Here is a 55,115-nt window from a genome sequence, read left to right as displayed (position 1 = left end):
GCCTATGACCTCGCTCGCGAGGGCGAGGATTTCACCCTCGCCGCCCGCCCGCTGTGGGTCGAGGAGCTGGTGCTGACCGAGGCCCGCGACGATCAGGCCGATCTGCGGCTGGTCTGCGGCAAGGGCGGCTATGTCCGCGCCATCGCCCGCGATCTGGGCCGGGCGCTGGGGTGCCTCGGCCATGTCCATAGCCTGCGCCGGGTCTGGTCGGGGCCGTTCAACGTGGCCGAGGCGATCCCGTTCGAGCGGATCGACCGTGCCGCGCAGGCAGAGCTGGAAGCGGCGCTGCTGCCGATCCAGGCGGCGCTCGACCTGCCGCAGATGCGCGCCACCGACCAGGGCGCCGCCCGCATCGCCAACGGCAACCCCGGGCAGGTGCTGGACCATGCCGACTACGGGGCCGAGGTCTGGGTCAGCCACCAGGGCCGGGCCATCGCCATCGGCCGCTACATGGGCGGCGAGGTCCACCCCTCGCGCGTGTTCGTGCGGCCCTGAGCCGGCGGGCCTGCGTCCCTCGTTACCGTTGCAATGGGTATTTGGGCCAGAAAGAAGCCCGCCTTGGTGACTTCTTTCTGGTCCAAATACCCATACGGCGGCGACGCCGGGCGGATCAGGCGATCGAGACGCCGCGGGTTTCGCGCCCGATGGCGAATGACAGCACCGCCGCCAGCACCAACAGCGCCGCGAACAGCCCGATCATCGCGTTGAAGTCGCTGGTCGCCAGCACCGCCAGCACCGAGGGCGCGGCCAACCCGCCCAGCCGCGCGATCGCCCCGGCCATGCCCATGCCGGTGGCGCGCAGCGTGGTCGGATAGACCTCGGGGGTCAGCGCGTAAAGCGCGCCCCAGGTGCCCAGCAGCGCAAAGCTCATCAGCATCAGCGCCCCGGCGACCAGCAGCGCCGAGCCGGCGGTGACGAAGGCAAGACAGCCCAGCGCCGACAGCATCAGGAAGATGCGCAGCGTCCGCTGCCGGCCCCAATTGTCCACCCCCCAGGCCGCCAGCGCATAGCCGGGCAGCTGCGCCAGCGCCAGCACCACCAGAAAACCATAGCCGCGGACAAAGCCGAAGCCCTCGGTCGCCAGCTTGCCGGGCAGCCAGACAAAGACGCCGTAATAGCTGAGCGACACCAGGAACCACACCGACAGCACCGCCAGCGTGGTGCGGGCAAGGCCGGGGGCGAGGATGCCCCCCGCCGGCGCGGGCGCGGTGGGCGGCAGGATCAGCCGCGCGCCCTCGGGCAGGGCGGGGGCGCCGTTGGCCACCCGCACCCGGTTGATGATGGCGCGGGCCTGCGGCTCACGGTCACGGCGCAGCAGATACATGGGCGATTCCGGCACCCACAGCCGCAGGAAGATCCCGATACAGGCCGGCAGCGCCGCGACGATATAGATCAGCTTCCACGGCGCCCCCAGCGCCCAGGTCGCCGCCGCCCATGCGGTCAGCGCCACGATCAGCGTGCCCAGCGCCCAGAACCCCTCCAGCCAGACCAGCCAGCGGCCGCGGTTCTTCGGCGGCAGGAACTCGGCCATCATCGCGTAATCGACCGGCAGCGTGCCGCCCACCGCCGCCCCGGTCAGGAAGCGCAGCGCCAGCAGCCACTGGAAATCGGGCGAGAACGCCGAGGCCAGCCCGAACACCGCGTCGCAGGCCACCGTCACGATCAGCACGTTGCGCCGCCCCACCCGGTCGGCCAGCCGCCCGAACAGCGCCGCGCCCAGGAACATGCCCAGGAAGAACAGCGTCCCGCTTTGCAGCGCCGTGCGCATGTCGAGCCCGAAGCTCGCCGCGATCGAGGGCGCGGCGAACCCCACCGCCACCACCTGCATCGCATCGGCCGCCCAGACCAGTCCGAAGATCGCCATCAGCCGGCGCTGGAAACGGCCGGCCCCGGCCTCGGACAGAGCGTCGTCGACGGTGATGTTCATGCTGGGCTCATCCCTGAAAGAAAACGAAAAGGGGCCGCGCCCCGGCGCGACCCCGATGATCCTGCCCTGCCGGGACAAAGGGTCAGGCGTTCACGCTGTCCTTCAGCGCCTTGGCGATGGTGACCTTGACCACCTTGTCGGCGGGCTTGGTCATCATTTCCTGGGTCTGCGGATTGCGGACCTGACGCTCGGGGCGGGCGCGGCAGGCGACCTTGCCGATACCGGGCAGGGTCAGGGCGCCGCCCTCGGCCACGGTCCGGGCGACGATCGCCTGAATCGCGTCCAGCGCAGCGGTCGCGGTTTTCTTGTCGCTGCCCATTTCCTCGGCCATCGCAGCCACCAGCTGCGTCTTGGTCATGGGCTTCGCGGGGGCTGTCGCCATGGGAAACTGTCTCCTCGTTGGTGCGCGCGTTGGGTGCGGGCGTTTCCAGTGCCAGTTCTTCCTGGCATTTTTCTGCTACAGCCCGTTTCAACCCGCATTTCAAGCCCTTTCGACGCGATTTGCCCGGTTTCCGGCATGAGTTCGCAAGAAATTCCCGGGCGGTGTGGCCTGATTCCGCCGGTCGCGGGCCTGCTGCGTCACAGGAACGCGGTTTCGTGGAAGGATCGCAGCTTGCGCGAGTGCAGCCGCTCGACCGGCTGCTGGCGCAAAAGCTCCATCGCGCGGACGCCGATGCGCAGGTGGCTGGCAACCTGGCCGCGATAGAAATCGGTGGCCATGCCGGGCAGCTTCAGTTCCCCATGCAGGGGCTTGTCGCTGACGCACAGCAGCGTGCCGTAGGGGACGCGGAAGCGGAAACCGTTGGCGGCGATGGTGGCGCTTTCCATGTCCAGCGCGATGGCGCGGCTGAGGCTGAGCCGGTGCACCGGGGTGTCGCGCAATTCCCAGTTGCGGTTGTCGATGGTGGCCACCGTGCCGGTGCGCATGATCCGCTTGAGCTCGAAACCTTCAAGCTGCGTCACGTCGGCGACCGCATCCTGCAAGGCCACCTGCACCTCCGCCAGCGTCGGCAGCGGCACCCAGACCGGCAGGTCGTCGTCCAGCACATGGTCCAGCCGCAGATAGGCGTGGGCCAGCACGTAATCCCCCAGCCGCTGGCTGTTGCGCAGCCCGGCGCAGTGGCCGACCATCAGCCAGGCATGCGGGCGCAGCACCGCGATATGGTCGGTCGCGGTCTTGGCATTCGACGGCCCCACCCCGATGTTGACCAGGGTGATCCCCTGCCCGTCGGCGCGCTTCAGGTGATAGGCCGGCATCTGCGGGGATTTCGCGCCGGTGGCGATCACGTCCTCGGGGCGTTCCAGCACCTGATCGCCGGGTGCGACAAAGGCGGTATAGCCCGACGCCGGGTCGGCCAGCGCCTGCCGGGCGAAGGCTTCGAACTCGTCCACATAGAACTGATAGTTGGTGAACAGGACGAAGCTCTGGAAATGCTCGGGCGCGGTGGCGGTGTAATGGGCCAGCCGCGCCAGCGAATAATCCACCCGCTGGGCGGTAAAGGGGGCCAGCGGCTGGGTGCCATCATGCGCAGGCTGCGCCACCCCGTTCACGATGTCGTCGTTGGTGGTTTCCAGATCCGGCACGTCGAACACGTCGCGCAGCGAAAACCGCAGCACGCCTTCCTGCGGCACGTTCAGGTCCGAGCGGGTCGAGACCGCGAAATGCACCGGAATCGGGGTGTCGCTGTCGCCCACCGCCACCGGCACCCCGTGGTTGCGGATCAACAGCCCGATCTGCTGGGTCAGATAGTCGCGAAACAGGTCTGGCCGGGTGATCGAGGCCGCATAGCTGCCCGGCAGCGCCACATGGCCAAAGGCCAGCCGCGAATCCCCGCGCGAATGGCTGGCGGTGGTCAGGCGCAGCTCGGGGTAAAAGGCGCGGAACCGCGCCTGCGGCGCACCGCCGTCCAACGTGCCCAGAAAGCGGTCCAGCAGCCAGCCGGTGGCGCGGGTATAAAGCTGTTCCAGCCGGGCGACGGCGGCGGCGGGGTCGGTGAAATATTCGCGCTCGGCCGGCTCGGGGGTCTCGACCGGCAAGAGACGTGAGGGCTGGTCCATGCAGGGCTCCTTCCGGGGCTGCTCTCTGGCTCCTGTTTCCGGCGCGACAGTGGCAGGCGCCCCGCGCCGAGGCAAGCAACCGCTGGCAAGCGCGCCGCCGCGCGACTATCTGGAAGTCATGGACATCTCGATTCTGGATCTGGCGCCGGTGCCCGAGGGCTCGGACACGCGCACCGCCATCGCCAGCAGCGTGCGGCTGGCACAGGCGGCCGAGGGCTGGGGCTATCACCGCTACTGGCTGGCCGAACACCACAACATGCCGGGCATCGCCAGCGCCGCCACCGCGGTGCTGATCGGCCATATCGCCGACCATACCCGCAGGATCCGGGTCGGTGCGGGCGGGATCATGCTGCCGAACCACGCGCCGCTGGCGGTGGCCGAGGCGTTCGGGACGCTGGCCACCATCCACGGCCCGCGCATCGACCTGGGGCTGGGGCGGGCGCCGGGCGGCGACGGGGCGGTGATGCACGCGCTGCGCCGCGGCCAGTCCCGCAACGAGGATTTCCCCAACGACGTGGTGGAGCTGCTGTCCTATCTGGGGCCTGCGCGCCCCGGCGCGGGGGTGGCGGCGCATCCCGGGCAGGGCACGGATGTGCCGGTGTGGATCCTCGGGTCGTCGCTTTACGGCGCCAGCCTCGCCGCGGCGCTGGGGCTGCCCTATGCGTTCGCCGCGCATTTCGCGCCCGATGCGCTGGATCAGGCGTTGGCGCTGTACCGCGAACGCTTCCAGCCGGGGCCGTGGGGCGATGCGCCCCGCTTCATGCTGGCCGCCAACCTGATCGCCGCCGACACCGACGGGGCCGCGCGCAAGCTGCGCACCAGCTCGCAGATTTCCTTCTACCGGCTGCGGACCGGCAGCCCGGGGCTGCTGCCGGCGCCGGTGGACGACCTCGACGCCGTGGTGCCGGCGCAATACCAATCCAGCGTGGACCGGGTGCTCAGCATCAGCGCGGTGGGTGCGCCCGAAACGGTCAAGGCGCAGCTCGATGCGCTGGTCGCGCGCTATCGCCCCGACGAGCTGATCCTGACCGGCAATATCTGGGACCCGGACGCGCGGATGCGGTCCTTCGCCATCGGGGCCGAGGTGATGGGGCTGTCGCGGGCATGAGCGCCGGGCCGCATCTGGTCGTCCTCGGCCACGGCTATTCCGCCGGCTACCTGACGCCGCTGCTGATCGCGCAGGGCTGGACTGTCACCGGCACCACCCGCGACGACCCCGCCCGCATCAAAGCCACCGGCGCGCAGCCGCTACGCTGGCCGGGGGATGAGGGCGCGCTGCGGGCACGGATCGCCCGCGCCGATGCGATCCTGATCAGCGCCGGCCCGGACGGCGGCGAATGCCCGGCGCTGCGCGACTTCGGCACCGCCATCGCGGCCAGCCCGGCGCGCTGGCTGGGGTATCTGTCCACCACCGGCGTCTATGGCGACCGGCAGGGCGGCTGGGTGGACGAGGATTCGCCCCTGACCCCCGCCACAAGGCGCGGCCACGACCGGGTGGCGGCTGAAACCGCGTGGCAGGCGCTGGCCGCCGCGCATGGGTTGCCGTTGCATATCTTCCGCCTGGCCGGAATCTACGGCCCCGGCCGCGGCCCCTTTGCCAAGGTCCGCGCCGGCACCGCGCGGCGCATCATCAAGCCGGGGCAGGTATTTTCCCGCATCCATGTGCAGGACATCGCGCAGGTGCTGGCAGCCTCGATCGCGCGTCCCGCGCCCGGCGCCATCTACAACGTCTGCGACGATGACCCCGCCCCGCCCGAGGAGGTGCTGGAACACGCCGCCACCCTGCTGGGCCTGCCCCCGCCCCCGCCCGAGGATTTCGCCACCGCCGAGATGACGCCGATGGCCCGCAGCTTCTACGCCGAAAGCAAGCGCGTCGCGAACGACCGCATCAAGCGGGAACTGGGCGTACGGCTGATCCACCCCGACTATCGCAGCGGACTGGCGGCGATGCTGGCCGCGGAAGCCGCTACGGGGTAAGCCGGCAGCAGCCGTTTTCCATGCGCGAGGCCTGGCCCGCGCCCTCGAACAGCAGCGTGGCCGACAGGCCAAAGGCCCGGTCCGACATCCCGTCGCTGCATTGCGCCGGATAGGGCGCCGGGTGCAGAACCACCGTCAGCCGGCCGCCCTCATCCCCCGCCACGATGCTGCGCGCCGGGCTGTGCTGGCTGGGGTTGTCCACCACCGCGCGCCGCTGCAGCAGGCGCGATGCCTCGGGCGTCTCATGGACCAGATTGCCGCCGACCTGCCGCAGCGACCAGAACGGCTCGGTCCCCAGGCAGTTCAGCGTGGCCGGCACCTGCCCGGGCCGCCACACCTCTGCGCGTTCCTTCAGATAGCGCATGTTGACCCAGCCGGAGCGTTCATGGGTGTTGACCAGCCCCCAGCCCGACCGGACCGCGACCACCTCGACCCCCTTCGCATCGGGCGCCAGCTCGGACAGGATCGAGGACGAGGCGTCCGGCATCGCCCGCACGTTCAGCCGGTCGTTCGCCGCAACCCCGGTCACGTCGAACAGCGTCGGCAGCATGGTCTGGGCGCCGGCGGGCAGCGCGGCGAACAGCGACAGGATCAGGGCAACAAGGCGCATGGGAACCCCCAGGATCAGATGACGGTCCCGAAGACATGGCCGATCGCTGCCGTGATCGCCATGGCGAAAACCCCCCAGACCAACACACGTCCGAGAGCGGGCAGCACCGGCGCCCCCCCGGCGCGCGCGCCCAGTACCCCCAGCGCCGCCAGCGCCAGCAGCGTGACCACCAGCACCACCGGCACCATCGCCGCCGCCGGCGCCAGCACCGAAGCCAGCACCGGGATCCCCCCCGCCACGGTGAAGGTCACGCCCGAGGCCAGCGCCGCCTGCATCGGGTTGGCGGAAAGCTCGTCGGTCAGCCCCAGCTCGTCGCGCAGATGCGCGCCCAGCGCATCATGCTCGGTCAGCTCGCAGGCGACCAGCAGCGCGGTGTCGGGGGCCAGCCCGCGGCCGATATAGATCTGGACCAGCTCTTCCAGCTCGATCTCGGGCTCGTGGTGCAGGGCCTGGCGCTCGCGGTGGATGTCGGCGGCCTCGATATCGGCCTGAGAGCTGACGCTGACATATTCCCCCGCCGCCATCGACAGCGCGCCCGCGGTCAGCCCCGCCACCCCGGCCAGCGCCACCGCCTGCGGGTCCGGCCCCGCCGCCGCCACCCCCACCAGCAGCGACGACATCGACACGATCCCGTCGTTCGCCCCCAGCACCGCCGCCCGCAACCAGTTGGAACGGTTGATGTAATGCGGATCGTCGGGATGGGCGGAGGGGTGGGTGTTGCGGGTCATGTCAGATACCGATGCGAGCCTTTCCGGGCTCTTTCTTCATCATCCCAATATCCTGGGGGGAGCGCGTAGCGCGGGGGGCGACGCCCCCCTGCCCCGCCCCGTCAGGCGCGGCGTTCCATCGAGGCCACGCCCAGAACCTCCAGCACCTTCGCCTCGATCTGCGGGGCGTTCATCGCGGCGGCGCGATACATCGCCTCGGGGCTGGCGTGGTCGATGAACGTATCGGGCAGCACCATGCTGCGGAAGCGGAAGCCGCGGTCGAACACGCCCTCATCCGCCAGCAGCTGCGCGACATGGCTGCCGAAACCGCCGATGGCGCCCTCTTCGATGGTGATCAGCGCCTCGTGTTCGCGCACCAGCCGCAGGATCAGCTCGCGGTCCAGCGGCTTGGCAAAACGCGCGTCGGCGACGGTCGGGGCAAGGCCGCGGGCGGCCAGGGATTCGCGCGCCGCCAGCACCTCGGACAGCCGCGCGCCAAAGGACAGGATCGCGACGCGCCCGCCCTCGGCCACGATGCGGCCGCGGCCGATTTCCAGCGGGGTGCCGCGCTCGGGCAGCTCGACCCCGGTGCCCTCGCCGCGCGGGAAGCGGAAGGCCGAGGGCCGGTCGTCCAGCGCCGCGGCGGTGGCGACCATGTGGACCAGCTCGGCCTCGTCCGCCGCGGCCATGACCACGAAACCGGGCAGGTTGGCGAGATAGGCCACGTCATAGGCGCCGGCATGGGTGGCGCCGTCGGCGCCCACCAGCCCGGCGCGGTCGATGGCGAACCGCACCGGCAGGCGCTGGATCGCCACGTCATGCACCACCTGATCATAGCCGCGCTGCAGGAACGTCGAATAGATCGCGCAGAACGGGCGCATCCCGCCCGCCGCCAGCCCGGCCGAAAACGTCACCGCGTGCTGTTCGGCGATGCCGACGTCGAAGCAGCGGCGCGGGAAACGCTCGGCGAACAGGTTCAGCCCGGTGCCGTCCGGCATGGCGGCGGTGATCGCCACGATCTTTTCGTCACGCTCGGCCTGCGCGATCAGCGATTTCGCGAAGACGCTGGTATAGCTGGGAGCGTTGGATTTCGCCTTGGCCTGCACCCCGGTCACCACGTCGAAGCGCGCGGTGGCGTGGCCGCGGTCGCTGGCGTTTTCGGCGGGCGCATAGCCCTTGCCCTTTTTTGTCACCGCATGGATCAGCACCGGCCCGGTGGCCCGCGCCCGCACCGTGCGCAGCAGCGGCAACAGCTGGTCCAGGTCGTGCCCGTCCACCGGGCCGATATAGGAAAACCCCAGCTCTTCGAACATGGTGCCGCCGATGGTCAGGCCCTTCAGCATCTCCTTGGCGCGCCGGGCGCCTTCCTGCATCGGCGGGGGCAGCAGGCTGACCGCGCCCTTGGCCGCGGCCTTCAGTTCCTGGAACGGGCCGCGGGTGTACAACCGGGTCAAATACGACGACAGCGCCCCCGTCGGCGGCGCGATCGACATCTCGTTGTCGTTCAGGATCACGAACAGCCGCGTGCCCAGATGGCCGGCATTGTTCAGCGCCTCGAAGGCCATGCCGCCCGACATGGCCCCGTCGCCGATCACCGCCACCGCATCGCCCGGATCGCCGCCCAGATCGCGCGCCGCCGCAAACCCCAGCGCCGCGGAAATCGAGGTCGAGCTGTGCCCCGCCCCGAACGGGTCATGCGGGCTTTCGCTGCGCTTGGTGAAACCGGACAGCCCGCCCTCGGTCCGCAGGGTGCGGATACGGTCGCGCCGCCCGGTCAGGATCTTGTGCGGATAGCACTGGTGGCCCACGTCCCAGATGATCTTGTCGCGCGGGCTGTCGAACACCGCGTGCAGCGCCACGGTCAGCTCCACCACCCCCAGCCCGGCACCCAGATGCCCCCCGGTCACGCTGACCGCGCTGATGGTTTCCGCGCGCAGCTCGGCGGCCAGCTGGTGCAGCTGGCGGTCGCTCAGCGCCTTGAGATCGGCGGGCGAGGTCACCCGGTCCAGCATCGGCGTGTCGGGTCGCGGCGGCAATTCGGTCATGAGGGGCCCCTTTTCACGGGCAATCGGCGCCCGCGGCTCGCCGTGGTCAGGTCTGGCGGTGGATAACGAAACGCGCCAGCGCCCGCAAGTTTCCCGCGGCTTCGTGATCCCCGAACGGCTCCAGCGCGGCTTCGGCGCGGGCGACCATGGCGGCGGCGCGGGCGCGCGCCTCGTCCAGCCCCAGCAGCGACACGAATGTGGCCTTGCCGGCGGCCAGGTCCTTGCCGGTGCGCTTGCCGGTCTGCTCGGCGCTGCCGGTCACGTCGAGGATGTCGTCGGCGATCTGGAACGCCAGCCCCAGATTGGTGGCGTATTCCTCCAGCGGCGCAGGATCGGCCCCGGCCAGCACCGCCCCCGCCGTGGTGGCAAAGCGGATCAGCGCCCCGGTCTTGGCCTGCTGCAGCGCCTCGGTCGCGGCGAGGTCCAGCGCGGTGCCGGCGGTTTCAGCCGCGATATCCTGCGCCTGCCCCCAGACCATGCCCTGCGCCCCCGCCGCCGCGGCCAGCCGCGCGACCAGCGCGATCCGGGTCTCGGCCGGGCCGACCACGGGATCGGCCAGCACCGCGAAGGCCTGCGCCTGCAAGGCATCGCCCGCCAGAATCGCCGTCGCCTCGGACCAGCGGATATGGCAGGTGGGCTGGCCCCGGCGCAGGTCGTCGTCGTCCATCGCGGGCAGGTCGTCGTGGACCAGGCTGTAGGCGTGGACCAGCTCTACCGCCACCGCCACCGGCATCGCCCCCGCCTGAGGAACCCCGTGCAGCCGCGCCGATTCCAGCACCAGTAGCGCCCGCACCCGCTTGCCGCCGGCGCTGGCATAGCGCATCGCATCCGCCAGATCGCCCGGCGGCAGCCCCGCCAGCGCCGCGCCGATGGCATCCGCCACCGCCGCCTCGACCGAGGCGCGCAAACCGTCCAGCCGGTCCACCCTTACAGCCCTTCGACCGGCGTGGTCCCCGCGGGCTCGCCGCTGGCGGACAGCATGATCTTTTCGACCCGCTCCTCCGCCTGCCGCAGCCGGCGTTCGCAATGGGCGCGCAGCCTGGCGCCGCGTTCGTACAACGCGATGGATTGTTCCAGCGTGGCGTCGCCGTGTTCCAGCTTGCCGACGACGGATTCGAGCTCCTTCATCGCATCCTCGAACGACATGCTGTCGATTTCGGCGTCGGTCATGCCGCAATTCCCCCAAGCGTGGTGACATGCGCCCGGACCGAACGGCCCAGCGCGGGCAGATCATAGCCCCCTTCGAGGACCGAGACCACCGGCGCCGCGCCTGCCGCATCAACGATCATCGCGGTGATGGCGGCGAAGTCGGATTCGTCCCAGTTCAGCGAGGCCAGCGGGTCCGCCGCGTGGGCATCGAACCCGGCCGAGACGATCACCAGCCCCGGCGCCCAGTCCCGCAGCCGCGCGGCGATGGTGGTCCAGGCCGCCCGCGCCTCGGCCCCGCCGGAACCGGGCCGCAGCGGCAGGTTCAGCATCTGCCCATGCGCGCCCTGCTCGCTGGCCGCCCCGGTGCCCGGATACAGCGGCATCTGGTGGGTCGAGGCAAAGAACGCGCGTTTTTCCGTCCACAGCAGGTCCTGGGTGCCGTTGCCGTGGTGGACATCGAAATCCAGCACCGCCACCCGGTCCAGCCCGTGATGGTCCAGCGCCCGTTTCGCCGCGATGGCGGCGGTGCCGAGGATGCAGAACCCCATCGGCGTTTCACGCTCGGCATGATGCCCCGGCGGGCGCATGGCGACAAAGGCGCTGCGATCCTCGCCCGCCAGAGCCGCATCGACGGCCGCGCAGCCCGCGCCCACAGCCCGCAGCGCCGCATCGAGACTGCCCGGCGACAGCCAGGTGTCCCCGTCCAGCGCCACCTGTCCCTGCGCCGGGACAGCGGCGCGTAAGCGGGTCAGGTAGCGTTCGGAGTGACAGCGCAGCACATCGGCATCATCGGCCAGCGGCGCCTCGCGGTGCACCAGCGGCAGGTCCGCCAGCGCGTCCAGCACCGCGCGGTGCCGCGCCACCTGCTCGGGGTGACCGGGGGGCGTGACGTGGCGTTCGGACGCGGGGTGGCTGTAAAGGATCGTCATGCGCCAAGGCTAAGGCCAAGCGGGCGGCGCGCGCAAATCCTATCCGGGCCTCGCGGTGCCGGTGGCAGCGTGGCAATGGGTATTTGAGCCAGAAAGAAGTCACTGGCGCTGCGGATGGGCTTCTTTCTGGTATAAATACCCATGCGGCCGCGACGCGGGGGCAACGGGTCAGGCGGTCAGCCGCGCCCCGTCGTGGCCTGTGATCACAAGATCCAGCAGCGCGCCTTCGGGCATGTCGCGGTGCAACGCGACCTCGGTAAACTGCTCGGTGCGGCCGATGCGGGGGCCTTCGGTCAGGATGCGGTGGGTTCGGCCCCACTGCGCGTCGAGATGCGCGCGCAGTGCCGCCTCGCCTGCATCCCGCAGCCGTGCGGCGCGTTCGCGGATCGCCGGGCCGGGGACGGCAGGCATCCGTGCGGCCGGGGTGCCCTTGCGCGGGCTATAGGGGAACACATGCAGGAAGGTCAGCCCGCAGTCCTCGACCAGTTTCAGCGAGTTCTGGAAATGCGCCTCGGTTTCCGTGGGGAAGCCCGCGATGATGTCGGCGCCGAACACGATGTCGGGGCGCAGGCGGCGGGTTTCCTGGCAAAAGTTTATGGCGTCATCGCGCAGGTGGCGGCGCTTCATCCGTTTCAGGATCAGGTCGTCGCCGTGCTGCAGCGACAGGTGCAGATGCGGCATCAGCCGCGGCTCGGTGGCGATCGCCTCGATCAGCTCGGGGTCGGCCTCGATCGAATCGATCGAGGAGATGCGCAGCCGCGGCAGGTCCGGCACCATCTTCAGGATCCGGCGCACCAGATTGCCCAGCCGCGGCGTGGCGGGCAGGTCAGCGCCCCATGAGGTCAGGTCCACCCCCGTCAGCACCACCTCGTTGAAACCGCGGTCGCGCAGGCGCTTGATCTGCTCGACCACCACCCCGGCCGGGACCGAGCGCGAATTGCCGCGCCCGTAAGGGATGATGCAGAAGGTGCAGCGGTGGTCGCAGCCGTTCTGCACCTGCACATAGGCGCGATGGCGGCCGAAGCCGTCGATCAGGTGGCCGGCGGTTTCGCGCACCGACATGATGTCGTCGACCATCACCCGCTCGGTCCCGAAATCGGGGGCGGCCAGCGCCGACCAGGTGGCGGGCTGCATCTTTTCGTGGTTGCCGATGACGCGGGCGACCTCGGGCATGGCGGCAAAGGTTTCCGGCTCGGTCTGCGCGGCGCAGCCGGTGACGATGATCGGGGCGCCGGGGTTTTCGCGGGCGAGCCGGCGGATTTCCTGGCGGGCCTTGCGCACCGCCTCGGCCGTGACCGCGCAGGTGTTCACGATCACCGCGCCCTGCAGCCCGGCGGCCTCGGCCATCTCGGCCATCGCCTCGGATTCATAGGCATTCAGCCGGCAGCCCAGCGTGGCGAGGATCGGGGGCGCGCTCATCCGACCGCCGCCAGCCAGTCGGGGGACAACATGCCGTCAAAGACCCGCGCCACCGGGCCGGACAGCCACACGCCATCGTCGCGCCAGTCTACCGAAAGGGTGCCGCCGTCCAGATCCAGCACCACCCGCCGCCCGGTCAGCCCGCGCCGATGCGCCGCCACCGCCACCGCGCAGGCGCCCGAGCCGCAGGCCAGCGTCACCCCGGCGCCGCGTTCCCACACCCGCATCCGCAGCTGGTCGGGGCCGGTCAGGCTGGCGAACTCGACATTGGTGCGCTGGGGAAACAGCGGGTGATTCTCGATCCGCGGGCCCAGGGTTTCCAGCGGCACCACCTCGGCGTCATCGACAAAGAACACGCAATGCGGGTTGCCCATGCCGACGGCCGCGGGGGTCAGCTCCAGCGGCAGGGCGTCGGTGTCGACCTCCTGCGCCAGCGGTATCTGGTCCCACGCCAGTTGCGGCGGCCCCATGTTGACGTGGACCGCGCCGCCCTCGCGCCGCGCCTCCAGCATTCCGCGGCCTGTGGCGAATCGCACCCGGTCGTGGCCCAGCTCGCGCAGCATCAGGTCCGCCACACAGCGCGAGGCATTGCCGCAAGCCCCGGCCTGAGACCCGTCGGCGTTCCAGAAATCCAGCCGATAGTCGGCATCCTGATGCGGCAGGATCTCGGCCAGCTGGTCGAAACCCACGCCGCGGTTGCGGTCGCCCAGCGCCCGCGCCAGCGCCGGCGTCATCCGCCGCGCCGGTTCGGCGCGCGAATCGATCACCACGAAATCATTGCCGGCCCCGTGCATCTTGATGAAGCCAAGGCCACCCGAGGGGCGCTGAAGCTGGTCCATCGCCGCGATATACGCCCGCCCCCGCAATTCCGCCAGAGGTCGGGTCTTTTCCGCTTGACCCCGTTTGCACCTGTGTTTAGGGACACGCCCTGTGTTGGGGCCCGTAGCTCAGTGGTAGAGCAACTGACTTTTAATCAGTGGGTCGTTGGTTCGATCCCAACCGGGCTCACCACCTGACTTTCGGAAACCGCCGGCAGATGATTCTGCCGGCGGTTTCTGCATATTGGGGTGCCTGAAGGGTTGTGATCACAAGGGGCGGCTGACGGCAGCGGCGGCATCCGCCATGCCGGACGGACGGAGGTGCAGATGGACAACACGCGGCGGATGATGCTGGGCGCGGGCGGGGCGCTGGTGCTGGCCGGGTTCGTCGGCGGCGGTATGGCGCTGCGCCGGCGCGCGGCCGAGCTGGCGGATACCGAGGTGCTGACCGACCCCGACAGCCCGCTGCTGGGCAACCCGGCGGGCGACGTGACCGTCGTCGAGTTCTTCGATTACCAGTGCCCGTTCTGCAAGCGCGGGCACGAAGATCTGCTGGCGCTGGTGGCCGAGGATGGCAACATCCGGCTGATGATGCGCGACTGGCCGGTGTTCGGCGCCCCTTCGGTGCTGGCGGCGCAGCTGGTGCTGGGGGCGGCCTCGCTGGGCGCCTATGCGCCCGCCCACCGCGCGCTGATGGCGACCGAGGGGCGGCTGGCCGCCCCCCAGATCCGCCGGGCGCTGGCCGGCGCGGGCGTCGATCACATCGCGGCCGAGGATGCGTTCCGCCGCGACCGCGGCCGCTGGGACGGGTTGTTGTCGCGCAGCGCGGCCCATGCGGCGCGGATGGGGCTGCAGGGCACGCCCAGCTTTGCGATCGGCCGGACACCGCAGCCGGGGGACACCGCGACACCCCAGCCCGCCGTCTATCGCGGCGCCATGAGCATCCCGGCGCTGCGCCGCGCCGTGGCGCGCGCCCGGGGCTGAGGGCCCGCTACGGCGGCGCACCGGGCAAAGTCGCGCGGTCTGCAAAAAGCCGCGCAAGATCACGGGCATCGCAGCCGCCGGGGCATCCGCCCGCGGCGCCGTGGGCCGGGTGCGGGCTGCGCCGGGCCGCTCCCCTTAACCCTTTTCCGGCCCGACTTTCAGGTTTGTGACCCGCAGCTGCGGGACAACTGATTGACGGGCCGCCGGGCAGCTTGTAGCTCGAATGTCGAAGCGATTTCCGGCAGGTATTCTCTTGTAGCTGCACCCCGGCAGAGCGTTGCGCACATGCGCCGCCCGCCGTGGCACGATGGCAGGTGATCCCGCCGGGCCATGCCCGTTTCCGGCGTTCCCGCAGCGCCGTCCGGTGGTCGCGGTCCCGCATTCCGGGGCCGCCGGCCCCACCCGCCCGCCTCCGGCCCCCGGGCCGCCCCCAGACCCGCGCGCCCGCCGCGCCGCCGTGACGACGAAAGGCGACCGACCGGACATATGCTGGCCGAGAACCTGCTCTTGCTGCTTGCGGTGCTGCCCTTCATCGGGGCGGTTTCGGCTGTCACCATGCCGGTTTCGGCCCGCAACGCCGAGGTGGCGCTGGCCAGCTCGGTCATGGTCGCGGGGCTTGCGGCGCTGGCGGTGCTGTTCCCCGAGGTCACCGCCGGGCAGGTCGTATCCCGCACCCTGAGCTGGGCGCCCTCGCTGGGGCTGGACGTCACACTGCGGCTGGACGGGTTTTCCTGGCTGATGCTGCTGCTGGTCTACGGCATCGGGCTGCTGGTGGTGATCTATGCGCGCTATTACCTGGCCCCCTCGGACCCGGTGCCGCGGTTCTACGGCTTCCTGCTGGCCTTTGCCGGGTCGATGGTGGGGGTGCTGATCGCCGGCAACATCATCCTGATGGTGGTGTTCTGGGAACTGACCAGCCTGTTTTCGTTCCTGCTGATCGGCTACTGGCACCAGAACGCCGGCGCCCGCGACGGGGCCAGGACCGCGCTGGTGGTCACCGCCGCCGGCGGGATCGCGCTGCTGGCGGCGATGATCCTGCTGGGGCAGGCGGTGGGCAGCTACCAGCTGGACGACGTGCTGCGCGCGGGCGATCTGGTGCGCGGGCATCCGTGGTATCTGTGGATCCTGGGGCTGTTCCTGCTGGGCGCCTTCACCAAGTCGGCGCAGTTCCCGTTCCATTTCTGGCTGCCGAACGCCATGGCCGCGCCGACCCCGGTCAGCGCCTATCTGCATTCCGCCACCATGGTAAAGGCGGGGGTGTTCCTGCTGGTGCGGTTCTCGCCGGTGCTGGGGGCGACGGATGCGTGGTTCTGGGTCGTGGCCGGGACCGGCATGGTCACGCTGGTCATCGGCGCGGTGATCGCGACCTGGCGCAACGACCTGAAAGGGCTGCTCGCCTATTCGACCATCAGCCACCTGGGGCTGATCACCGCGCTGGCCGGGATGGGCAGCGGCGCGGCCATCGTGGCCGCCATCTTCCACATCATGAACCACGCGGTGTTCAAGGCCTCGCTGTTCATGGGGGCGGGGATCATCGACCATGAGACCGGCACCCGCGACCTGCGCAAGCTGTCCGGGCTGCGCCACGCCATGCCGCGCACCGCGCTGCTGGCGATCGTCGCCGCCGCCGCCATGGCGGGGGTGCCGCTGCTCAACGGCTTCCTGTCCAAGGAAATGTTCTTTGCCGAGGCCGCCGACTGGCACAACGGCACCTGGCTGGACCGCTGGCTGCCCTATATCGCCACCTTTGCCAGCGTGTTCAGCGTCGCCTATTCGCTGCGCTTCATCGCGGCGGTGTTCTTTGGCCCGCTGGCCACCGACCTGCCCAAGGAACCGCACGAACCCCCCGTCTGGATGCGCCGCCCGGTCGAGCTGCTGGTCGCCATCGTGCTGCTGGTCGGGTTCTGGCCCGAGGCGCTGATCGGCGCCATCCTGCAGTCGGGGGTGCTGGCGGTACTGGGCGACGCCGCGCCCCGTTACAGCCTGGCGCTGTGGCACGGCTTCAACACGCCCCTGAAGATGAGCCTGACCGCGCTGGTGCTGGGGACGCTGTTCTATTTCCTGTTCTCCAAGCGGCTGTCGCAGGCGAACGAGGCGCCGGGCTTCCTCAGCCTGCTGCGCGGGCAGCAGATCTTTGACCGGCTGATGCTGGTGGTGACGCGGAAATGGCCGGTGTTCCTGTCGCGCGTCACCGGCAGCAACCGGCTGCAGGTGCAGCTGCGGCTGGTGGTGCTGCTCAGCCTGTCCGCGGCGGCCTGGGCGCTGTGGGGGGCCGGCCGGCTGGTCCCGCGCGGGCTGTGGGACCGGATGGACCCCGGCTTCGCGCTGCTGTGGCTGGCCGGGATCGCCTGCGCGATCGGGGCGGCGGCGCTGGCCAAGTATCACCGCTTTGCGGCGCTGGCGCTGCTGGGGGGCGCGGGGCTGGTCACGGCGATGACGTTCTCGTGGTTTTCCGCCCCCGACCTGGCGGTGACGCAGCTGCTGGTCGAGATCATCACCACCGTGCTGCTGCTGCTGGGCCTGCGTTGGCTGCCCAAGCGCCTGCAGGAGATCGAGGGCGACAAGCGCCTGCCGGCCCGCACCCGCCGCGCCATCGACCTGGTGATCGCGGCCGCCTGCGGGGCCGGGGTCGCGGCCATCGCATTCGCCGTGATGACCGTGCCGCCGGGGCTGTCCATCGGCGACTGGTTCCGCCGCAACGCCTATGCCGAGGGCGGCGGCACCAACGCGGTCAACGTGATCCTGGTGGATTTCCGCGCCTTCGACACCATGGGCGAGATCACCGTGCTGGGGATCGTGGCGCTGACCTGCTATGCGCTGCTGCGCCGCTTCCGCCCGGCCCCGGAAAGCGTGGCCCAGCCCTCGCAGCAGACCTTCAGCGAACTGCCCCCCCTCGATCCCGAGCGCGAGGCCGCGGCCGAGCCGACCCGCCGCGACCAGATGATGATGATCCCCGCGATCATCATGCAGTGGATGTTCCCGGTGTCGGTGGCGATCGCGGCCTATCTGTTCCTGCGCGGCCACGACCTGCCGGGCGGGGGCTTTGCCGCCGGCGTCGCCTTCGCCATCGGGCTGCTGCTGCAATATCTGGCGACCGACGTGCGCTGGATCGAAAGCCGCATCACCATCCTGCCGGTGCGCTGGATCGGGCTGGGGCTGATGATCGCCGCGGGCACCGGCATGGGCGCCTTCCTGTTCGGCTATCCGTTCCTGACCGCCCACGCGCAATATGTGGAGCTGCCGCTGATCGGCCCGGTGCCGGCGGCGACCGCCATGGTCTTTGACCTGGGGGTGTTCGCGGTGGTGGTCGGCTCGACCGTGCTGATGCAGATCGCCATCGCCCACCAGTCGCTGCGCTCGGCCCGCCTGCGCGCACGCGAGGCCGCCGACGCCGCCGACCCCGTGGCCGCGGCCGAGGAACGCGAGAACCGCATCGAGGAACAGGCGCACCAGCAGGAGGGCGCGTGATGGAACTGACCCTGTCGCTGGGCATCGGGGTGCTGGTCGGATCCGGCGTCTGGCTGGCGCTGCGGCCGCGGACCTTCCAGGTCATCGTCGGGCTGTGCCTGCTGTCCTATGGCGTCAACCTGTTCATCTTTGCCATGGGGCGGCTGGTCACCGGCGCCGCCCCGATCATGCCCAAGGGCGGCTTCGTCAACCCCGACCGCTATGCCGACCCGGTGCCGCAGGCGCTGGTGCTGACCGCCATCGTCATCGGCTTTGCCACCACGGCGCTGTTTCTGGTGGTGATCATGGCCTCGCGCGGGTTGACCGGCACCGACCATGTCGACGGGAAGGAGCGCGAGCAGTGACGCCTCCGCCCCATATCATCGTGCTGCCGATCCTGATCCCGCTGATCGCTGGTGCGATCATGCTGATGTACGACGAACGCCAGCGCCGGCTGAAGCTGGGGCTGGGGCTGATCTCCTGCGTGCTGCAGCTGGGGGTGGCGATCGCGCTGATCCTGCGGGCCGGCGGCTCGTCCGAGCTGGGGCGCAACATCGTCACCCTGTATCTGCTGGGGGACTGGCCCTCGCCCTATGGCATCGTGCTGGTGCTGGACCGGCTGTCGGCGCTGATGCTGCTGCTGACCTCGGTGGTGGCGCTGCCGGCGCTGATCTATGCGGGCGCGGGCTGGCACCGCAACGGCCAGCATTTCAACGCGCTGTTCCAGTTCCTGCTGATGGGGGTGAACGGGGCGTTCCTGACCGGCGACCTGTTCAACCTGTTCGTGTTCTTCGAGGTGATGCTGGCGGCCTCTTACGGGTTGCTGCTGCACGGCTCGGGGCGCGTCAGGGTTGGGGCGGGGCTGCATTACATCGCGGTCAACCTACTGGCGGCAATGCTGTTCCTGCTGGGGGTGGCGCTGATCTACGGCACCACCGGCACGCTGAATATGGCCGACCTGGCCACCCGCATCCCGCGCCTGTCCGAGGCCGACCGCCCGATGATCCACGCCGCCGCCGCGCTGCTGTCGGGGGCGTTCTTGATCAAGGCGGCGATGTGGCCGCTGTGCTTCTGGCTGCCCAACGCCTATGGCGCCGCCGCCCCGCCGGTGGGCGCGGTGTTTTCGCTGCTGACCAAGGTCGGGGCCTATGTGATCATCCGGCTGGGGCTGCTGCTGTTCGGCCCGGCGGCGGGCGAATCGGCGGGCTTCGGCGCGCAGGTGCTGGCGATGGGGGGCATGGCCACCATGGCCTATGGCTCGCTCGGGGTGCTGGCGGCGCAGGACCTGGGGCGGATGACCGGCAATCTGGTGCTGGTGTCCTCGGGGACGTTGCTGGCGGTGGCGGGGCTGGCGATGATCTACGACGACGCCCCGATGCTGACCGGGGCGCTCTACTACATGTTCGCCTCGACCCTGGGGCTGGCGGCGCTGTTCCTGCTGGCCGAGCCCATCGGCCGCAAGGAGGAGGGCATCGCCGGGCTGCTGGCGGTCACCGCCGAGGTTTACGGCCTCGACCCCGAGGAAGACGATGACGAGCCGCGGGAAGAGGGCACCGCCATCCCCGGCGCCACCGCGCTGCTGGGCATGGCGTTCCTGGTCTGCGTGCTGGTGGTGGCCGGGCTGCCGCCGCTGGCCGGGTTCCTGGGCAAGTTCGGGATGCTGTCGGGCGCGGTGCAGCGCGCCTGGACCCTGCCGGGGATGTGGGGGCACTGGGCCTTTGTGGTGCTGCTGATCCTGTCGGGGTTCTGCACGCTGATCGCGCTGATGCGCTGGGGGATCCAGAGCCTGTGGGCCAATGGCGAGGACCCGCCCCTGCCGGTGATGGAGGCGCTGCCGATCCTGATGCTGGTCGGCACCGTCGCGCTGCTGACCGTGCAGGCGGAACCGGCGCTGCGCTATCTGGACCGCACCGCCAACGCCCTGACCGAAAACGCCGTCTATATCGGCGGCGTGATGACCGCCCCCCCGGTCGGCCCCGAGGCGCTGGCCTCCGACGCCCCCGACCCCGGCACGGCCGAACCCCCCGCCCCGGTCGAGGTGCAGCCATGACGCTGTTCCCGCATCCGCTGGTGTCTGCCGTCATCGCGCTGCTGTGGCTGGTGCTAACCGAGGTCTCGGCCGGGCAGCTGCTGCTGGCGGCGATCGTGGCGGTGCTGGCGGGGCTGGCCTATCGGCGGCTGACCCCGGACCCGATCCGGGTGCGCCGCCCGCGCCAGATCCTGCGGCTGTTCCTGCGGGTCGGCGGCGACATCATCCGCTCGAACATCGCGGTGGCGCGGCTGATCGTGACCCAAGGCCGCGACAACCGCCGCCGCTCGGGCTTCGTGCATATCCCGCTCGAGCTGACCAACCAGCACGCGCTGGCGATCCTTGCCATGATCGTCACCGCCACCCCCGGCACCGCCTGGATCGAATACGACCCGCGCGAGGGGCGGCTGCTGCTGCATGTCTTCGACCTGCTCGAATCCGACGACTGGGTGGATATCATCAAGTCCCGATACGAATCGCTGCTGCTGGAGATCTTCGAATGAGCGCGACCCTGCTTTCGGCGGTACTGGTGTTTTCGCAGGTCTGCCTGGCGGTGGCGCTGCTCTTGGCGGTGGTCCGGGCGCTTTACGGGCCGCGGGCGCAGGACCGGGTGCTGGGGCTCGATTCCGCCTATGTCTGCGCCATGCTGCTGCTGGTGGTCGCCGGCATGTATCACGGCACCGTCTATCAGTTCGAGGCAGCGCTGGTCATCGGCACGCTGGGCTTCGTCGCCACCACCGCGATGGGCAAGTTCCTGATGCGCGGCGAGGTGATCGAATGAGCCATCTCGACCAGATCCACCCGCTGATCGCGGTGCTGATCGCGCTGTTCGTGCTGATCGGCACGGTGCTGACGCTGCTGGGCACCATCGGGCTGCTGCGGCTGGGCAGCTTCTACGAACGGCTGCACGCGCCGACTTTGGGGGTCAGCTGGGGGACGGCGGGAATCCTGGTCGGCTCGGTGCTGATGTATTCGACGCTGGGCTCGCGCCCGGTGATCCACGAGCTGTTTCTGGGCATCATGATGATGGTGACCGCGCCGGTGACGTTGATGGTGCTGGGCCGTGCCGCCCTGCACCGCGACCGCGCCGAAGGCCGCCCGCCCCCCGGCAGCGACGCCCCCGGCCACCCGCTGAAACGCGGCACGGAGCGCTGAGCGGGGCACCGCCCGCCCATCTCGCATCCGGCTCTCCCGACGCCGCGCCCGCTTGCGGCGTCCGCGCGCCTGCATCGGCCGCGCGGCCTCTCGCGCCCGCTCGACCCCACTGACGAATCCGCCTCGCTTCACCCTGCGCACTCACGCGCGCCGACCTCTCGGCCTTGCGCCGGCCGGTGACTTCTTTCTGGCCCAAATACCCATGCCGAAGGCAGGCCGGGCCCTGCCCGGCCTTCCCGCTCACGCCGCCGGCAGGAACCGTCCCTCGCGCGACAGGATGTCCTGCCAGACGGTGCCGGCGGCGCCGGTGGGGGGTGTGTCCTCGCGGTGCAGCAGGAACCAGCGGCGGATGATCGGCAGGTCGGGGCGGCGCAGCGCCACCAGCCGCCGCGACTTCAGCTCGTCGGCGACGGTGTGGGCGGAAATCAGCGCGATTCCCAGCCCGGCCATGACCGCCTGCTTGATCGTTTCGTTTGAATCCATCTCGATGGCGGCATAGCTCTGCCCCTCGCCCAGCCGGTCGAGGAAGCGCTGCGCCAGCAGCCGCGTGCCCGACCCCGGCTCGCGCAGGATCAGCGGCTCGGCCAGGATCGCCTGCGCCGGCACCTCTTGCAGCGCGGCCAGCGGATGCGCGGGGGGCGCGATCAGCACATGCGGATGCGGGCCGATGTCGGCGGCGGTCACGCGGGGTTCGCGCGGGGGGCGGCCGGTGATCGCCATGTCCACGGTGCCGTCGCGCAGCGCCGCCACCACCCAGTCGCGGTTGCCGACCCGCAGGACGATCTCGATCCCCGGCAGGCTGCGGCCCAGCTCGGCCACCAGCGCGGGGACGAAATACTTGGCGGTCGAGACCACCGCCAGCACCACCCGCCCGGCGCGCCCCTGCTGCAGCGCCTCGATGTCGCCCAGCGCCGCCCGCAGCGCCGCGTCGGCGCGGCGCGCGCCCAGCAGCAGCGCCTCGCCGGCCGGGGTGGGCTGGAAGGCGTGGGCGCCGTCGCGAAACACCAGCGCCGCCCCGACCGCATCCTCGAGCACGCGCAGCTGGCTGTGCACCGCCGGCGCGGTCAGCCCCAGCGCCTGCGCCGCCCCGGTGATCGAGCGCGCCTGCGCCACCGCATCCAGCGCACGCAACTGCCGCAGGGTGATGGCTTCCAAGCATGGATTCAATTTTTCTGAACCATTCTTTTTCATTATTAAATTTAACTATGCTTACAACGCCCGCATGATCAATCCAGAAATCACGTCGGTCTGGGGAGGAGAGCGGGCGATGACAGCAGCCGAGGATATCGGTCTGGCCGAACTGGCCACGCAGCCCGAGGTGGCCGAAGTGATCCGCACCCTGGCCCGCGTGGCCCGCGAGCTGTCGCGCCGCATCGCCCGCGGCCCGCTGGAACGCCACGGCGCCACCGTCGGCGAAAACAGCGACGGCGACAGCCAGAAGGCGCTGGACCTGATCGCCGACCGCGCGGTGTTCGCGGCGCTGCAAGGCGCGCCGGTGCGCTGGTATGCCTCCGAGGAACGCGACGAGGTGGTGCCCCTGACCCCGGGGGCGCCGCTGGCGCTGGCGATCGACCCGCTGGACGGGTCCTCGAACATCGACGTCAACATGTCGATCGGCACCATCTTTTCCATCCTGCCCGCGCAGGACGATCCGCTGGCCTCGTTCCTGCGCCCGGGGCGCGAGCAGCTGGCGGCGGGCTATGTGATCTACGGCCCGCAGACCGCGCTGGTGCTGACGCTGGGCCGCGGCACCGCGCTGTGGGTGCTGGACCCGGAAACCGGGCGGTTCGAACCCGCCGGGCCGCTGGCGATCCCGCAGCGGTCGAACGAATTCGCGATCAACGTCTCGAACTATCGGCACTGGGCGCCACCGGTGCGCGCCTATATCGACGACTGCCTGGCGGGGGAAACCGGGCCGCGCGACAAGAACTTCAACATGCGCTGGGTGGCCTCGCTGGTGGCGGAAACCCATCGCATCATCACCCGCGGCGGCATCTTCCTGTATCCGGCCGACGCGCGGCGCGGCTACGACCACGGCCGGCTGCGCCATGTCTACGAATGCGCGCCCATCGCGCTGCTGGTGGAACAGGCGGGGGGTGCGGCCACCGACGGCTGCGATCCGATCCTGGACCTTGTGCCGCAGGCGCTGCACGAACGCACGCCGCTGGTTTTCGGCACCCCCGTCAAGGTGCATCGCGTCGCCGCCTATCACGACCTTCCGCACGAGGAAGTCGCCGCCCTTTTCGGCCAACGCGGCCTCTTCCGGCAGTAGGATCCCATGAGCAAGAAGCATCCCATCATCTCGGTCACCGGCAGCTCCGGCGCGGGCACCAGCACGGTCAAGGCGACCTTCGACCAGATCTTCCGGCGCGAGGGCATCCGCGCCGTCTCGATCGAGGGCGACGCCTTCCACCGCTACGACCGCGCCGCGATGAAGGACGAGCTGGCGCGGCGCACCGCCGCCGGAGACAACACCTTCAGCCATTTTTCCATCGACGCCAACGAGCTGGAAAGGCTGGAGGACATCTTCCGCATCTACGGCGAAACCGGCCGCGGCCAGACCCGCCACTATGTCCACGACGACCGCGAATCGGAACGCTGGGGCGCCGCCCCCGGCAGCTTCACGCCCTGGGCAGATTTCGAGGACGGCAGCGACCTGCTGTTCTACGAAGGGCTGCACGGCGCGGTGAAAACCCCCGCCATCGACATCGCCCGGCACGCGGATCTGAAGATCGGGGTGGTGCCGGTCATCAACCTGGAATGGATCCAGAAGATCCACCGCGACAAGGCCAGCCGCGGCTATTCGACCGAAGCGGTCACCGACGTGATCCTGCGGCGGATGCACGATTATGTGCATGTGATCACACCCCAGTTCACCCAGACCGACATCAATTTCCAGCGGGTGCCGGTGGTCGACACCTCGAACCCGTTCATCGCGCGCTGGATCCCGACCCCGGACGAAAGCCTGGTGGTGATCCGCTTCCGCAACCCGCGGGGGATCGACTTCGCCTATCTGACCCAGATGATCCAGGGCTCGTGGATGAGCCGGGCGAACTCGATCGTCATCCCGGGGCCCAAGATGGACCTGGCGATGCAGCTGATCCTGACGCCGATGGTCCAGCGCCTTGTCGAAACCGCGCGGAGGGCCTGAGCCATGAACGCACCCACCAGTTTCGAGGCCTCCACCCGCGCGATGGCCAATGCCATCCGGGCGCTGACCATGGATGCGGTGCAGGCCGCGAACTCGGGGCATCCGGGGATGCCGATGGGCATGGCGGATGTGGCGGCGGTGCTGTTCCGGCGCTTCGTGACGCTGGACCCCGCCGATCCGCAATGGCCCGACCGCGACCGCTTCGTGCTGTCGGCAGGGCATGGCTCGATGCTGCTTTACGCGGTCAACCACCTGCTGGGCTATGCCGACATGCCGGCCGAGGAACTCAAGCGCTTCCGCCAGCTGGGCGCGCGCACCGCCGGGCATCCCGAATACGGCCATGCCGCGGGGGTCGAGGTCACCACCGGGCCGCTGGGCCAGGGGCTGGCCACGGCCGTCGGCATGGCGCTGGCGGAACGCATGGCGAATGCCCGCTGGGGCGATGCGCTGGTCGATCACCGGACCTGGGTCATCGCCGGCGACGGCTGCCTGATGGAGGGGATCAGCCACGAGGCCATCGACCTGGCCGGGCATCTGGGGCTGGGCCGGCTGGTGGTGCTGTGGGACGACAACCGCATCACCATCGACGGCGGCACCGAGCTGTCCACCTCGACCGACCAGAGGGCGCGGTTCGCGGCCGCGGGCTGGCATACGGTGGCCTGCGACGCCCATGACCCCGGCGGCATCGCCGCGGCGATCCAGGCGGCGCAGGATGACCCGCGCCCGTCGCTGGTCGCCTGCCGTTCCGTCATCGGCTGGGGGGCGCCGAACAAGCAGGGCAGCCCCGATTGCCACGGCGCGCCGCTGGGCCCAGAGGAAATCGCCGCCGCCCGCGCGCATCTTGAATGGCCGCACGCGCCGTTCGAGATCGACCCCGCCGTGCGCGACGCCTGGCAGGCGATCGCGCGCCGCGGCGCGCAGGCCCGCGCGGCATGGCAGGCGCGCCACGCCGCCCACCCCGACCGGCAAGGTTTCGACGAGGCGCAGTCCCGCGGCGGGCTTGAGGTGCTGAACGCCGCCATGGCCCGGCACAAGGCGCGGCTGCTGGCCGACCGTCCCAGCATCGCCACCCGCAAGGCGTCAGAGCTGGCGCTGGCGGTGGTGAACGCGGCGCTGCCCGACACGGTGGGCGGCTCGGCCGACCTGACCGGCTCGAACCTGACGCGCAGCGCGGGGATGCGGCCGGTCAGCCGCAGAGATTACGGCGGGCGCTATCTCCATTACGGCATCCGCGAACACGGGATGGCGGCGGCGATGAACGGCATCGCGCTGCATGGCGGCTTCCGCCCCTATGGCGGGACCTTTCTGGCCTTTGCCGATTACTCGCGCCCGGCAATCCGGCTGGCGGCGCTGATGGGGGTGCCGGTCACCCATGTGATGACCCACGACTCCATCGGGCTGGGCGAGGATGGCCCGACTCACCAGCCGGTCGAGCATCTCGCCTCGCTGCGCGCGATCCCGAAGCTGACGGTGATCCGCCCGGCCGATGCGGTGGAAACCGCGGAAAGCTGGGAAATCGCCATGGAAGCCACCGATGGCCCGGTGCTGCTGGCGCTGTCGCGGCAGAACCTGCCCACGCTGCGCGACCGGGCCGACCGCAACCTGACGGCGCTGGGGGCCTATTGTCTCCGCGACCCCGGCGACCGTCAGGCCACGCTGATCGCCACCGGGTCCGAGGTGGAAATCGCGCTGGCCGCCGCCGATCTGCTGGCCGAACAGGGCATCATCGCCGCCGTGGTCAGCGCCCCCAGCTTCGAGCTGTTCGCGGCCCAGCCCGCGGATTACCGCGCCGCGGTGCTGGGCGATGCCCCGCGCGTGGGCGTCGAGGCCGCGATCCGGCAGGGCTGGGACGGGCCGATCCTGCGCACCACCGACGGCTTTGTCGGCATGACCGGCTTTGGCGCCTCTGCCCCCGCCCAAGATCTTTACCGGCATTTCGGGATCACGGCCGAGGCCGTGGCAGATGCCGCCCGCAACCTCATCACGGAGTGACCCATGGCCCTCATCACGCTGCGACAGCTGCTGGACCACGCCGCCGAACATGGCTACGGCGTCCCCGCCTTCAACATCAACAACATGGAACAGGGGCTCGCCATCGTGAAGGCGGCGGCCCAGACCGATGCGCCGGTGATCCTGCAGGCCAGCCGCGGCGCGCGCAGCTACGCCGGCGACATCATGCTGCGCCACATGGTGCAGGCGCTGGCCGAGATGAACCCGACCGTCCCGATCTGCCTGCATCAGGACCACGGCAACAACCTGGCCACCTGCATGTCGGCGATCCGCCACGGCTTCACCAGCGTGATGATGGACGGATCGCTGCACGAGGACATGAAGACCCCCGCCGATTACGACTATAACGTCGCGGTGACCGCGCGGGTGGCCGAGGCCGCCCACGCCGTCGGCGCATCGGTCGAGGGCGAACTGGGGGTGCTCGGCTCGCTGGAAACCGGCGAGGCCGCGGCCGAGGACGGATCTGGCGCCGAGGGCAAGCTGGACGAAAGCCAGCTGCTGACCGACCCCGACCAAGCGGTGGATTTCGTCATGCGCACGAAATGCGACGCGCTGGCGATTGCCTGCGGTACCTCGCACGGCGCCTACAAGTTCACCCGCCAGCCCGACGGCGAGATACTGGCGATGCATGTGATCGAGGCGATCCACCAGCGCCTGCCCGGCACGCATCTGGTGATGCACGGCTCAAGCTCGGTCCCGCAGTATCTGCAGGATCTGATCAACCAGAACGGCGGCGAGATGCCCCAGACCTGGGGCGTCCCGGTCGAGGAGATCGAGCGCGGCATCCGCATGGGCGTGCGCAAGGTCAACATCGACACCGACTGCCGCATGGCGATGACCGGCCAGTTCCGCCGCATCGCCCGCGAGAACCCGGCCGAGTTCGACCCGCGCAAGTTCCTGATCCCGGCGATGGACGAGCTGACCGCCCTGTGCCGCGACCGCTTCGAGCGCTTCGGCACCGCCGGCCACGCCAGCCGCATCAAGGTCATCCCGATGGACGAAATGGCGAAACGCTATGCCGCGGGGACGCTGAACCCCGCCAACGCGGCGGCGAAAGCCGCCTGAGGGCCAGCAATCACCGCGGCCAAGGCCGCATCAGGGGAGGAAACACCCATGAACGAGATGAGCACCACCGAAATCACCGACAAGAAGAAACGCTACCAGGCCGGCGTGCTGAAATACGCGCAGATGGGCTATTGGGACGGCGACTATCAGCCCAAGGACACCGACCTGCTGGCGCTGTTCCGCATCACCCCGCAGGATGGCGTCGACCCGATCGAGGCGGCGGCGGCGGTCGCCGGCGAAAGCTCGACCGCAACCTGGACCGTGGTCTGGACCGACCGGCTGACCGCCTGCGACCAGTATCGGGCGAAAGCCTACAAGGTCGAACCGGTGCCGGGCCAGCCGGGGCAGTATTTCTGCTATGTCGCCTATGACCTGATCCTGTTCGAGGAAGGGTCCATCGCCAACCTGACCGCATCCATCATCGGCAACGTGTTTTCGTTCAAGCCGCTGCTGGCCGCGCGGCTGGAGGACATGCGGCTGCCGGTGGCCTACTGCAAGACCTTCAAGGGTCCGCCCACCGGCATCGTGGTGGAACGCGAACGGCTGGACAAGTTCGGCCGCCCGCTCTTGGGCGCCACCACCAAGCCCAAGCTGGGGCTGTCGGGCAAGAATTATGGCCGGGTGGTCTATGAGGGGCTCAAGGGCGGGCTCGACTTCATGAAGGACGACGAGAACATCAACTCGCAGCCCTTCATGCACTGGCGCGACCGCTTTCTTTACGTGATGGAGGCGGTGAACCTGGCCACCGCCCAGACCGGCGAGGTCAAGGGCCATTACCTGAACATCACCGCCGGCACGATGGAGGAGATGTATCGCCGCGCCGAGTTCGCCAAGTCGCTGGGCTCGGTCATCGTGATGGTGGACCTGATCATCGGCTATACCGCGATCCAGTCGATTTCCGAATGGTGCCGGCAGAACGACATGATCCTGCACCTGCACCGCGCCGGCCACGGCACCTATACCCGCCAGAAGAACCACGGCATCAGCTTCCGCGTGATCGCCAAGTGGATGCGGCTGGCGGGGGTGGACCATATCCACGCCGGAACCGCGGTCGGCAAGCTGGAGGGCGATCCGATGACCGTGCAGGGGTTCTACAACGTCTGCCGCGAGACCCATAACGCCGTCGATCTGCCGCGCGGGCTGTTCTTTGACCAGGACTGGGGCGACATCAGAAAGGTGATGCCGGTCGCCTCGGGCGGGATCCACGCCGGGCAGATGCACCAGCTGCTGGACCTGTTCGGCGACGACGTGGTGCTGCAGTTCGGCGGCGGCACCATCGGCCACCCGATGGGCATCCAGGCCGGCGCCACCGCCAACCGCGTCGCGCTGGAAGCCATGGTCAAGGCCCGCAACGAGGGCGTGGACATCGCCAACGAAGGCCCCGAAGTCCTGCGCAAGGCGGCCAAATGGTGCAAGCCGCTGGAGGCCGCGCTGGATGTGTGGGGCAACATCACCTTCAACTACAGCTCGACCGACACCTCGGACTTTGTTCCCACCGCCAGCGTTTCGTGAGGAGGATCAGATGCGCATCACCCAGGGCTGCTTCAGCTTCCTGCCCGACCTGACCGATGAGGAGATCAGCGCCCAGGTCGAATACTGCCTTGGCCGCGACTGGGCCATCGGCGTCGAATATACCGACGAGCCGCACCCGCGGAACACCTTCTGGGAGATGTGGGGCAATCCCATGTTCGACCTGAAGGACGCAAAGGGCGTGATGATGGAGCTGGAGGACTGCCGCAAGGCCAACCCCGACAGCTATATCCGCATGAACGCCTTTGATAACACCCGCGGGCTGGAAACGGTGACGATGAGCTTCATCGTCCATCGCCCGGCGGTCGAGCCGCGGATCATCATGCGGCGGACCGAGGTGGACGGGCGCTCGATCCGCTACACCCATGAGGTGGCGCGCTAGGCGGCGCGGTTGCACCGGGGGCTTCGCGCCCCCGGACCCCCGCGGGATATTTTCATGATGAAGATGGAGCCAGCGATGGACGAGGTAGCGCCTGTGAGCATCGACCTGCGGGCCGAGTATGAGGACTCGGGCGTGCGCGAGGTCCTGGACGAGCTGGACCGCGAGCTGATCGGGCTGGCCCCGGTCAAGAGCCGCATCCGCGAGACCGCAGCGCTGCTGCTGGTGGACCGGGCCCGCGCCCGGCTAGGGCTGAGCCACGACACCCCCACCCTGCACATGAGCTTCACCGGCAACCCCGGCACCGGCAAGACCACCGTCGCGCAGAAGATGGCCGGGCTGCTGCACCGGCTGGGCTATGTGCGCAAGGGCCATCTGGTCAGCGTCACCCGCGACGATCTGGTGGGGCAGTACATCGGCCACACCGCCCCCAAGACCAAGGAGGTTCTGAAAAAGGCCATGGGCGGCGTCCTGTTCATCGACGAGGCCTATTACCTCTACAAGCCCGACAACGAACGCGATTACGGGCAAGAGGCGATCGAGATCCTGCTGCAAGTGATGGAAAACAACCGCGACGATCTGGTGGTGATCATGGCGGGCTATGCCGATCGCATGGACCGGTTTTTCTCCGCCAACCCGGGGTTCCGCTCGCGCATCGCCCATCACATCGATTTTCCCGACTATACCGACGACGAACTGGGCCGCATCGCCGGCGCCATGCTGGACGCGCAGGGCTATCGGCTGGACGCGGGCGCGCAGGCGGCGATGGCGGAATATGTCACCCTGCGCCGGGCGCAGCCGCATTTCGCCAATGCGCGGTCGATCCGCAATGCGCTGGACCGGGCGCGGCTGCGGCAGGCGAACCGGCTGTTCACGCAGGATCGGCCCGTGACGGCGGACGATCTGTGCATTATCACTGCCCCCGACCTCAGGGCGAGCCGGGTGTTTTCCGGCGGGCTCGACCCCGACTCTGGCCGCAGCAAGGACGATGCCCATGGACTTTGACCGCTCGATCAAGATCGCCCCCTCGATCCTCTCGGCCGATTTCGCCGATTTCGGCCGCGAGATCCGCGCGGTCGAGGATCAGGGCGCCGACTGGGTGCATGTGGACGTGATGGACGGGCATTTCGTGCCGAACATCACCTTTGGCCCGCCCGCGGTGGCCGCATTCCGCAAGCATGTGCGCACGGTGATGGACGTGCATCTGATGATCGCGCCGGTGGATCCCTATATCGACGCCTTCGCCAAGGCCGGCGCCGACATCATCACCGCCCATGTCGAGGCCGGGCCCCATATCCACCGCACCCTGCAGGCTATCCGCGGCGCGGGCGCCCGCGCGGGCGTGGCGCTGAACCCCGGCACCCCGGCGGAATCGGTCGAACATCTGCTGGATCTGGCCGATCTGGTCTGCGTGATGACGGTGAACCCGGGGTTCGGCGGGCAGAAGTTCATCGACATGACCGACAAGGTGCGCCGCCTGCGCGCGATGATCGGCGACCGCCCCGTGCATATCGAGATCGACGGCGGCGTCGATCCGGCCACCGCGCCGGCTCTGGCGCGGGCGGGGGCGGATGTGCTGGTCGCCGGCTCGGCGGTGTTCCGGGGCGGCTCGGTGTCGAACAGCGCGCCCTATGGCGAGAACATCGCCGCGATCAGGGCGGCGGCCGAAGGCGCGCTAGGATGACGCTGCGGGCGATCATCTTCGACGTGGACGGCACGCTGGCCGAGACCGAAGAGCTGCATCGCCGCGCCTTCAACGACTGCTTTGCCGCGCAGGGGCTGGGCTGGCACTGGGACCAGCACCGCTATCGCGAGCTGCTGCGCGTCACCGGCGGCAAGGAACGCATTGCCCGCGACCTGGCCGACCGCGACCTCGACCCCGCCGCCCATGACATCCCCGCGCTGCACCGCGCCAAGACCGAGCGTTATACCGCGCTGATGGCGGGCGGAGAGATCGCGCTGCGCCCGGGGATCGCGGCGCTGATCGCCTCGGCCCGGGCGGCAGGGCTGCGTCTGGCCATCGCCACCACCACCAGCCGCCCGAATATCGACGCGCTGATCCGCGCCACCATGGGGCGCGACGCCTCCGAGGTGTTCGACGTGATCGCCGCGAGCGACGAGGTGGCGGCAAAGAAACCCGCCCCCGACGTGTATCTGCTGGCGCTACGGCGGCTGGGCCTGCCCGCCGCCCACGCCGTGGCGCTGGAGGATTCGCTGAACGGGCTGCTCTCGGCCCGGGCCGCAGGGCTGCGCTGCGTCGTGTCTCCCGCCACCTATACGCGGGGCGATGCCTTCCCGGACGACTACCCGCTGGTGGCGGATTTCACCGATATCTCCACGCCCGCGGCGCTGGAAATGCTGCTGAGGGAACCGGCATGATCCTGATTTTCGACCTGGACGGCACGCTGATCGACAGCGCCCCCGACATCCACCAGACCTCGAACGAGGTGCTGGCGGCCGAGGGGCTGGCACCGCTGGACCTGCCCACGGTGCGCAGCTTCATCGGCCGCGGCGTGCCGCATCTGGTCGAGCGGCTGCTGGGCGCGCATGGCATCGCGGACCCCGTGCGCACCGCGCGGCTGATCGCCGCCTTTGGGGCGCGTTACGAGGATGCGGTGGCGCTGACCCGCCCCTATGACGGTGTGGCCAAGGCGCTGGCGGCGCTGGCGGCACAGGGGCATGTGCTGGGCATCTGCACCAACAAGCCGGTGGCCCCGGCGCGGGCGGTGCTGCGGCATCTGGGGCTGCTGGACCATTTCGCCGCGATCATCGGCGGCGACAGCGCCCCCCAGCGCAAGCCCGATCCGGAACCCCTGCATCTGGCGATCGCAGCCTGCGGTGGCGGGCCCGCGCTTTACATCGGCGACAGCGAGGTCGACGCTACCTGCGCCGCCGCCGCCGGGGTAGCGCTGATCCTGCACACCGAAGGCTATCGCAAGACCGCCCCCGAGGCGCTGCCGCATGTGGCGCTGTTTGCCGATTTCGCGGAACTGCCCGGGATCGTGGCCGAGCTTGCGGCCCATCATGCGGGGCAGAAGGCGCTGGCCTGACGCGGGCGCCCCTGCTGCCGCGCGGGCCTGTCACCCATGGCTTGCGGCGGGTTCGCCGTGCCCTCCTCGCCCGCCCTGTTGCCGCCCCCTGTTGCCGCCGCCGCCCCCTGCGTGGCACAGTCCCGCCATGTCGCTGACCGCTCGAATCGTAGTGCTGGTTCTGGCCGTGCAGCTGGCGCTGGTCGCGGCGCTGGGGCTGCTCTTGGCCGCCAATGCGCGCGAGGCGGTAGCGGCCGAGGTCGCGGCCTCGATGCGCTCGGCGCGCGAGCTGGTGCTGACCACGGTCGCGGCGCTGATCGACACCGTCCCGGGCGAGCAACTGCCCGCGACGCTGGCCGAGCGGGTGATCGAGCCGCGCCACGCCCGCATCCTGATCTATGACGCCGCCAGCGGGCGGATGGCCTCGCCCCGCAACGCCACGCCGCGGCCCGAGCCGGCGCCCGAGTGGTTCACCCGCCTGCTGGCGCCGCGGGTCCAGTCCACGCAGCTGCAGGTGGTGGAAAACCACACGATCCGCGGGCTGGCGATGATCTCGGGCGATCCGGCGGCGGAAATCGCCAAGGTCTGGGACGATGCGCGCACGCTTTCCGGGCTGCTGGCGCTGGCCGGGCTGGCGCAGCTGGCGCTGATCTGGGCGATCCTGCGCGCCGGGCTGCGGCCGCTGTCCCGGGTCTCAACGGTGCTGGACCGGCTGGCGGGGGGCGATCTGTCGGCGCGGGCGGGGCGGATGCGCACCCCCGACCTGGCGCCTCTGGCCGCCGATGTGGACCGGCTGGCGCAGGCCCTGGCGGATGCGCAGGCCGACCGCGCGCGGCTGTCGCGGCAGGTGGTCGGGCGCGGCGATCAGGAACGTGCCGCCATCGCCCGCGACCTGCATGATGAATACGGTCCCTGCCTGTTCGCGCTGCGGGTCGAGGCCGGGGCGATCCGCGATGCCGCCCCCGACGCCGCCATCCGCGACCATGCCGAAAACATCCTGACCATCGCCGACCAGATCCGGCAGGTGAACAGCGCGCTGCTGTCCGGGCTGCGGCCGATGGCGCTGGGGCAGCTGCCGCTGGCCACGGTGCTGGCGGACCTGTTCGACGAGCTCGCCCAGCGGCACGAAAGCATCCGCTGGACGCTAACCCTGCCCCCCGAACTGCCCGAGCCGGACGAGGCCACCGCCCTGACCATCTACCGCATCCTGCAAGAGGGCACGACCAACGCCCTGCGCCACGCCGGCGCCACGCGCATCAGCGCCGCCGTGGACCACAGCCCGCAGGGCTGGACCGTGCGCCTGTCCGACGACGGCCTTGGCCTGCGCGGCGCGGCCGAGGGCAACGGCCTGTCGGGGATGCGCGAACGCGTGGGCCTGCTGGGCGGCAGTTTCGACGTGCAGGAGGGGGCACGAGGTGTCACACTCTGCGCGAGATTGCCGGACCAGACCGACCCATGACCAACACCGCCCCCGACCCCGCCCCCCAACCCGCCCGCACCGCCATGGTGGTGGACGACCACCCGATCACCCATCTGGGCTGCGGGCGGCTGCTGGCCGATCTGGGATATGGGCGCGTGCTCAAGGCCATGTCGGGGGACGAGGCGCTGGCGCTGCTGGACCAGCATCAGCCGCAGGTGGTGGTGCTGGACATCTCGCTGCCCGGCACCGGCGGGCTGGCGCTGATCGCGCCGATCCTGGAACGCTCGCCCGACAGCGCGATCCTGATGTTTTCCATGAACGACCAGCCCGGTTTCGCCGCCCGTGCGCTGGCCGAGGGCGCGCATGGCTTCCTGTCCAAGAACGCCCCGCCCGAAGAGTTCGGCACCGCCATCCGCGCGCTTGAGGCGGGCGAGTTCTACCTGCCCCCCCGCATGGCCCTGGCCCTGGCGACGCGGCAGGCAGGTTCCGACCGTTCCGCCGCGCTGACCGCGCGCGAGGACGAGGTCCTGACCCTGATCGGCAAGGGTCTGGCGCTGCAGCAGGTCGCCGACCGGCTGGGGGTCAGCTACAAGACCGTCGCCAACGCCGCCTCGACGCTGAAGCGCAAGCTGGGGGTGTCGAACATGACCGGGCTGATCCGCCACGCGGTCGAACGCGAGCGGTAGAGCCTAGACCGCGATATTGTCGATCAGCCGCACCGGCCCCAGCCAGGCCGCGGCCAGCAGCCGCGCGGGCCGGTTCAGCCGGTCCAGCGGCACCAGCGTTTCGGGATCGCGCAGGTCCAGGTATTCGACCTGCCGGAACCCGGCGGCGGTGATCTGGTCCCTTGCCTGCGCCAGCACCTGCGCCGCATCCTCGCCCGCGCGCAACCGCAGCGCCGCCGCCGCCATGGCGCGATGCAGCCCCGGCGCGATGGCGCGGTCCTCGGCCGACAGCCGGGCATTGCGTGAGGACAGCGCCAGCCCGTCATCCTCGCGCAGGGTCGGGCAGCCGCTGATTGTTGTGGGAATGTTCAGGTCGGCCACCATGCGGCGCACGATCTGCAGCTGCTGCCAGTCCTTTTCGCCAAAGAACGCCCGGTCGGCGCCGGTCATCAGCAGCAGCTTGGCCACCACCGTCGCCACCCCGTCGAAATGCCCGGGCCGGAAATCGCCGCACATGCCGCGGGAAAGCCCCTCGACCCGGACCGAGGTGGCGAAACCCTGGGGATAGACCTCGTCCACCGGCGGCATGAACAGCAGATCGACGCCCCGCGGGCCAAGGATGGCGCGGTCGCTGTCCTCGTGGCGGGGGTAGTTGGCCAGATCCTCGGCATTGTCGAACTGCCGCGGGTTCACGAACAGGGTGACGATCACCCGGTCGCAGGCAGCGCGCGCCGCCTCGACCAGCGACAGATGCCCCGCGTGCAGCGCGCCCATCGTCGGCACCACCGCCACGGTCTCGCCCCGGCCCCGCCAGCCGGCGACATGGCCGCGCAAATCCGCGACGCTGCGCGCCACCTGCATTTCACCCATGATCGCCCCCTTTGCCCCGCAGACGCGGGTGACAGGCCACAGCGGCGCGAAAAACGCAACGGAAAATCCCGCGGCCGGTCAGGGGACCGGGGTCCACATCACGTCCTCGATCCGCGGCGCGGCGGTGGCCAGCATCACCAGCCGGTCGAAGCCCAGCGCGATGCCGCTGGAGGGCGGCATGATCGCCAGCGCCGCCAGCAGATCCTCGTCCAGCGGATAAGTCTCGCCGTAGACGCGGGATTTCTCGGCCATCTCGGCCTCGAACCGGCGGCGCTGCTCGGCGGGGTCGGTCAGCTCGCCAAAGCCGTTGGCGAGTTCCACCCCGCAGGCGTAAAGCTCGAACCGCTCGGCCACGCGCGGGTCGTCGGGGGCGCGGCGGGCCAGCGCGGCCTCGGGGGCGGGATAGCGGTCGAGGATGGTGGCGCGGCCGTGGCCCAGATGCGGCTCGACATGGGTGACGAGGATGCGCGACAGGATGTCGGACCAGCCGTCATCCGCCGCCACCCGCAAACCCGCGGCGCGCGCCTGCCGGGCCAGCCCGTCGCGGTCGGTCGCGCCATCCACGCCCACCGTGGCCAGCAGGTCGACCCCGGCATGGCGCTGGAACGCCTCGGCCACCGACAGCCGTTCCGGGGCGGCGAATGGATCGCAGGAGTGGTCGCGAAACCGCAGTTCCGACGCGCCGGAGGCCGTCGCGGCCAGCGCCAGCAGCGCGGCGCAGTCCTCCATCAGCGCCTCATACCCCTCGCCCACCCGATACCATTCCAGCATGGTGAACTCGGGGCTGTGCAGGGGGCCGCGCTCACGGTTGCGCCAGACGTGGGCAAAGGCGGCAATGCGGGTCTCACCCGCGGCCAGCAGCTTTTTCATCGCGAATTCGGGGCTGGTGTGCAGATACAGCCGCCGCGCCTGCCCGTCGTTGCCGATGGCGTCGGTGGCGAAGGCGTGCAGATGCGCCTCGTTCCCCGGGCTGGCGGCCAAGGCGGCGGGGTCGACCTCGGTGAAGCCCTCGGCCTCCAGCCAGCCGCGGAAGGCGCGCTGGATGCGCCCGCGCGCCGCCAGCAGCGGGCGCCGATCTGCGTGGCGGGCCGGGTCCCACCAGGGTGTTTCCGTCATCTCTGGAGATTTCCGCTGAACTGCGCTAAGGAACGCGGCAATAATTCCCACATTCTCAGATCGCAAGAAAGACGCCAGTGAAAGTCATCGCATCGAGCCTGCGCAAGGGCAACGTCGTCGAGCTGGACGGCAAGCTGTATGTCGTGCTGACCGCCCAGAACTTCCACCCCGGCAAGGGCACCCCGGTGACCCAGGTCGACATGCGCCGCATTTCCGACGGCACCAAGGTCAGCGAGCGCTGGCGCACCACCGAACAGGTCGAGCGCGCCCATGTCGACGAACGCGCCTATGACTATCTGTACGAGGACGGCGAGGGTTTCCACTTCATGGAACCGGAAACCTACGAACAGGTCGTCGCGCCCGCCGAGATGATCGGCGACCAGAAAGCCTATCTGCAGGAAGGGATGCGGGTATACCTGCAGGTGTTCGAGGGCGCGCCGATCGCCATGGAACTGCCGCAGAAGATCACCGTCGAGGTGGTCGAGACCGAGCCGGTGGTCAAGGGCCAGACCGCCTCGTCGTCCTACAAGCCGGCGGTGGTGGACAACGGGCTGCGGGTGATGGTGCCGTCCCATATCGGTGCGGGCACCCGCATCGTGATCAACACCGAGGACAATTCCTACGTGGAACGCGCCAAGGACTGACGCGTCCACCCTGGCGGCGCCGGCCTCGCTGCGCCGTGGCTTGGGTATTTGGACCAGAAAGAAGACATTGGCGAAAAGCCCCGAGGCCGTGATTCCGGCCTCGGGGCTTCTTTCTGGTTCAAATACCCATGCGGCCGCGCCGTCGGGCGGACTGTTCAGACGACGGCGATCCCCTGCCCTTCCTCCACGCGGCCGACGATGGCGGACAGCGGATAACCCGCGTCGTGCAGGCGGCGCAGCCAGCCCTCGGCGGCCTCGGGGGCGACAGCGACCAGCAGCCCGCCCGAGGTCTGCGGATCGCAGAGCAGCGCGCGCTGCCAGTCGGGGCAGGTCTCGGGCAGCGTCACCTCGGCACCATAGGCGGCCCAGTTGCGGGTCGAGGCGCCGGTGATGTGGCCGGCCTGCGCCAGTTCCTCGGCGCGCGCCAGCAGCGGCAGGGCGGCGCGCTCGATCACCACCCGCACGTCCGAGCCGCGGGCCATTTCCAGCCCGTGCCCGAGGATGCCAAAGCCGGTGACATCGGTGATGGCATGGACCGCCGGGTCCTCGGCCAGTTCCGGGCCGATGCGGTTCAAGAGCGTGGTCGAGGCGATCATTTCCGCGATCCCCGCCTCGTCCAGCGCAGATTTCTTGATCGCCGCGGAATAGATGCCGACCCCCAGCCCCTTGGTCAGGATCAGCACGTCGCCCGGCCGCGCATCGGCGTTGCGGCGCAGTTTCGCGGGATCGACCAGCCCGATCACCGCCAGCCCGTAGATCGGTTCGGGGGAATCGATGGAATGGCCGCCCGCGACCGGAATCCCGGCCTCGGCGCAGATGGCGCGGCCGCCTTCGAGGATCTCGCGGATCATCTCGGCGGGCAGCTTGTCGATCGGCATCCCCAGGATCGCCAGCGCCATGATCGGACGCCCGCCCATCGCGTAGATGTCGGAAATCGCGTTGGTCGCCGCGATGCGGCCGAAGGCGTGGGGGTCGTCCACCATCGGCATGAAGAAATCGGTGGTCGCGATCACTGCGGTCTTGTCGTCCACCTGCCAGACCGCGGCGTCGTCCGAGGTCTCGGTCCCGACCAGCAGCTGCGGGAACATCTGCCCGACCGGCTGCCCGGCCAGCAACTCGCGCAGCACCGCCGGGGCCAGCTTGCAGCCGCAGCCGCCGCCGTGGGACAGCTGGGACAGTCGGATCTCGGGGGCGGTCATGGCAGGGTCTCCGTTGCAGTCCCCCGGATATCGCGGCGGCAACGGCGCAGAGTCAAGAACCGGGCCCGACGGTGTCCGGGCCGCGCAACTCCCGTAAAGCGATATTTCCCCGTTGCAATATCGCGCTATCGTTGACTTGTAGGCGATTCCGCCTGACACTGATCCCACCTATCTTCGTTTGACAGGCACAGGAGGATCGAATGAACATCGACCTCTCACGCCGCGGCTTCCTGAAGCTTGCGGGTGCGGGAGTCGCGGCGACATCGCTGGGGGCCATGGGCTTTGGCGGTGCAGAGGCAGCGGAACTGGCGCATGTGCGCGCCTTCAAGCTGACCCAGACGACCGAGACCCGCAACACCTGCCCCTATTGCTCCGTCGCCTGCGGCGTCATCATCTATGGCCGCGCCGACGAGGCGGGCAAGCGTCGCGTGGTCCATATCGAGGGCGACGCCGACCATCCGGTGAACCGCGGCACGCTGTGCCCCAAGGGCTCGGCGCTGAAGGATTTCGTCAACGCCGAGACGCGGCTGACCGAGCCGATGATCCGCCGCGCCGGTTCCGACCGTTTCGAGCCGATTTCCTGGGACGAGGCGCTGGACAAGATCGCCCGCGCGCTCAAGGACGACCGCGACGCCAACCTGCTGGCCGCCAACGAGGCCGGGGTGCCGGTCAACCGCTGGTCCACCGCCGGTTTCCTGGCCGCGTCGGCCACCACCAATGAAACGGCCTGGCTGACCTACAAGGTGGTCCGGTCGATGGGTATTGTAGGTTTCGACAACCAGGCGCGCGTCTGACACGGCCCCACGGTGTCCAGTTTGGGCCCGACATTTGGCCGTGGAGCGATGACCAACTCCTGGACCGACATCAAGAATACCGACCTCGTGATCGTCATGGGCGGCAATGCTGCCGAAGCGCACCCGTGCGGATTCAAATGGGTGACCGAGGCGAAACACCATCGCGGCGCCAAGCTGATCGTCGTGGACCCCAGGTTCACGCGCACGGCCAGCGTGTCCGATTACTATGCCCCGATCCGCCCCGGCACCGACATCACCTTCCTGATGGGGATGATCCGGTGGATGATCGAGAACGACAAGGTGCAATGGTCCTACGTCAAGGCCTTCACCAACGCCTCGTTCCTGGTCAAGGAAGAGTTCGGCTGGTCCGACGGGCTGTTCACCGGCTATGACGAGGAAAAGCGCGACTACGACCGGTCGAGCTGGGAATACCAGCTGGGCGAGGATGGCTTTGCGCTGACCGACCCGACGCTGCAGCATCCGCGCTGCGTCTGGAACCTGCTGAAAGCGCATGTCGACGCCTATACGCCCGAGATGGTCGAGCGGGTCTGCGGCACGCCGAAGGAACGTTTCCTGAAGATCGCCGAGATGATCGGGGAATGTTCGTCGCCGACCAAGACCATGACCTCGATGTATGCGCTGGGGTGGACGCAGCACTCCAAGGGCTCGCAGAACATCCGCGGCATGGCGATGCTGCAGCTGATCCTGGGCAATATCGGGGTTCCCGGCGGGGGCATGAACGCGCTGCGCGGGCATTCCAACATCCAGGGGCTGACCGACATCGGGCTGATGTCGAACCTGATCCCGGGCTATCTGAACATCCCGACGGAAAAGGAACCCGACTGGGAAACCTACATGAAGTCGCGGCAGTTCAAGCCGCTGCTTCCCGGCCAGACCAGCTATTGGCAGAACTACTCCAAGTTCATGGTTTCGTTCCAGAAATCCATGTGGGGTGACGCGGCCACGGCGGAAAACAACTGGGCGTATGACTATCTGCCCAAGCTGGACGTGCCCGCCTATGACATGCTGCGCATGTTCGAGCTGATGGATCAGGGCAAGGTGAACCTGTATTTCTGTCAGGGCTTCAACCCGCTGCTGGCGCTGTCCAACCGCGGCAAGAACACCTCGGCGCTGTCCAAGCTCAAGCTGCTGGTGGTCATGGACCCGCTGCAGACCGAGACCGCGCGGTTCTGGGAAAACCACGGCGCCTTCAACGACGTGGACCCTTCCGCGATCCAGACCGAGGTGATCGAGCTGCCGACCTCGTGCTTTGCCGAGGACGAGGGCGCGCTGGTCAACTCGGGCCGCTGGCTGCAGTGGCACTGGGCGGCGGCCGAGCCGCCGGGCCAGGCGAAGCACGACACCTGGATCATGGCGCAGATCTTCCTGCGGGTGCGCGAGCTTTACGCGGCCGAGGGGGGCGCCTTCCCCGACCCGATCCTGAACCTGACCTGGCCCTATGCCGATCCCTCGACGCCGATGCCCGACGAGCTGGCGCGCGAGATGAACGGCACCGCGCTGGCGGACGTGACCGACCCCGCCGACCCGACCAAGGTGCTGACCGCGGCCGGCAAGCAGGTGAAGTCCTTTGCCGAGCTGCGCGACGACGGCTCGACCGCCTGCGGCTGCTGGATCTATTCCGGCTGCTTCAACGAGGACGGCAACAATATGGCGCGGCGGGACAACTCCGACCCCTCGGGGCTGGGCGTCCATTCCAACTGGGCGTGGAGCTGGCCGCTGAACCGGCGCACGCTCTACAACCGCGCCTCGGCCGATCTCGACGGCAAGCCGTGGGATCCCGAACGGGCGCTGCTCAGCTGGAACGGCGAACGCTGGGAAGGCTTCGATGTCCCCGACATCGCGCCCACCGCCAAGCCGGGCGAGGTGATGCCGTTCATCATGAACCCCGAAGGCGTGTCGCGCCTGTTCAGCCGGGGCATGATGCGCGACGGGCCGTTCCCCACGCATATGGAGCCGTTCGAATCCCCGGTGCAGAACGTCTTCAACGACCGGATGCGCGGGAACCCGGTGGCGCGGATGTTCGAAAGCGATGCGGCGACGCTGGGCACCTCGGACGAGTTCCCCTTTGTCGCCACCAGCTATCGCCTGACCGAGCATTTCCACTACTGGACCAAGCACAACAAGGTGAACGCGGCGATGCAGCCCGAGTTCTTCGTCGAGATCAGCGAAGAGCTGGCCGCCGAAAAGGGCATCCAGCGCGGCGGCAAGGTGCGGGTCTGGTCCAAGCGTGGCGAGGTCTGGGCCAAGGCCGTGGTGACCAAGCGGATCAAGCCGCTGACCTGCGACGGCAAGACCGTCCATGTCGTCGGCATCCCGCTGCACTGGGGCTTTGTCGGGGCGGCGAAAAAGGGCTGGGGGCCGAACAGCCTGACGCCCGCCGTCGGTGACGCCAATATCGAGACGCCAGAGTTCAAGGCGTTCCTGGTCAACATCGAACCTGCAACAGGGGAGGCTTTGGCATGACGATGGCTCCCGATCTCGACAGCCCCCGCACCGCGGTGGCGAACCCGCCGGTGCAGCCGATGGAAAGCAACCTCGGCCAGGGGGACGTGGTGCGTTCCTCGGCCGGGGGGCCGGTCGCGGAAAATCCCCGCGAGCTGACCGATGTGGCCAAGCTGATCGACGTCAGCAAATGCATCGGCTGCAAGGCGTGCCAGACCGCCTGCGTGGAATGGAACGACACGCATCCGGAAATCGGGATCAACGTGGGGATCTATGAAAATCCCCTCGACCTGACCCCGGAAATGTACACGCTGATGCGGTTCACCGAATACGACAACCCGGACACCGGCGACTTTGAGTGGCTGATCCGCAAGGACGGCTGCATGCATTGCGTCGATCCGGGTTGTCTCAAGGCCTGCCCGGCGCCCGGCGCCATCGTGCAGTATTCCAACGGCATCGTTGATTTCATCAGCGAGAACTGCATCGGCTGCGGCTACTGCATCTCGGGCTGTCCCTTCGACATCCCGCGGCTGAGCCCGACCCAGCATGTCGTCAAGAAATGCACGCTGTGTTCGGACCGGGTGGCGGTGGGGCAGGGTCCGGCCTGCGCCAAGGCCTGCCCGACCCAGGCGATCACCTTCGGCACCAAGGACGACATGACCGCCCTTGCCGCCGAACGGATCGAGGACCTGAAGTCGCGCGGCTACGACAATGCCGGGCTTTACGACCCGCAGGGCGTCGGCGGCACCCATGTGATGTATGTGCTGCATCACGCGGACAAGCCCTCGCTTTACGCGGGCCTGCCCGACGATCCCAAGATCTCGGACGTGGTCGAGGGGTGGAAGGGTCCGACCAAGCCGGTCGGCATCGCCGCCGTGGGGCTTGCCGCCGTCGGCGCCGCCGCGATGGCGCTGTTCACCCGCAGCCGCGTGACCCCGCAGGACGAGGCCGAGGCCACCGAGCTGGTGCAGGAAGAGCTGCGCGGCTCCGGCCAGCCTGACGACAGGGGGACCGTGTGATGACGCAGCGTGAATATTCGGAAAGCACCGACCGCATCGTCCAGACCCAGCCGGTGGTGGTGAAGCGCTACATCACCTTCACCCGGGTCAACCACTGGTTCACCGCGCTGTGCTTCATCGTGCTGATGCTGTCTGGGTTCGCACTGTTCCACCCGGCGCTGTTCGGGCTGACCGCCCTGTTCGGCGGTGGGCAGAATGCGCGCTGGCTGCATCCCTTCGTCGGCGTCGCGCTGTCGATCAGCTTTCTGGGGATGTTCCTGCAACTGGCGCATCTGAACATCCTGCGGCGCGAGGATCTGGTCTGGACCCGGCACATCGGCGACGTGGTGTCTGGGAACGAGGAACGCCTGCCGGAACTGGGCAAGTACAACTTTGGCCAGAAGCTGGTGTTCTGGGGGATGTTCTGGCTGATCCTGGTGCTGCTGATTTCCGGGGTTGCGATGTGGATCCAGTATTTCCCGGATCTGGTGTCGATCGAAACCCGGCGCATCGCGATCCTGGTGCACTCGATCGCAGCGGTGCTGATCGTGCTGGTGTTCATCCTGCACATCTTCGCCGCCTTCTGGACGCAGGGCACCATCAGCGCCATGACCCGCGGCACGGTGACCGGCGGCTGGTCCTGGCGCCACCACCGGAAATGGCTGCGGGAACTGGCTAGACGGCAGCGGACGAAGCCGGCAGAGTAGCCCTGTCCCGTGGCCGGTCCGGCCCAGATAGGAGCGATGATGCCCGATACGAGCCAACCCCAGCCCGACATGATCGGCGGCGTCCCCACGCCGCCGCTCGCCATTCTGCCCAGGCCCTCGCGGCTGTTTTCCCGGCGCGCCGAGCGCTTCGCCCATCTGGCCGCGGCCTCGGCCAATCTTGCCCCCTATCTGGAGTTTCTGGCCGCGCTGTGCCGGGTGCAGGCGCGGCTGGCCGACGATCTGCCCGCCCTCGCCGCGCCCGATGCGGACCGCGTGGCGCTGGCGCGCGCCAGCCGGATGCCGCCGCTGGACCGGCAGGCGCTGGTGGATGATCCCGCCACCCTCGCGGCGCTGGATGCGCTGATCGCGGCCGCGGGCGCGATCGAGATGCCGGCACAGGCACGGCTGGCGCTGGACGCGCTGCGCGCCGCCACGTCCGAGGACCGGCGCTGGCTGCTGTCGAACATCATGGACGACGTGATCCCCTCGGACAGCGCCGCGCCGCATCTGTTCGTGGCCGCGGCGGTTCAGGTCCACATGGCGCAGCTTGCCGCCTTGCTTGACGCCGACCAGCTGGTCGCGATCCGCACCGGGGTCTGCCCCGCCTGCGGCGGCAAGCCGGCCAGCTCGCTCATCACCGGGGTGATGGGGGCCGAGGGCACGCGCTATGCCGCCTGCGGCTGCTGCCAGACCCTGTGGAACGAGGTGCGGGTGAAATGCCTGTCCTGCGGCTCGACCAAGGGGATTTCCTTCCAGTCGGTCGAGGACGGCGAGGCCGCCGGCGACGCGGACAAGAGCGCGCAGGACATGGGCGCTCAGGTCAAGGCCGAGTGCTGCGACGAATGCGGCGCCTGGGTCAAGCAGCTGGCCCAAAGCCGCAACCCGGCGCTGGACCCGATCGCCGACGACGTGGCGAGCCTTGGGCTGGACGCGCTGATGCAGGGCGGCAAGTGGCGCCGGGCCGGGTTCGACCCGTTCCTGATCGGCTACTGACGGTTATCCGATGGACGGGTTGCGCGCCCTGCCCTCGGTCGACCGGCTGCTGTCGCTGCCGCAGGCCGCCGGGCTGATCGACCGCCACGGCCGCCGCGCCGCCACCGACGCAATGCGCGCGGCGCTGGAGGATGCGCGGGCAGAGCTGCGCGGCTCGGGCGGTGCGGCACCTGACGGCGCCGCGATTGCGTCCCGCGCCGCCGCCGCGCTGGACGAAGCCGCCCAAAGCGCGCTGCGCCCGGTGCTGAACCTGACCGGCACCGTCCTGCACACCAACCTGGGCCGCGCCCTGCTGGCCGAGGCCGCCGTCGAGGCGGCATCCGCCGCCATGCGCGCCCCCGCGGCGCTGGAATACGACCTTGCCAGCGGCCGGCGCGGCGAACGCGACGCGCTGGTCGCACCGCTGATCTGCGAGCTGACCGGGGCCGAGGCCGCCACCGTCGTCAACAACAACGCCGCCGCGGTGCTGCTGGTGCTGAACACCTTGGCCGAGGGGCGCGAGGCCATCGTCTCGCGCGGCGAGCTGGTCGAGATCGGCGGCGCCTTCCGCATCCCCGACGTGATGCGCCGCGCCGGCGTGCGGCTGGTCGAGGTCGGCACCACCAACCGCACCCACCCCCGCGATTATCGCGACGCCGTCACCCCGGACACCGGGCTGCTGATGAAGGTGCATCCCTCGAACTATCGCATCGACGGCTTCACCGCCGCGGTCCCTGCGCCGCAGGTCGCGGCGATGGCGCGGGACGCGGGGGTGGCGATGCTGAACGACCTCGGCTCCGGGACGCTGGTCGACCTGACCCGCTGGGGGCTGCCGGCGGAACCCACCGTGCGGCAGGCGGTGGCCGAGGGCGCGGATATCGTGACGTTTTCCGGCGACAAGCTGCTGGGCGGGCCGCAGGCGGGCTTTATCGTCGGCCGCGCCGATCTGATCGCGCGGATCAACCGCAATCCGCTGAAACGCGCGCTGCGGCTGGACAAGATCCGACTGGCGGCGATCGAGGCGACGCTGCGGCTTTACCGCGACCCCGACCGTCTGGCCAAGCGCCTGCCGACACTGCGGATGCTGTCGCGCCCGCAGGCCGAGATCGCGGCGCAGGCGCAGCGGCTGCTGGCGCCGGTGGCGGCGATGCTGCCGGAATACCGTGTCCGCGTGGTGGATTGCACCAGCCAGATCGGATCGGGCGCGCTGCCGGTCGAGGCGCTGCCCTCGGCCGCGCTGGCCTTCAGCGGCGGCGGCGGCGACGCGCCGGAACGGCTGGCGGCGCGGCTGCGCGCCCTGCCCCTGCCGGTGATCGGGCGCATCAGCGACGGCGCGCTGCTGCTGGACCTGCGCTGTCTGGCCGACGACGGCGCGCTGCTGGGGGCGATTTCGGCACTGGCGGCGGCGCGATGATCGTCGGCACCGCGGGACATATCGACCACGGCAAGACCGCCCTGGTCCGGGCGCTGACCGGCACCGACGCCGACCGGCTGGCCGAGGAAAAGACCCGCGGCATCACCATCGAGCTGGGCTTTGCCTATGCCGATCTGGGGGACGGCGGCGTCACCGGCTTTGTCGACGTGCCGGGGCATGAACGTTTCGTCCACACCATGCTGGCGGGCGCGGGCGGCATCGACCTGGCGCTGCTGGTGGTGGCGGCCGACGACGGGGTGATGCCGCAGACGCGCGAGCATCTGGCGATCCTGGACCTGCTGGGCGTCCATCGCGGCATCGTGGCGCTGAGCAAGGCAGATCTGGCCGACGACGAACGGCGCGCGGACGTGACGGCGCAAATTGCCGCCACGCTGGCGGGCACCGGGCTGGCGGGGGCGCCGGTGCTGCCGGTGTCCTCGGTCACCGGCGAGGGGATCGAGTCGCTGCGGCTGGCGCTGGCGCAGGCGGCGGCCGCGACCGCGGCAAGGGCGCTCGACCGCCGCTTCCGGCTCAGCGTGGATCGCAGCTTTGCGCTGAAGGGCAGCGGCACGGTGGTGACCGGGACGGTGCTGTCGGGGCAGGTCTCGGTCGGCGACACCATCACCGTTTCGCCCCGCGGGCTGGCGGCGCGGGTGCGCGCGATCCATGCGCAGAACCGGCCGGTGCAGACCGGCATCGCCGGCCAGCGCTGCGCCCTGAACCTGGCCGGCGACGGGGTGGCGCGCGACGCCATCCACCGCGGCGACATGGTGCTGGACCCGGCGCTGCACGCGCCCAGCGACCGCATCGATGCCACGCTGCGGGTGCTGGGGTCCGAGCCGCATCCGATCGGCACCTGGTTTCCCGCGCGGCTGCACAGCGGCGCGGCCGAGGTCGGCGCCCGCATCGTGCCGCTGGCCGAGGCGCTGATGCCGGGGGCCGAGGGGCTGGTGCAGCTGGTGCTGGACGCGCCGCTCGCGGCCTCGGTCGGGGACCGCTATATCCTGCGGGACGTCTCGGCCCGGCGCACCATCGGCGGGGGCGTGTTCCTTGACCTGCGCGCCCCCGCACGCCGCCGCCGCACGCCGGAACGGATGCTGCAACTCGACGCCGCGACGCAGCCAGAGCCCGAACAGGCGCTGCGGGGGATGCTGGCGGCACCGCCGTTCCTGGCCGACCTGGATGCCTTCATCCGCGACCGCGCGCTGGGGCCCGAGGCCGCGGCGCGGCTGGCGGCTGCGGCGGTGGTGCTTCAATCCGGCGCCACCCGGGTGGCGCTGTCGGCGGCGACCCATCGCGGGCTGGTCGCGGGAATGCTGGACGCGCTGGCGCGGTTCCACGAGGACGCACCCGAGATGCAGGGGCCGGGCCGCGAAAAGCTGCGACTGGGGCTGACCCCGCGCCTGCCGAAAGAGGCGTTTGCCGCGCTGCTGGCCCAACGCATCGCGGCGGGCGAGATCGTGGCCGAGGGCGCCTTTCTGCGCCTGCCCGGCCATATCGTGCGCCTGTCCGAGGACGACGAGGCGCTTTATGCCCGCATCCTGCCGGAACTGTCGGGCGAGCTGCGGTTTCGCCCGCCGCGGGTGCGCGACATGGCCACCGCCTGGGACATCCCCGAAGAGGACGTGCGCCGGGTGCTGCGCATGGCGGCGCGGCAGGGGCGCGTGGACCAGATCCGCCGCGACCATTTCTACCTGCGCGCCACCACCGCCGAGATGGTGGGCATCATCGCCACAGTTCAGGAGGCGGCGCCGGACGGCTGGGTGACCGCCGCCGCCTTTCGCGACCGGATAGAGACCGGGCGCAAGCTGGCCATCGAGATCCTCGATTTCTATGATAGGCAGGCAGTGACCTTGCGCCGCGGCGATCTGCGGCGCATCAATCCGCATCGGGCCGATCTTTACGGCAGCTGACGGGTTACGGAGGAGAATCGTCCCCGGTGGGGCGGCCGGACTTCAAATCCGGTTGGGGCAGCGCGCCTGTCCCGGGTGGGTTCGACTCCCATTCTCCTCCGCCAGTTTGGGCGAGGCGGGGGCGCTGCCCCCGCGCCCCCCGGGGTATTTTCACCAGAAAGAAGCAGGCAGCGCCTAGCCCTCGAGATCCAGCCCGCGCGAGGTCGGAGGCTGCCAGGTGCGCGATTCCGGCACCGCGCCCGAGGGGTTGGTGCCGATGGTCGAGCCGCCGACGCCGCCGGTCCAGCCCGAAGACCCGGCGCTGCCCGGCGAGGTTCCGTCGCCCGCGCCCTCTTGCCCGGCCTGCTGGTCGGGCGGGGTCGCGGCGGTGGCCACGCTGTCGGGGTCGGCCGCATCCGCCGCGCCGCCGGTTTCCAGCGACTGCGACGAGGGAGGCTCGGGCGCATCGCCGGTGGTGGCCGCAGGGGCGGGGGCGGCGCTGGCGCGCGCAGCCTCGGGCGAGGTGGTGGCCTGTTCGGGTTCGGTCGGCACCCCATCGACGGTGGGGGTCGGCTGGGGTTCCGGCTCGGCCACCGGGGCCGCGGCCGGGGTCGGAGCGGGGGCGCTGTAGTCAGGGGGCACGGCGCGGGCGGCGATGGGCGCCGGGATCAGCGGATCGTCGACCGGCACCGGGGTGAAGCTTGGGGGCTGCGATGCCGGGGTTTCGGGCGTGGCGGCCGGTGTTGTGGCCGCGGCGGGGGCCGGGACCGTGGTATCGCCGGCGGCCGGGGGCGTTGTCGCCTGCGCGTCAGGCAGGGGCGCCGCGGTCTGCGCCAGCGCCGGGCCGGCGGCAAGCAGGGCGGTCAGCAGAAGGATCGGGGCGTGTCGCTGGGTCATCTTTCCGGCTTCCATCTGGCGGGGGTTGCGTCAGGCAACCAACCCGCCGCCGGCGGCAGCGGTTCCCCCTTTTCCGGGTGCGCGCCCGTCAGGGCAGCTGCGCGGCGATGGCACGGCCCAGCGCGAACAGCCGCTGTTCCAGAAGCACCGGCGATTCGCAGACATAGGTCAGGCTGTGCTGGCGGTCGGTGAACACCCGCATGTCGATGTCGAGCGCGCGTTCCTCGGCGTCGATCGCGTCGAAATCGGGGGGATCGGCGGCCTCGAGCTCGGCCATGCGGCGGCGGCGTGTCTCGACCTGCTCGGCCAGCGCCACCTGCGCGTGGCCATAGCGCGAGATTCCCTGGATGATCGTGGCGCGCTGCGTGTCGATCCGGCGGAACACCGCCTGCATCAGCAGCGCCAGCCCCTCGGCGTCGGTGGTGGCGGCGAAAGCCGCAATCTCGGCCTCGGCCTCGTCCAGGGTCATGCGGCGCTGGACCAGCCGCTCGGCCAGCGCGGCGGTTTCCGGGGAGATCGCCGCGCCTTCCGGCGGGGTCGGGCCGGTCCAGGCCTGCCCCAGCGACAGCCGCGGTTGCAGGCGCTGGATGCAGGGCCAATCCGCCGTGGGCGTGGCCGCCTGTGCCGCGACCGGCACCAGCAGCGCCGCTGCCAGAACAAGATAGCGCATCATCCCCCCTTTCGCCGGATCCCCAGCCCTCGGCCCGGGTCGTACATCAGCACCGCACCCCCGAAGAACAGCACCAGGCAGCCCAGCACCACCCCAAGGGACAGCCAGCTCACCTGAAGGTAAAGGGCAAAGCGGATCAACTCGACCGAATGGGTGAAGGGGTTCATCGCGCAGATGTCGTGCAGCAGCACCGAGGATTCCCGCATCCGCCACAGCGGGTAAAGCGCCGACGAGGCGAAGAACATCGGGAAGATCACGAAGTTCATCACCCCCGCAAAGTTTTCCAGCTGCCGGATCGCCGAGGACAGGAACAGCCCCATCGCCCCCAGCATCAGCCCCGACAGCAGCAGCGCCGGCAGCACCGCCAGAAAGCCGGCCAGCGGCGGATGGATGCCCCAGAACCACGCGATCAGCAGGAAGGTATAGACCTGGATGATCGAGACGATCACCCCCGCCACCAGCTTGGACGCCAGCAGGAACCAGCGCGGATAGGGGCTGACCAGCAGGGTCCGCATCGCCCCAGTTTCGCGGTCATAGACCATCGACAGCGACGACTGCATCCCGTTGAACAGCTGGATCATCGCGCACAGGCCGGGGGTGACGTAGACCTCGTACAGCACATAGGTCTGATAGGGCGCGGTGATCGACAGCCCCAGCACGGCGCGGAAACCGGCGGCAAAGATGAACAGCCAGACCAGCGGCCGCACCAGCGCCGCCAGAAAGCGGCCGCGCTGGTTGACGAAGCGCAGCGTCTCGCGCCGCGAGATGCCGGCGAAGGCGACCCACCAGCCGGCCATGCCCCCGGCGCTCATGCCGGCACCCCGGTCAGTTCAAGAAAGGCGCGGGTCAGGTCGCCGTCGGGCGCGGCCTGGGCTGCAAGCCCGGCGAACAGCACCCGGCCGCGATGCAGGATCACCAGCCGGTCCGAGGGCTCGATCTCGTCCAGGATATGGGTGGCCCACAGCGCCGAGACCCCCTGTTCCGCGATCAGCCGCCGGGTCAGGGAAAGCACCTCGGCCCGGGATTTCACGTCCAGCCCCACGGTGGCCTCGTCCAGCAGCAGCAGCTCGGGGCGGTGGATCAGGGCGCGGGAAATCTCGGCCCGGCGCACCTGCCCGCCCGACAGCGCCGAGACCTTGGCGCCCGCCTTGTCGGCCAGATCGACCTGGGCCAGCACCTCGGCCACCCGGGCGCGGGCTTTGCTGCGGGGAATGCCGTGCAGGGCGGCGTGATACATCAGGTTCTGCTGCACGGTCAGGTCGGCATCCAGCGCCCGGGACTGGAACACCACCCCCAGCCGCCGCAGCGCCGGGCCGGGGTCGCGGCGCAGGTCATGGCCCGCGACCTCGATCACGCCCGAGCGGTTGGCGTAAAGCCGCGTGATCAGGTTGAACAGCGTGGTCTTGCCCGCCCCGTTCACGCCCAAAAGCGCGGTGAAGCTGCCGCGGGGCACGGTCAGCGACACGTCGTCCAGCGCGCGAAAGGCGCCGAAACTGTGGCTGACATTCTGGACGGAAAGCGCGGGCGTGGTCATGGGGGCAGTGAGGGGGCGGAACCCCGCCCCGTCAAGCCTCAGCGGATGTTGAACACCGCCTGCTGGGATTCGCCGCTCGATCCCGGGATCGACAGCGTGTAGCGGCCCGGCATGATGGCGATGAAGCTGATCTCGGCCTCGCCCGCGTCGTCGAACTCGATCGAGTGCACGCCCAGCGGCCGGATCTCGATGTCGTTGATGACCACCTCGTTGATCCAGACCGCGCGGAAGAAATCGCCGCCCGACAGCGCCAGTTCCTGGGTGCCGTCCGAGACGATCTTGACCCGGTAGAACCCGCCAGATTGCAGGGAATATTCGGCCTCGGCCACCGGCTTGCCCGAGGACAGCGTCATCGGCGCCAGATCCTCGCGGTTCGAGCGGGCCATGATCCCCGAGGGGCCGAAGTCGTGGTGCTGGACCGTGCTGGCCGCGGCCGCCGGGGCATCGTCGTCGTCGTCATCATCCTCGCCGGCCGCATCCGCGGCGGGGGCGGCCTGGGCGGCGGCATTATCCGCGGGCGCGTCCGTCGCGGTCTGGGCCTGCGCCGGCGCCCCGATCAGCGCCGCCAGCATCGCGGCGATCAACAGCCTGGTCATGTCTCTCTCCCTTTTCTCTTGCGTGTTCCGGGTCGGTCCGGCGGTGGCCGGGCCTTATTGGGGGGCGACGACGACGCCCCAGGGCTGCTGCCCGACGGGGATCGACTTCAGCGCGGTATTGGTGGCCACGTCGATCACGGTGACGTCGTTCGAGTTGCCGTTGGTGGTATAGAGATGCTTCTGGTCGGGGGTGAAGGCCAGCTGCCAGACCCGCTGCCCGACCAGGATGTAATCCGTCACCTCGAGCGTTTCGCCGTCGATCACCGCCACGCGGTTCGCCGGGCCCAGCGCCACGAACACCTTTTTGCCGTCGGCGGTCACCCGCACCCCCACCGGCTGGATCGCCTCGGGCAGGACGCCGGGGATGTCGAAGTCGATCACCTTGGTGATCTCCTGCGTGGCGGGGTCGATCACGGTGACGGTGCCGCCGATCTCGGCGCTGACGAACAGCTTGCTGCCGTCGTCGCTGAACTGGGCAAAGCGCGGGCGGCTGTCCACCAGCACGTTGGCGGTGATCTGGAAGGTCTCGGCGTCGATGAAATGCGCCATGTTGGTGGTTTCCGAGGTGTTGATCACCACCTTGCCGTCGGGGCTGACCCCCATCCCCTCGGGCTCCACCCCGACCGGGATCTCGGCCAGCATCTTGTGGGTCTGGGTGTCGACCACGGTGACCAGATTGTCATCCTCGTTGGCGATGTAGAGGGGATTGCCCGAGGGGTGCAGCACGAACAGCTCGGGGTCGGGGCCGGACGGCAGGGTGTGCAGCTCCTGCATGGTCTCGGGGTCGAAGACCCGGACCAGATCGTCGTCCGAGGCGCAGACATACAGTTCCTTGCCGTCGGGGCTGATGGTGATGCCGCGCGGGCGGTTGCCGACCGGATAGGTCCCCAGCACCTCGAAGGTGTCGCCGTCGATCACCGTGACGTCGTTGCCCTTTTCGTTGGACACATAGACCTTGGCGGCCAGCGCAGGCGTGGCGGCGGTGGTCAGCAACAGGATGGCGAGTGCGTGTTTCATCGTCCCTCAGAACTTGCAGGCGCTTTCGGGGCGGTCGATGCCCAGCGTATCCAGCGCGGTGACTTGGTGCAGATACTGGTCCTGCGGGCTGACGCTGGTGGTCACCAGCCCGGTGGTCAGCAGGATCGGCTGGCGCAGCTGGTGGTCCCAGTCGCGCAGCGTCAGCTTTTGTCCCTTGAAGCCCGCCACCTGGAAATCCTCGGACAGCATGAATTGCTTCAGCGTGTCGGGGTCGGCGGATCTGGTCTGGGTGGCGGCCTCGCCCACCATCCGCAGCGCGACCCAGGCCTGGTAATCCTCTTCGCGGATCGGGCGCACGTTCAGCTTTTCGAAGCGGTTCTGGAACTGGGTGGCGCCCCAGGCTTCGAGCGCCGGGTGCCAGCTGCGCGGCACCAGCCCGGCCGAGCCCGCCACCAGCCGCGCGTCCCAGGTGTGATAGGGCATCCAGTCGGCAAACACCCCGTGTTCGTCGGCGGTGACCATGATGTCGTAATCGGGGGCGCGCTGGGTGAACACCGGCAGCTGCTGCTGGACCTGCACATGGCCCGAATCGGTGCGGCGGGCGCCGCCGGTATCCTCGAACACCCGCTCTTCGACGATCTGGGCGCCAAACTTGGCGGCGGCGCGGCGATAGGCGTCGGCCAGGGCGATATCCTCGGGGTGGCTGCCGTGGACCAGAAGCCAGCGCGGCCAGCGTTTCCACATCAGGAACTGCGCCAGCCCGTCGGCCAGCATGGCGTGGCTGGGGGCGGTGTGGATGAGATTGGCGCGGCAGTCCGCCCCGCGCAGCGCATCGCCCCGCGCGGCGGCGTTGAAGATCAGCGCCCGGTCGCCGGCCTGGTCGGCCAGCGCCAGCGTCGTCGCCTCGTCGGCCAGCAGCACGACGAAGCGGATGTCCTGCCCGAGGATGGCGTCCAGCTCGGCCGAGGCGGTTTCCGGGGTGGCTGTGACCTCGACCGCTTCGAAATCCTGGCCCATGAAGCGGCCGGTGGTGTCGTTGTCCTCGATCGCCAGCCGCGCGCCGGCAAAGCCCAGATCCTCGGGCGCGACCTCGAGCCGAGAGATCGGCGGCAGCGCCGGCTTGTCCACCCGCAGCACCGCGGCGCGGACCAGCTGCGGCGCCTCGGCGCCCGGGGCGGCGGGGGCCTGTGCGGCGGCGGGCAGCGCCCCGGCAGCCAGGCACGACACCAGCGAAACTGTGACGATCGAGCGCATCGGGTCCTCCTCCGCCGATCAGTGTCGGGGGCCGCAACCCTTTGTGCAAGCCGCGAAAATTTCCCCGCGGAATGCCGGTTTTGCCTGCCACCTTTGGGCTATGGGGGCGGTGGGGCCGGGATATTTGAGGCAAGATGAAAGAAGATCGGCGCCGCGCCGGTGTCAATGGGCGGCCGCGTCCAGCTGCGGGGTGGCGGGTTCCAGCTTGCGTCCGGCCTGCTGCCAGGCGTCGGTGCCGCCGGGGAACCAGCCGACGCGTGAATGGCCGCGCAGGATGGCACGGCGGGCGGCGTTCCAGCTCATCCAGCAGTCGGCCTTGCAGAAGAACACCAGCGGCGCGCTGCGATCGCCACCGGTCAGCCGGTCCAGCGCGGCGTAGAAGGCCGATTCGAGCCGCGGCGCCAGCCGGTCATAGCCGGTGTCGGGCAGCCAGACCGCGCCGGGGATGGTCTCGTGCCCGGGGGCGCGCCACAGGGTGCCCGCGGGCAGCCCCTCGGGGCGGCGGATCTGCGGCAGCACGTCGATCAGCACCGCGCCCTCGGCCTGCCAGCGCGCGGTGGCCGCGGCGTCGAGCACGCTGCCGCCGATCAGCCGGTCCGGCACCGGGGCGTTATAGGGCGCGCCGCGGAACCCCGGCGGCTCGGCCGGCGCGTCGGCATGGGTGGGGGCGGCGGCCAGCAGCAGGGCCAGCGCCGCCCGCCGGATCATTCCTTCAGCGCCTTGCCGTAATCGTCGACCAGCGGCACGCCCGCGTCGTGCAGGATGGCGTCGATATCGTCCTGGTTGCGGCGGATGAAGCTGTTCAGCTGCCGCTTCCATTCCTGGTCGCTGGGCCGCACCCCCATGGTGATGCGATAGTAAAGCCGCGGCCCGCCCTCTTCCTTGAGCAGCGGGGTGAATTGCAGCTGGGGGTCATCCTTGATCAGCGGCCCGGCCAGCGGACCCCACAGCACCGCCGCGTCCAGCGTGCCGTCGCGGATGCCCTGCAGCATGTCGCCGACCGGGTTTTCCACCCGGCGGTCCACGAACAGGTCCCAGCCGCGCATGTCCTTGGCCAGCCCCGCCCGCGCCATATGCGTCGCCGGCGGCGTCCCCGCCACCACGCCAAGGTTGCGGCCCCTCAGCGCGGGGTCGGTCAGGTGATCCACCGCCGCCAGATCGCCGTCCCTGCGGGTCACGATCCCATAGACCGAGGTGTAGTAATGGTTGGTGTTCTGCACCAGCTCGTCGCCCTGGGCATAGCCGATCATCACGTCGCAATTGCCGTCGAGCAGCGTCTTGCGCACGAAGCCCATGCCCTGCGGGAACCAGAAATACTGCAGGGGCAGCTCCAGCCGCTGGGCCAGCAGCTCGGCGATGCGGTTCTCGAACCCCGAGCCGTCCTGCGCCGACAGCGGCAGCGCCGCGGGGTCCGAACACACCCGCAGCGCCGAGGTCGAGCGCAGGTCGGCGACCTGCGCCCCCGCCCCGGTGGCGATCATCGTGGCCGCGGCGGCCAGCAGGGCTGCCAGCGGGCGCAACTCAGCCCTCCATGCAGGAGGCTTCCTGCGCGGCGAATTCATCGGACTTGGCCTCTTTCTCGGCCGGGCGGCCGCGCGGGATGGCGCCGGTGCC

The 55,115-nt window shown here is 69.8% G+C and carries 54 protein-coding genes and 2 tRNA genes (2 of these 56 running past the window's edge); 31 read left to right on the top strand and 25 right to left on the bottom strand.

Annotated features, from left to right (window positions below; genetic code table 11):
- On the top strand, window positions 1-495 hold the 3' portion of the coding sequence (gene truB, locus RSP45_RS10880) for a tRNA pseudouridine(55) synthase TruB (protein ID WP_415391967.1). The gene continues 399 nt to the left of window position 1, outside the view; the window shows 495 of its 894 coding nt (coding positions 400-894); its start codon lies beyond the left edge, outside the window; the stop codon is at window positions 493-495.
- A gap of 115 nt (window positions 496-610) precedes the next feature.
- Here truB and RSP45_RS10875 read toward each other — a convergent pair whose 3' ends face one another.
- The 3 genes from RSP45_RS10875 to RSP45_RS10865 all read right to left on the bottom strand — a co-directional run bounded on the left by RSP45_RS10875 (window position 611) and on the right by RSP45_RS10865 (window position 3,985).
- The gene (locus RSP45_RS10875; protein WP_415391966.1) at window positions 611-1,927 is read right to left on the bottom strand and encodes an MFS transporter; all 1,317 of its coding nucleotides are present in this window, start codon (window positions 1,925-1,927) and stop codon (window positions 611-613) included.
- Between the two features lie 82 nt (window positions 1,928-2,009).
- On the bottom strand, window positions 2,010-2,309 hold the full coding sequence (locus RSP45_RS10870) for an HU family DNA-binding protein (RefSeq protein WP_073064937.1): 300 nt from the start codon (window positions 2,307-2,309) through the stop codon (window positions 2,010-2,012).
- A 197-nt stretch (window positions 2,310-2,506) separates the two neighbouring features.
- Window positions 2,507-3,985: an AMP nucleosidase gene (locus tag RSP45_RS10865; protein ID WP_415391965.1), complete on the bottom strand. Its 1,479-nt coding sequence runs from the start codon at window positions 3,983-3,985 to the stop codon at window positions 2,507-2,509.
- Between the two features lie 118 nt (window positions 3,986-4,103).
- Between RSP45_RS10865 and RSP45_RS10860 the strand changes: the two genes are divergently transcribed.
- Window positions 4,104-5,093, top strand: coding sequence for an LLM class flavin-dependent oxidoreductase (locus tag RSP45_RS10860; protein ID WP_415391964.1), 990 nt, complete (start codon window positions 4,104-4,106; stop codon window positions 5,091-5,093).
- A complete protein-coding gene (locus RSP45_RS10855; RefSeq protein WP_415391963.1) occupies window positions 5,090-5,962 on the top strand; it encodes an SDR family oxidoreductase in 873 nt (290 codons plus the stop codon). The genes RSP45_RS10860 and RSP45_RS10855 overlap by 4 nt, the downstream gene beginning before the upstream one ends.
- On the opposite strand, the gene RSP45_RS10850 is transcribed toward RSP45_RS10855, so the two are convergent.
- From RSP45_RS10850 to dapF, 8 genes are all read right to left on the bottom strand, one after another.
- Window positions 5,952-6,572 (bottom strand): peptide-binding protein, encoded by a 621-nt coding sequence (locus tag RSP45_RS10850; protein ID WP_415391962.1) that lies wholly within the window; start codon window positions 6,570-6,572, stop codon window positions 5,952-5,954. The two genes, RSP45_RS10855 and RSP45_RS10850, sit on opposite strands and share 11 nt — an antisense overlap.
- Before the next feature lie 14 nt (window positions 6,573-6,586).
- The gene (locus tag RSP45_RS10845; RefSeq protein ID WP_415391961.1) at window positions 6,587-7,300 is read right to left on the bottom strand and encodes a VIT family protein; all 714 of its coding nucleotides are present in this window, start codon (window positions 7,298-7,300) and stop codon (window positions 6,587-6,589) included.
- 101 nt (window positions 7,301-7,401) lie between these two features.
- Window positions 7,402-9,315 carry a 1-deoxy-D-xylulose-5-phosphate synthase gene (dxs, locus tag RSP45_RS10840; protein WP_415394049.1) on the bottom strand — a complete coding sequence of 638 codons (1,914 nt, stop codon included), beginning with the start codon at window positions 9,313-9,315 and terminating at the stop codon, window positions 7,402-7,404.
- 55 nt (window positions 9,316-9,370) lie between these two features.
- Window positions 9,371-10,249: a polyprenyl synthetase family protein gene (locus RSP45_RS10835; protein WP_415391960.1), complete on the bottom strand. Its 879-nt coding sequence runs from the start codon at window positions 10,247-10,249 to the stop codon at window positions 9,371-9,373.
- A gap of 2 nt (window positions 10,250-10,251) precedes the next feature.
- A complete protein-coding gene (locus tag RSP45_RS10830; protein WP_073064963.1) occupies window positions 10,252-10,494 on the bottom strand; it encodes an exodeoxyribonuclease VII small subunit in 243 nt (80 codons plus the stop codon).
- Window positions 10,491-11,402: a histone deacetylase family protein gene (locus RSP45_RS10825; RefSeq protein WP_415391959.1), complete on the bottom strand. Its 912-nt coding sequence runs from the start codon at window positions 11,400-11,402 to the stop codon at window positions 10,491-10,493. The genes RSP45_RS10830 and RSP45_RS10825 overlap by 4 nt, the downstream gene beginning before the upstream one ends.
- Window positions 11,403-11,570: 168 nt before the next feature.
- Window positions 11,571-12,821, bottom strand: coding sequence for a tRNA (N(6)-L-threonylcarbamoyladenosine(37)-C(2))-methylthiotransferase MtaB (gene mtaB, locus RSP45_RS10820; protein ID WP_415391958.1), 1,251 nt, complete (start codon window positions 12,819-12,821; stop codon window positions 11,571-11,573).
- On the bottom strand, window positions 12,818-13,660 hold the full coding sequence (dapF, locus tag RSP45_RS10815; protein ID WP_415391957.1) for a diaminopimelate epimerase: 843 nt from the start codon (window positions 13,658-13,660) through the stop codon (window positions 12,818-12,820). The genes mtaB and dapF overlap by 4 nt, the downstream gene beginning before the upstream one ends.
- A 97-nt stretch (window positions 13,661-13,757) precedes the next feature.
- On the opposite strand from dapF, the gene RSP45_RS10810 reads away from it, so the two are divergent.
- The 8 genes from RSP45_RS10810 to mnhG all read left to right on the top strand — a co-directional run bounded on the left by RSP45_RS10810 (window position 13,758) and on the right by mnhG (window position 21,254).
- Window positions 13,758-13,832, top strand: a tRNA-Lys gene (locus RSP45_RS10810).
- A gap of 134 nt (window positions 13,833-13,966) precedes the next feature.
- Window positions 13,967-14,623 (top strand): DsbA family protein, encoded by a 657-nt coding sequence (locus RSP45_RS10805; RefSeq protein WP_415391956.1) that lies wholly within the window; start codon window positions 13,967-13,969, stop codon window positions 14,621-14,623.
- A 486-nt stretch (window positions 14,624-15,109) separates the two neighbouring features.
- Window positions 15,110-18,091: a monovalent cation/H+ antiporter subunit A gene (locus tag RSP45_RS10800; protein ID WP_415391955.1), complete on the top strand. Its 2,982-nt coding sequence runs from the start codon at window positions 15,110-15,112 to the stop codon at window positions 18,089-18,091.
- Window positions 18,091-18,435, top strand: coding sequence for a Na+/H+ antiporter subunit C (locus RSP45_RS10795; RefSeq protein WP_073064980.1), 345 nt, complete (start codon window positions 18,091-18,093; stop codon window positions 18,433-18,435). Before RSP45_RS10800 ends, RSP45_RS10795 begins: the two co-directional genes overlap by 1 nt.
- Complete coding sequence (locus tag RSP45_RS10790) at window positions 18,432-20,120, top strand: monovalent cation/H+ antiporter subunit D (protein WP_415391954.1); 1,689 nt, start codon at window positions 18,432-18,434, stop codon at window positions 20,118-20,120. Before RSP45_RS10795 ends, RSP45_RS10790 begins: the two co-directional genes overlap by 4 nt.
- A complete protein-coding gene (locus tag RSP45_RS10785) occupies window positions 20,117-20,602 on the top strand; it encodes a Na+/H+ antiporter subunit E (RefSeq protein WP_415391953.1) in 486 nt (161 codons plus the stop codon). Before RSP45_RS10790 ends, RSP45_RS10785 begins: the two co-directional genes overlap by 4 nt.
- The gene (locus RSP45_RS10780; RefSeq protein WP_415391952.1) at window positions 20,599-20,880 is read left to right on the top strand and encodes a K+/H+ antiporter subunit F; all 282 of its coding nucleotides are present in this window, start codon (window positions 20,599-20,601) and stop codon (window positions 20,878-20,880) included. The genes RSP45_RS10785 and RSP45_RS10780 overlap by 4 nt, the downstream gene beginning before the upstream one ends.
- Window positions 20,877-21,254 (top strand): monovalent cation/H(+) antiporter subunit G, encoded by a 378-nt coding sequence (gene mnhG, locus RSP45_RS10775; RefSeq protein WP_415391951.1) that lies wholly within the window; start codon window positions 20,877-20,879, stop codon window positions 21,252-21,254. Before RSP45_RS10780 ends, mnhG begins: the two co-directional genes overlap by 4 nt.
- A gap of 240 nt (window positions 21,255-21,494) precedes the next feature.
- On the opposite strand, the gene RSP45_RS10770 is transcribed toward mnhG, so the two are convergent.
- Window positions 21,495-22,409, bottom strand: a complete 915-nt coding sequence (locus RSP45_RS10770; protein ID WP_415391950.1) for a LysR family transcriptional regulator — start codon at window positions 22,407-22,409, stop codon at window positions 21,495-21,497.
- Window positions 22,410-22,521: 112 nt separating this feature from the next.
- Between RSP45_RS10770 and RSP45_RS10765 the strand changes: the two genes are divergently transcribed.
- The 12 genes from RSP45_RS10765 (at window position 22,522) to RSP45_RS10710 (ending at window position 34,524) form a co-directional block, all read left to right on the top strand.
- Window positions 22,522-23,526 (top strand): class 1 fructose-bisphosphatase, encoded by a 1,005-nt coding sequence (locus RSP45_RS10765; RefSeq protein ID WP_415391949.1) that lies wholly within the window; start codon window positions 22,522-22,524, stop codon window positions 23,524-23,526.
- A gap of 6 nt (window positions 23,527-23,532) precedes the next feature.
- Window positions 23,533-24,405, top strand: a complete 873-nt coding sequence (locus RSP45_RS10760; protein WP_303731386.1) for a phosphoribulokinase — start codon at window positions 23,533-23,535, stop codon at window positions 24,403-24,405.
- A 3-nt stretch (window positions 24,406-24,408) separates the two neighbouring features.
- Window positions 24,409-26,397 (top strand): transketolase, encoded by a 1,989-nt coding sequence (gene tkt, locus RSP45_RS10755; RefSeq protein ID WP_415391948.1) that lies wholly within the window; start codon window positions 24,409-24,411, stop codon window positions 26,395-26,397.
- Between the two features lie 3 nt (window positions 26,398-26,400).
- Window positions 26,401-27,480 carry a class II fructose-bisphosphate aldolase gene (fba, locus tag RSP45_RS10750; protein ID WP_073065010.1) on the top strand — a complete coding sequence of 360 codons (1,080 nt, stop codon included), beginning with the start codon at window positions 26,401-26,403 and terminating at the stop codon, window positions 27,478-27,480.
- Window positions 27,481-27,528: 48 nt separating this feature from the next.
- Window positions 27,529-28,992: a form I ribulose bisphosphate carboxylase large subunit gene (locus tag RSP45_RS10745; protein ID WP_415391947.1), complete on the top strand. Its 1,464-nt coding sequence runs from the start codon at window positions 27,529-27,531 to the stop codon at window positions 28,990-28,992.
- A gap of 10 nt (window positions 28,993-29,002) precedes the next feature.
- Window positions 29,003-29,392: a ribulose bisphosphate carboxylase small subunit gene (locus RSP45_RS10740; protein ID WP_415391946.1), complete on the top strand. Its 390-nt coding sequence runs from the start codon at window positions 29,003-29,005 to the stop codon at window positions 29,390-29,392.
- 57 nt (window positions 29,393-29,449) lie between these two features.
- Window positions 29,450-30,394, top strand: coding sequence for a CbbX protein (cbbX, locus tag RSP45_RS10735; protein ID WP_415394048.1), 945 nt, complete (start codon window positions 29,450-29,452; stop codon window positions 30,392-30,394).
- Window positions 30,384-31,073, top strand: coding sequence for a ribulose-phosphate 3-epimerase (gene rpe, locus RSP45_RS10730; RefSeq protein WP_415391945.1), 690 nt, complete (start codon window positions 30,384-30,386; stop codon window positions 31,071-31,073). Before cbbX ends, rpe begins: the two co-directional genes overlap by 11 nt.
- Window positions 31,070-31,768, top strand: a complete 699-nt coding sequence (locus RSP45_RS10725; protein ID WP_415391944.1) for an HAD-IA family hydrolase — start codon at window positions 31,070-31,072, stop codon at window positions 31,766-31,768. The genes rpe and RSP45_RS10725 overlap by 4 nt, the downstream gene beginning before the upstream one ends.
- Window positions 31,765-32,439, top strand: a complete 675-nt coding sequence (gph, locus tag RSP45_RS10720) for a phosphoglycolate phosphatase (RefSeq protein WP_415391943.1) — start codon at window positions 31,765-31,767, stop codon at window positions 32,437-32,439. Before RSP45_RS10725 ends, gph begins: the two co-directional genes overlap by 4 nt.
- Window positions 32,440-32,566: 127 nt before the next feature.
- Window positions 32,567-33,877, top strand: coding sequence for a histidine kinase (locus RSP45_RS10715; protein WP_415391942.1), 1,311 nt, complete (start codon window positions 32,567-32,569; stop codon window positions 33,875-33,877).
- The gene (locus RSP45_RS10710) at window positions 33,874-34,524 is read left to right on the top strand and encodes a response regulator transcription factor (RefSeq protein WP_415391941.1); all 651 of its coding nucleotides are present in this window, start codon (window positions 33,874-33,876) and stop codon (window positions 34,522-34,524) included. The genes RSP45_RS10715 and RSP45_RS10710 overlap by 4 nt, the downstream gene beginning before the upstream one ends.
- Before the next feature lie 3 nt (window positions 34,525-34,527).
- On the opposite strand, the gene panC is transcribed toward RSP45_RS10710, so the two are convergent.
- Together panC and epmA are read right to left on the bottom strand one after the other, a co-directional pair.
- Window positions 34,528-35,364 carry a pantoate--beta-alanine ligase gene (panC, locus tag RSP45_RS10705; RefSeq protein ID WP_415394047.1) on the bottom strand — a complete coding sequence of 279 codons (837 nt, stop codon included), beginning with the start codon at window positions 35,362-35,364 and terminating at the stop codon, window positions 34,528-34,530.
- An 87-nt stretch (window positions 35,365-35,451) separates the two neighbouring features.
- Window positions 35,452-36,489, bottom strand: coding sequence for an EF-P lysine aminoacylase EpmA (epmA, locus tag RSP45_RS10700; protein WP_415391940.1), 1,038 nt, complete (start codon window positions 36,487-36,489; stop codon window positions 35,452-35,454).
- Between the two features lie 77 nt (window positions 36,490-36,566).
- On the opposite strand from epmA, the gene efp reads away from it, so the two are divergent.
- Window positions 36,567-37,133, top strand: coding sequence for an elongation factor P (gene efp, locus RSP45_RS10695; RefSeq protein WP_415391939.1), 567 nt, complete (start codon window positions 36,567-36,569; stop codon window positions 37,131-37,133).
- A gap of 155 nt (window positions 37,134-37,288) precedes the next feature.
- On the opposite strand, the gene selD is transcribed toward efp, so the two are convergent.
- Entirely contained in the window at window positions 37,289-38,332 is a 1,044-nt protein-coding gene (gene selD, locus RSP45_RS10690; protein ID WP_415391938.1) for a selenide, water dikinase SelD, read from the bottom strand.
- Window positions 38,333-38,532: 200 nt separating this feature from the next.
- On the opposite strand from selD, the gene fdnG reads away from it, so the two are divergent.
- The 7 genes from fdnG to RSP45_RS10655 all read left to right on the top strand — a co-directional run bounded on the left by fdnG (window position 38,533) and on the right by RSP45_RS10655 (window position 47,697).
- Window positions 38,533-41,610 carry a formate dehydrogenase-N subunit alpha gene (fdnG, locus tag RSP45_RS10685; RefSeq protein ID WP_415391937.1) on the top strand — a complete coding sequence of 1,026 codons (3,078 nt, stop codon included), beginning with the start codon at window positions 38,533-38,535 and terminating at the stop codon, window positions 41,608-41,610.
- Window positions 41,607-42,608, top strand: a complete 1,002-nt coding sequence (fdxH, locus tag RSP45_RS10680; protein ID WP_415391936.1) for a formate dehydrogenase subunit beta — start codon at window positions 41,607-41,609, stop codon at window positions 42,606-42,608. The genes fdnG and fdxH overlap by 4 nt, the downstream gene beginning before the upstream one ends.
- Window positions 42,608-43,294: a formate dehydrogenase subunit gamma gene (locus RSP45_RS10675; RefSeq protein WP_415391935.1), complete on the top strand. Its 687-nt coding sequence runs from the start codon at window positions 42,608-42,610 to the stop codon at window positions 43,292-43,294. Before fdxH ends, RSP45_RS10675 begins: the two co-directional genes overlap by 1 nt.
- Before the next feature lie 39 nt (window positions 43,295-43,333).
- Complete coding sequence (fdhE, locus tag RSP45_RS10670) at window positions 43,334-44,287, top strand: formate dehydrogenase accessory protein FdhE (protein ID WP_415391934.1); 954 nt, start codon at window positions 43,334-43,336, stop codon at window positions 44,285-44,287.
- Between the two features lie 10 nt (window positions 44,288-44,297).
- Entirely contained in the window at window positions 44,298-45,680 is a 1,383-nt protein-coding gene (selA, locus tag RSP45_RS10665; RefSeq protein ID WP_415391933.1) for an L-seryl-tRNA(Sec) selenium transferase, read from the top strand.
- The gene (selB, locus tag RSP45_RS10660) at window positions 45,677-47,593 is read left to right on the top strand and encodes a selenocysteine-specific translation elongation factor (protein WP_415391932.1); all 1,917 of its coding nucleotides are present in this window, start codon (window positions 45,677-45,679) and stop codon (window positions 47,591-47,593) included. Before selA ends, selB begins: the two co-directional genes overlap by 4 nt.
- An 8-nt stretch (window positions 47,594-47,601) precedes the next feature.
- Window positions 47,602-47,697, top strand: a tRNA-Sec gene (locus RSP45_RS10655).
- A gap of 70 nt (window positions 47,698-47,767) precedes the next feature.
- On the opposite strand, the gene RSP45_RS10650 is transcribed toward RSP45_RS10655, so the two are convergent.
- From RSP45_RS10650 to RSP45_RS10605, 10 genes are all read right to left on the bottom strand, one after another.
- Window positions 47,768-48,469 carry a hypothetical protein gene (locus tag RSP45_RS10650; RefSeq protein WP_415391931.1) on the bottom strand — a complete coding sequence of 234 codons (702 nt, stop codon included), beginning with the start codon at window positions 48,467-48,469 and terminating at the stop codon, window positions 47,768-47,770.
- An 88-nt stretch (window positions 48,470-48,557) separates the two neighbouring features.
- On the bottom strand, window positions 48,558-49,139 hold the full coding sequence (locus RSP45_RS10645) for a hypothetical protein (protein WP_415391930.1): 582 nt from the start codon (window positions 49,137-49,139) through the stop codon (window positions 48,558-48,560).
- Complete coding sequence (locus tag RSP45_RS10640) at window positions 49,139-49,951, bottom strand: ABC transporter permease (RefSeq protein ID WP_415391929.1); 813 nt, start codon at window positions 49,949-49,951, stop codon at window positions 49,139-49,141. The genes RSP45_RS10645 and RSP45_RS10640 overlap by 1 nt, the downstream gene beginning before the upstream one ends.
- Complete coding sequence (locus RSP45_RS10635; protein ID WP_415391928.1) at window positions 49,948-50,673, bottom strand: ABC transporter ATP-binding protein; 726 nt, start codon at window positions 50,671-50,673, stop codon at window positions 49,948-49,950. Before RSP45_RS10635 ends, RSP45_RS10640 begins: the two co-directional genes overlap by 4 nt.
- 38 nt (window positions 50,674-50,711) lie before the next feature.
- Window positions 50,712-51,269 carry a hypothetical protein gene (locus RSP45_RS10630; protein ID WP_415391927.1) on the bottom strand — a complete coding sequence of 186 codons (558 nt, stop codon included), beginning with the start codon at window positions 51,267-51,269 and terminating at the stop codon, window positions 50,712-50,714.
- 54 nt (window positions 51,270-51,323) lie between these two features.
- Window positions 51,324-52,286 (bottom strand): YVTN family beta-propeller repeat protein, encoded by a 963-nt coding sequence (locus RSP45_RS10625; protein WP_073065078.1) that lies wholly within the window; start codon window positions 52,284-52,286, stop codon window positions 51,324-51,326.
- A gap of 6 nt (window positions 52,287-52,292) precedes the next feature.
- Window positions 52,293-53,501, bottom strand: coding sequence for an ABC transporter substrate-binding protein (locus RSP45_RS10620; RefSeq protein WP_415391926.1), 1,209 nt, complete (start codon window positions 53,499-53,501; stop codon window positions 52,293-52,295).
- Window positions 53,502-53,663: 162 nt separating this feature from the next.
- The gene (locus RSP45_RS10615; protein WP_415391925.1) at window positions 53,664-54,209 is read right to left on the bottom strand and encodes a rhodanese-like domain-containing protein; all 546 of its coding nucleotides are present in this window, start codon (window positions 54,207-54,209) and stop codon (window positions 53,664-53,666) included.
- The gene (locus RSP45_RS10610) at window positions 54,206-54,982 is read right to left on the bottom strand and encodes a substrate-binding domain-containing protein (protein WP_415394046.1); all 777 of its coding nucleotides are present in this window, start codon (window positions 54,980-54,982) and stop codon (window positions 54,206-54,208) included. The genes RSP45_RS10615 and RSP45_RS10610 overlap by 4 nt, the downstream gene beginning before the upstream one ends.
- 40 nt (window positions 54,983-55,022) lie before the next feature.
- A protein-coding gene (locus RSP45_RS10605) for a c-type cytochrome, methanol metabolism-related (RefSeq protein ID WP_415391924.1) crosses the window boundary here: on the bottom strand, window positions 55,023-55,115 show its 3' portion. Its footprint extends 444 nt past the window's final position; only the last 93 of its 537 coding nucleotides appear in the window; its start codon lies off the right edge, out of view; it ends in the stop codon at window positions 55,023-55,025.

Source organism: Paracoccus sp. SJTW-4 (genome assembly GCF_047716885.1).
GTDB classification, from domain to species: domain Bacteria; phylum Pseudomonadota; class Alphaproteobacteria; order Rhodobacterales; family Rhodobacteraceae; genus Paracoccus; species Paracoccus solventivorans.
Note: the sequence above shows the minus strand (reverse complement) of the source record. Positions and strands in the feature narration are given on the sequence as shown.

Excerpts from the sequence above, each read along its gene's own strand:
- RSP45_RS10760 (WP_303731386.1), top strand. The coding sequence starts at position 23,533 with ATGAGCAAGAAGCATCCCATCATCTCGGTCACCGGCAGCTCCGGCGCG.
- RSP45_RS10715 (WP_415391942.1), top strand. The coding sequence starts at position 32,567 with ATGTCGCTGACCGCTCGAATCGTAGTGCTGGTTCTGGCCGTGCAGCTG.
- RSP45_RS10610 (WP_415394046.1), bottom strand. The coding sequence starts at position 54,982 with ATGATCGCCACCGGGGCGGGGGCGCAGGTCGCCGACCTGCGCTCGACC.
- RSP45_RS10675 (WP_415391935.1), top strand. The coding sequence starts at position 42,608 with ATGACGCAGCGTGAATATTCGGAAAGCACCGACCGCATCGTCCAGACC.
- RSP45_RS10635 (WP_415391928.1), bottom strand. The coding sequence starts at position 50,673 with ATGACCACGCCCGCGCTTTCCGTCCAGAATGTCAGCCACAGTTTCGGC.
- RSP45_RS10860 (WP_415391964.1), top strand. The coding sequence starts at position 4,104 with ATGGACATCTCGATTCTGGATCTGGCGCCGGTGCCCGAGGGCTCGGAC.
- RSP45_RS10800 (WP_415391955.1), top strand. The coding sequence starts at position 15,110 with ATGCTGGCCGAGAACCTGCTCTTGCTGCTTGCGGTGCTGCCCTTCATC.
- RSP45_RS10830 (WP_073064963.1), bottom strand. The coding sequence starts at position 10,494 with ATGACCGACGCCGAAATCGACAGCATGTCGTTCGAGGATGCGATGAAG.
- RSP45_RS10640 (WP_415391929.1), bottom strand. The coding sequence starts at position 49,951 with ATGAGCGCCGGGGGCATGGCCGGCTGGTGGGTCGCCTTCGCCGGCATC.
- cbbX (WP_415394048.1), top strand. The coding sequence starts at position 29,450 with ATGAAGATGGAGCCAGCGATGGACGAGGTAGCGCCTGTGAGCATCGAC.
- RSP45_RS10745 (WP_415391947.1), top strand. The coding sequence starts at position 27,529 with ATGAACGAGATGAGCACCACCGAAATCACCGACAAGAAGAAACGCTAC.
- RSP45_RS10855 (WP_415391963.1), top strand. The coding sequence starts at position 5,090 with ATGAGCGCCGGGCCGCATCTGGTCGTCCTCGGCCACGGCTATTCCGCC.
- epmA (WP_415391940.1), bottom strand. The coding sequence starts at position 36,489 with ATGACGGAAACACCCTGGTGGGACCCGGCCCGCCACGCAGATCGGCGC.
- RSP45_RS10850 (WP_415391962.1), bottom strand. The coding sequence starts at position 6,572 with ATGCGCCTTGTTGCCCTGATCCTGTCGCTGTTCGCCGCGCTGCCCGCC.
- RSP45_RS10875 (WP_415391966.1), bottom strand. The coding sequence starts at position 1,927 with ATGAACATCACCGTCGACGACGCTCTGTCCGAGGCCGGGGCCGGCCGT.
- gph (WP_415391943.1), top strand. The coding sequence starts at position 31,765 with ATGATCCTGATTTTCGACCTGGACGGCACGCTGATCGACAGCGCCCCC.
- panC (WP_415394047.1), bottom strand. The coding sequence starts at position 35,364 with ATGCAGGTGGCGCGCAGCGTCGCGGATTTGCGCGGCCATGTCGCCGGC.
- tkt (WP_415391948.1), top strand. The coding sequence starts at position 24,409 with ATGAACGCACCCACCAGTTTCGAGGCCTCCACCCGCGCGATGGCCAAT.
- RSP45_RS10710 (WP_415391941.1), top strand. The coding sequence starts at position 33,874 with ATGACCAACACCGCCCCCGACCCCGCCCCCCAACCCGCCCGCACCGCC.
- RSP45_RS10845 (WP_415391961.1), bottom strand. The coding sequence starts at position 7,300 with ATGACCCGCAACACCCACCCCTCCGCCCATCCCGACGATCCGCATTAC.
- RSP45_RS10625 (WP_073065078.1), bottom strand. The coding sequence starts at position 52,286 with ATGAAACACGCACTCGCCATCCTGTTGCTGACCACCGCCGCCACGCCT.
- selA (WP_415391933.1), top strand. The coding sequence starts at position 44,298 with ATGGACGGGTTGCGCGCCCTGCCCTCGGTCGACCGGCTGCTGTCGCTG.
- RSP45_RS10740 (WP_415391946.1), top strand. The coding sequence starts at position 29,003 with ATGCGCATCACCCAGGGCTGCTTCAGCTTCCTGCCCGACCTGACCGAT.
- RSP45_RS10780 (WP_415391952.1), top strand. The coding sequence starts at position 20,599 with ATGAGCGCGACCCTGCTTTCGGCGGTACTGGTGTTTTCGCAGGTCTGC.
- RSP45_RS10765 (WP_415391949.1), top strand. The coding sequence starts at position 22,522 with ATGACAGCAGCCGAGGATATCGGTCTGGCCGAACTGGCCACGCAGCCC.
- RSP45_RS10785 (WP_415391953.1), top strand. The coding sequence starts at position 20,117 with ATGACGCTGTTCCCGCATCCGCTGGTGTCTGCCGTCATCGCGCTGCTG.
- fdxH (WP_415391936.1), top strand. The coding sequence starts at position 41,607 with ATGACGATGGCTCCCGATCTCGACAGCCCCCGCACCGCGGTGGCGAAC.
- RSP45_RS10865 (WP_415391965.1), bottom strand. The coding sequence starts at position 3,985 with ATGGACCAGCCCTCACGTCTCTTGCCGGTCGAGACCCCCGAGCCGGCC.
- rpe (WP_415391945.1), top strand. The coding sequence starts at position 30,384 with ATGGACTTTGACCGCTCGATCAAGATCGCCCCCTCGATCCTCTCGGCC.
- RSP45_RS10620 (WP_415391926.1), bottom strand. The coding sequence starts at position 53,501 with ATGCGCTCGATCGTCACAGTTTCGCTGGTGTCGTGCCTGGCTGCCGGG.
- mnhG (WP_415391951.1), top strand. The coding sequence starts at position 20,877 with ATGAGCCATCTCGACCAGATCCACCCGCTGATCGCGGTGCTGATCGCG.
- selB (WP_415391932.1), top strand. The coding sequence starts at position 45,677 with ATGATCGTCGGCACCGCGGGACATATCGACCACGGCAAGACCGCCCTG.
- fdhE (WP_415391934.1), top strand. The coding sequence starts at position 43,334 with ATGCCCGATACGAGCCAACCCCAGCCCGACATGATCGGCGGCGTCCCC.
- RSP45_RS10795 (WP_073064980.1), top strand. The coding sequence starts at position 18,091 with ATGGAACTGACCCTGTCGCTGGGCATCGGGGTGCTGGTCGGATCCGGC.
- RSP45_RS10650 (WP_415391931.1), bottom strand. The coding sequence starts at position 48,469 with ATGACCCAGCGACACGCCCCGATCCTTCTGCTGACCGCCCTGCTTGCC.
- RSP45_RS10870 (WP_073064937.1), bottom strand. The coding sequence starts at position 2,309 with ATGGCGACAGCCCCCGCGAAGCCCATGACCAAGACGCAGCTGGTGGCT.
- RSP45_RS10645 (WP_415391930.1), bottom strand. The coding sequence starts at position 49,139 with ATGCGCTATCTTGTTCTGGCAGCGGCGCTGCTGGTGCCGGTCGCGGCA.
- fba (WP_073065010.1), top strand. The coding sequence starts at position 26,401 with ATGGCCCTCATCACGCTGCGACAGCTGCTGGACCACGCCGCCGAACAT.
- selD (WP_415391938.1), bottom strand. The coding sequence starts at position 38,332 with ATGACCGCCCCCGAGATCCGACTGTCCCAGCTGTCCCACGGCGGCGGC.
- dapF (WP_415391957.1), bottom strand. The coding sequence starts at position 13,660 with ATGGACCAGCTTCAGCGCCCCTCGGGTGGCCTTGGCTTCATCAAGATG.
- mtaB (WP_415391958.1), bottom strand. The coding sequence starts at position 12,821 with ATGAGCGCGCCCCCGATCCTCGCCACGCTGGGCTGCCGGCTGAATGCC.
- RSP45_RS10630 (WP_415391927.1), bottom strand. The coding sequence starts at position 51,269 with ATGACCAGGCTGTTGATCGCCGCGATGCTGGCGGCGCTGATCGGGGCG.
- RSP45_RS10615 (WP_415391925.1), bottom strand. The coding sequence starts at position 54,209 with ATGATCCGGCGGGCGGCGCTGGCCCTGCTGCTGGCCGCCGCCCCCACC.
- RSP45_RS10725 (WP_415391944.1), top strand. The coding sequence starts at position 31,070 with ATGACGCTGCGGGCGATCATCTTCGACGTGGACGGCACGCTGGCCGAG.
- RSP45_RS10805 (WP_415391956.1), top strand. The coding sequence starts at position 13,967 with ATGGACAACACGCGGCGGATGATGCTGGGCGCGGGCGGGGCGCTGGTG.
- RSP45_RS10825 (WP_415391959.1), bottom strand. The coding sequence starts at position 11,402 with ATGACGATCCTTTACAGCCACCCCGCGTCCGAACGCCACGTCACGCCC.